The organism is Rhodopseudomonas parapalustris (assembly GCF_053772255.1).
In genome coordinates this window covers 1-55,488 of record NZ_JAMKBZ010000012.1, presented here as the reverse complement: position 1 = coordinate 55,488, position 55,488 = coordinate 1, and the positions used below count along the sequence as shown (strand labels likewise).

Below are 55,488 nucleotides of genomic sequence, written 5' to 3'. Positions count from 1 at the left end.
TAGGTCTCGACAGAGCGATCGACCGCGGATCAGAATGTTGCAGCAAGCCGAGAAGATCGACGCGCCGCGGCCAAATCCGGCGGCCCGCTGGGGAGGCGGGTTGTGGCGTCACAAATGGGCGGCGCTCGGCGTCGCGCTGGTCCTGATCGGGACCGGTCTTGGTCTGTTCCGGCTGCTGCTCGGGCCGGAAGTGGTCGCCGTCGCGGTACAGCGCGGCAATCTGGTGCAGACCGTGGTGGCCAGCGGCCACATTGAAACCCCGTATCGCGTCGAGATCGCCAGCCAGATCACCGGCACTGTCAAGGACGTGCTGGTCAAGGAGGGCCAGCAGGTCCATCAGGGCCAGCAGCTCGTCGCGATCGAGGCCTCCGAACTGAAGGCTTCGGTGGTGCAGGCCGAAGGCGCGGTGGCGCAGGCCGAGGCGCGGGTGCGCCAGCTTCGCGAGCTGACCAAGCCGGCGGCCGACGAAGCGCTCAAGCAGGCGCAGGCCAATCTGCTCAATGCCCAGGCTGCTTACGAGCGCGCCTCCAAGCTGGCGGCCTCCGGCTACGGCACCAAGGCGACGCTCGACGACGCTACCAAAAATCTCGACGTCGCCCGCACCCAGGTGCGCACCGCCGAGCTGCAGGTGTTCACCTCCAGCCCCGGCGGCAGTGATTTCGTGATGGCCGAGACGCAGCTCGCCCAGGCGCTCGCCAATCTCAACACCGCGCAGGCGCGGCGCGGCTACGCCACCATCGTCGCGCCGCGCGACGGCGTGTTGATCACGCGCGCGGTCGAGCGCGGCAGCGTGGTGCAGCCGGGCAAGGCGCTGCTGGTCCTGGCGCCGGCTGGCGACATTCAGATCGTGGTGCAGATCGACGAAAAGAATCTCGGCCAGCTCGCGCTCGGTCAGCACGCGCTGGCGTCCGCCGACGCCTATCCGGACAAGCGGTTCGACGCGACGCTGAGCTACATCAATCCGTCGGTCGACATCAACCGCGCTTCCGTCGAGATCAAGCTCAAGGTCGATGATCCGCCGGATTATCTGCGCCAGGACATGACGGTGTCGGTCGACATCGCCACCGCGCGCCGCGACGACGTGGTGATCGTGCCGGCGCGGGCGGTGAACGACGCCACCGCGGCGCCTTACGTGCTGAAGGCGAGCGGCGGCCGCGCGGTGCGCCAGCCGGTCAAGCTCGGCCTGCGCGGCGTCGGTTTCTACGAGGTGATCGATGGTCTCGCTCCGGGCGACCGGGTGATCCCGCTCGCCACCGGCGTGAAGCCGGATCAGCGTATTCGGCCGGTGCTGCGATGAAGCGCTGGCTGCCGTTCGAGTGGATCGCCGCGGTGCGGTTTCTGCTCGACGGCGCGGTGCAGACGCTGGTGATCGTCGGCGGCATCGCGATCGGCGTCGGCGTCATCGTATTCATGTCGGCGATGCTGGCCGGTCTGCAGGCCAATTTCATTAAACGGGTGCTGACATCCGTGCCGCAGATCCAGTTGCTGCCGCCCGATCAGGTGGCGCGGCCGCTGCGCGACCAGCCCGGCACGATCGAGGCCGCGGTGGTGCAGCGCCCGACCCAGCGAATGATCTCGATCGATCAATGGCCGAAGATCCGCGCCGAGATGCAGGCGCGGCCCGACGTCGTCTACGCCGCCGCCACTGCGTCCGGCTCGGCGCTGGCGCTGCGCGGTGACACCAGCCGCGCCGTCACGCTGTACGGCATCGAACCGGAGATCTATTTCAAGATCGTCAAAGTGCCGGATTTCATCGTCGCCGGCGAAGCGCAGGTCACCACCGAGGGCATTCTAATCGGCATCGAGCTGGCGCGCGATCTCGGCGCGTCGCTCGGCGACAAGATCATCGTGTCGACCCCGCTCGCCGGCAACCGCATCCTCACCATCAAGGGCATCTTCGATTTCGGCAACAAGGCTGCCAATCAGCGCAACACCTTCGTCACGTTGCGCAATGCCCAGAGCATGCTCGGGCTGATCGGCGGCGTCACCTCGATCGATCTGACGGTGGCGGACATTTACGCAGCGGAGAGCATCGCCCAGGAGGTCCAGGCGATGTTGCAGGTGAAGGCCGATAGTTGGATCAAGACCAACGCGCAGTTCTTCACCGCAGTGCAGGCGCAGCAGAACTCCAACACGCTGATCCGGCTGTTCGTCGGCCTGTCGGTGGCGTTCGGCATCGCCGCGGTGCTGATCGTGACGGTGATCCAGCGTTCCAAGGACATCGGCATCCTGCGCGCGATGGGCACGCGGCGCGGCCAGATCCTGCGGGTGTTTCTGATCCAGGGCGGACTGCTCGCCTTCGTCGGCTCAGTGCTCGGCTCGGCGCTCGGCGCGCTGGCGCTGTTCACTTGGCATCGCTCCGCGCGCCAGGTCGACGGCAGCGAGTTGTTTCCGTTGATCCTCGACGTCGATTTGTTCGTCTGGGCGGCGGTGCTCGCCACTGCGACCGGCGTCGCTGCGGCAATCGCCCCGGCGCTGCGCGCCGCGCGGCTCGATCCGGTGGTGGCGATCCGTGGCTGACGTTCTTACCCTCGACGGGATCCGCAAATCCTACAATGTCGGCACGCCGGTCGAGACCGAAGTGCTGCACGGCATCGACCTGACGATGCAGCGCGGCGACTTCCTGGCGCTGATGGGGCCATCCGGCTCGGGCAAGTCGACGCTGCTCAACATCATCGGCCTGCTCGACCGACCGACCGGCGGACGCCTGCTGATCAACGGCGAGGACACCGGCCAGCTCGCCGACTCGGCGCTGACGCATCTACGCGGTCACGCCATCGGCTTCGTGTTCCAGTATCACTATCTGATCTCGGCGTTCACGGCCCGCGAGAACGTGATGATGCCGATGCTGGTCGATCGCGGCCGTCCCGATGCGGCGATGGAGCAGCGCGCCGACGAGCTATTGGACCGCGTCGGGCTGTCGAAATGGCGCAACAACAGCGCCTCCAACATGTCCGGCGGTCAGCAGCAGCGCGTCGCAGTGGCCCGCGCGCTCGCGATGGATCCCGCCCTGGTGCTCGCCGACGAGCCGACCGGCAACCTCGACACCAAATCGGCCGACGACGTGTTCGAGCTGATGCGACAGATCAACCGCGAGCGCGGCACCACGTTTCTGCTGGTGACCCACAACGACGATCTGGCCGCGCGATGCGACCGGATCGTGCGCGTGGTGGATGGTCGAATTGCGGGGTAGCGCCTGATCAGTCGGTAGTCCGGCGCGAGCCCGTCCGAAAACGTGATGCGCGGGCTCGCCTCGAGCCCGCGCATCGGTCAATCGTGGTCCGCTTTAGTTCGTGACCTTCGCTTCGAGCACCTCGCCGAACATCTCCCAGCGGTCGCCCTTGAAGCGCATCAGCTGCATCTGCTCGATCGGGAAGTGATCGGTGGGCGAGGTGTTCATGGTGATGCCCGGCAGCAGCGATGCCGGCGCGTAGCCCTTCAGGCTGGTCGCGACCTTCATGATGTTGTCGCGGGTCAGATTATCGCCGGCCTGCTTCAGGATGTATTCCAGCGTCTGCGCGGCGCCGTAGGAATACAGCAGCAGACCGTTGGAGCGATCGGAGCCCGGCATGTATTTCTCGAGGAAGGCGTCCCACTCCTTCACGCCCGGATCGTCCTTCCAGGTCGGATCGGTCGGATCCTTGACGTAGCTCGCGGTGATCGCGTCCTGCGCAAATTCCATCCCGGCCGGCTTGATCACTGCACCGACTGATGACGAGACGTTGTTCAGAACATGAATCGGCTTCCAGCCGAGTTCGCCCATCTTGCGGATCGCCAGCGCGGCGAATTTCGGCGTGGAGAGATTGAGGAAGAGGTCGGCGCCCGAGGCCTTGAGCTTGGCCATCTGGGAATCGATGGTCGGATCGGTGATGTCGTAGGTCGCCTCCGAGATGATCATCGAGGCCTTGGCGCCGAACCCGTCCTTGACGCCCTTGTAGATGTCCTTGCCGTAATCGTCGTTCGCCACCAGCACGGCGATCTTGGCGTTGGGATGGGTCGCCATGATCCACTTCGCGTAGATCCGGCCCTCCGCCTGGTAGGGCGGGTTGAACGGCATCGTCCACGGATAGGTCTTCGGATCCTCGCCGAACCGCGTGCCGCCGCTCGACAGCATCAACTGCGGCACCTTCTTCTGGTTCAGGTACTTCATGACGGCAGTGTTCGAAGGCGTGCCGAGCGTATGGTACAGGAACAGCACCTCGTCGCCTTCGACCAGCTTGCGGGTCTGCTCCACCGCCTTCGGCGGCGAGTAGGCGTCGTCATACGAGATGAAATTGATCTTGCGGCCGTTGATGCCGCCCTTCTCGTTCAGCATCTTGACGTAGGCGCTCTGCACCTGGCCGACGATGCCGTAGGCCGACGCCGGGCCGCTGTAGGGCACGAAATTCCCGATCTTGATCTCGGTATCGCTGGCGCCCGGGCCGTAGGCCTTCTGTGCGGACGCCGCGGCGGGCGCAAGCAAAGAAGTCGCCGCCACAATGGCCGCAAGTTTGGATAGTCTCATCTGTTTCCATCCCATTTTCTTGGCGCGATCATTCTCGATCGTCACGTTTTGATATTAGTCGTGCGCGGGATGGCAACGCAATGCCGATCGCGTGGACCAATCAGCGCATGGGAGACACGTCACCGCGTCGTTTCAGTTAGTACTGATCGCGCGCCGCCGCCGACATCTGCCAAATGGACGATAATTTGCTCTGCGCGGAATTTGCGGCAGGCAGCGCGAGGGCGTCGCTATCCAGGCTGTGCTCAAAGCTGCCAATCATGCCGAGCCTGCCGGCAACATAGATCGACCTGTGCGGCGTTCGCCGCTGCTGCCGGGCATGCTGATATGCCCGGCAGACCGGTCAAGCCGTCTCGAAGCTGGTCGAACGCGAGAGCGCATTCCAAGCGTCGAGTTCGATCTTCATTGTCTCGAGCTTCTGTTCGACCAGCCCCAGCGCGTCCTCGCCCAGGAACAGACGGGTTGGCGGATTCTGAGCTTCCACCAGCGCGAGCAGGGCCTGCGCGGCTTTTGCCGGGTCGCCGGGCTGGTTGCCGCTCTTGGCCTGCCGGGCGGCGCGGATCGGATCCATGACTGCGTCATAGTCGGCAATGCTGCGCGGCGTGCGGTCCATGGATCGGCCGGCCCAGTCCGTGCGGAACTGACCCGGCGCGAGCGCGGTAACCCGGATCCCGAAACCCGCCAATTCCTTGCCAAGCGCTTCCGAAATGCCTTCCAGAGCGAACTTGCTGCCGCAGTAAAAGGTGATTCCCGGCATGGTGATGAAGCCGCCCATGGAGGTGACGTTGACGATATGGCCGCGGCGCCGTTTGCGCATCCCGGGCAGCACCGCCTTGATCATCGCCACGGGGCCAAAGACGTTGGCCGCGAACTGACGCTGGAGTGCATCCATGGAGGATTCCTCCAGCACGCCCTCATGACCATATCCGGCATTGTTCACCAGTACGTCGATGACGCCGACTTGCCGCTCGGCATCCGCCACAGCCGCCGGGACGGCGTCGAAATCGGTGACGTCGAGCATCAGCGGGTGAGCGCGGCCAGGAGCTTGCGCGGCAAAGGCCTCGGCGTCGCCGGTCCGCCGCACCGTGCCGATCACCCGATGGCCGGCCTGCAGCGCGCCTTCGGCAAACGCGCGGCCCAAGCCCGAGCTGACACCGGTGATGAGGAAAGTCTTCGAAGGAACGCTCGCCATGGATAGCTCCGTGTTGAAGAATATTTATATCATGATATAGATGCCGGCATGGCACATGGCAAGATCAAACCCTCTTCCACCGGCGTCAGGGGCGAGCCGCTTCGTCAGCGCGTCATCGATGCTGCCGAACGGCTGCTGCGCGACGGCAAAGCCGATTTCTCGATGCGCGACCTCGCTGCCGAGGCCGGCGTCAGCTTTGCGACTCCATTCAACCAGTTCGGCAGCAAGGCAGCGATCATGCAAACGCTCTCCGCACATCGGATCGATACGATGGAAAGCCGCTTTGTCGCGGCGCCGCCGCTGACGGCCGCCACCGAGCGCGTCCTGCTGGCGATCGATACGGCGGCTGCCGTGATGCTGGAGGAGCCGAAGGTCAACCGCGCGGTGATGGGCTGGCTTGGTACCGCCAGTGCGTCGCCCGGACAGGTCTGGGCGCGCTCGACAGCGCTCTGGACACTTGCGCTGGGTGCGGGGGAGGGACTGATCGCGGCGCGGCGGGATCAGGCGCTACGATGCTTGCCGGGACAACTCGCCTTCGCCTTTCGTGGGGTGCTGTCGTTCTGGACTGCGGGCGAACTACCCGATGAGGCGCTTGCGCCGAATGCGCGAGAGCTCGCCAGTACCTTGTTGCTTGGCTTCACGGACGGGAAAGTTATCAGGTGATCCAGGCTCGGAGCGGTCGGACGACAAACGACCACTCTCGTAAGTCGTAGACTTCGGCTAGGCGCCGTGACCTCAGCTCGGCCTAGCTGTCCAAGGCCGGGTACAAAGCCTCTTGCAAGGAACAAACAAGTGTAGAATGGGGGCCATTCTAATTTGTTGAGACGAGGCGTTCGTGAGCTTGATCGAGGGAGCAGCACGCGATCTAGGCCGGGTTGCTTCCGGCCTAGATCGCATTTTAGCAAGGCCGGTCTCGATCGTCCCAGCGCGCGCTGTGCCGATGAGCCCGCGCCTCAGCGCGTCTGCGGGGTCGTGCGGTCTTCGGCTTTGAAGTACTTGCGGGCATGGGCGACGATCTGGCCGTCGCTGGGGTGATCGGCGGTTTCGACCGCGGCGATCTTCGCCTTCAGGGCGGGGTTGTGGTCGGCGATGTATTTTTCCAGCGCGTGCTTGGTCTGCGCCGGGCCGACGATCAGCACGATGCCGGCGTCAGCGATCGCCTCCATCGCGGCACGGAGGAAACTCTCGTCCACCGGCTCGTGGCCGGAGCCGACCGCGCGATGATGGTGGACGTGCCGGTTCGGATGGTCGGCGTGCACGACGAGCTTGTCGGCCTCGGCCGGATTGAAGTGAAACACGCGTGCCTCGCGATGGTCGATCCAGATCACGGCGTGGAAATGGGGGCTGGTCATTGGGCGGTCTCCCGGAGTCTAGCACGGCACGCAGGCAAGGACGTTCGCGCGGCCGCGCGGCGGCGCGAGCCTACGACGCGGCCCGGCGGCGCTGCTTGATCGGACGCAACTTTGGCCTGAAACGCGCGGGGAGCCTGCGGTCAGCCGGCGTGGCGCACCGGGCGGCCTTCGATCGGATAGGCCGGGTCGTTATAGCCGGGGGTGGAGGGGTGACCGCTCGCCACCAGCGCGTCGATCAGCGCCTCGTCCTCGGCGGTGAAGCGATAATCGAGCGCCCGGACGTAATCGTCCCACTGCTGTTCGGTGCGCGGGCCGGCGATCACCGAGGTCACCAGGGCGTTGTTCAGCACCCAGCCGACCGCGAACTGGCCGGCGGTGGCGCCCTTGGCCTCGGCGTGGGCGCGGATCTGCTGCGCGAGTTTCAGCGACTCGGGGCGCCATTCGGTCTGCAGCATGCGCTTGTCTGCGCGGCCGGCGCGGCTGTCTTTGTCGGGCTCCGCATCGGGCGCGTATTTGCCGGTGAGGACGCCGCGCGCCAGCGGCGAGTACGGCACGATGCCGAGGCCATAGAAGCCGCAGGCCGGAATATGCTCGACTTCCGGCATCCGGTTCATCGCATTGTAGTAAGGCTGGCTGACGACCGGGCGATCGATGCCGAGGCGGTCGCAGATGTTGCAGATCTCGGCAACGCGCCAGGCGCGATAATTCGAAACGCCGAAATAGCGGATCTTGCCGGCACGGATCAGGTCGCCGATCGCCCGCACCGTCTCGTCGAGCGGCGTCGAATGGTCCTCCTTGTGCAGGTAGTACAGGTCGATCCAGTCGGTGCCGAGCCGCCGCAGGCTGTCATCGGCGGCCTGGATCACGCGGCGGCGCGACAGCCCGGCGCGGTTCGGGGCCTCGCCCATCGGATTGGCGAGCTTGGTGGCGAGGATCCAGTGCTCGCGATGCGCCGCGATCGCGCGGCCGACCACCTGCTCGGAGGTACCCATTGAATAGACGTCGGCGGTGTCGATGAAGTTGATCCCGGCATCGCGCGCCTTGTCGATGATCCGCGCCGAGGTCGGCTCGTCGGTAGCGCCGCCGAACATCATGGTGCCGAGGCACAGCGGCGACACCTTCAGGCCGCTGCGGCCGAGCGAACGATAGTCCATGGGGCTTTCCTTCGAGATCATTTTAGACGCCGCAATGCAGGCGGCGGCCCGCGCATTTCAGATCATAACCGCCCGCGGCCGTCATTGCGAGGAGCGAAGCGACGAAGCAATCCAGCTCAATGCACGGAGCTCTGGATTGCTTCGCTTCGCTCGCAATGACGAAGAGAGGCATCGAGACTATCGATGCCTTCGAGGTCAGTGCCCGCTACTTCTTCACCAGCGAACATGCCGGATCGGGCGGACCGAAGGCGGCATCGCCGGGGATGTGGGCCAGAATCTTGTAATAGTCCCACGGATATTTGGATTCCTCCGGAGTCTTCACCTGCACCAGCATCAGGTCGTGGACCATCAGCCCGTCCTCGCGCAGTTTGCCGCCACGGGCGAAGAAGTCGTTGACCGGCTTCTCACGCATCTTCGCAGCGACCTTCAGCGGATCGTCGGTGCCGGCGTCCTTGACCGCCTGCAGATAATGCAGCGTCGTCGAGTACACGCCGGCCTGCCACATCGTCGGCATCCGGTTCATCTTCGCGAAATAGCGCTTCGACCATTCGCGGGTCTTGTCGTCCATGTCCCAATAGAACGACGTCGTCAGCAATAGCCCCTGCGCGGTGGGCAGGCCGAGCGAATGCACGTCGGTGATCAGCGCCAGCAGCGCCGCCATCTGCTGGCCGCCCTTGAAGATGCCGAATTCGCCGCCGGTCTTGATCTCGCTGACGTTGTTGGGCGGGCCGGCTGCGATGCCGATGATCTTCGCTTTCGAGGCCTGCGCCTGCAGCACGAACGACGACACGTCCGAGGTCGCGAACGGTGGCCGCACCGAGCCGAGTACCTTGCCGCCGCTCTTGATCACCATCGCGGCGGCGTCCTTCTCAAGCGATTGGCCGAAGGCGTAGTCGTCGGTGATGAAGAACCAACTGTCGCCGCCGCGCTTCACCACCTCCTGGGCGGTGCCGACGGCGAGCGCGTGGGTGTCGAACACCCACTGCATCGCGTAAGGCGAGCAGAACTTGCCGTGGAAATCGGCCGCGCCGGTCGACTGGGTGATGAACAGCCGTTTCTTCTCGTTGGCGATGTTCTGCACCGCGAGGCCGACCGCCGAAACCGGCACGTCGAGGATCAGATCGACCTGCTCGACGTCGTACCAGCGACGCGCCAGCGTGGCGCCGATGTCCGGCTTGAGCTGGTGATCGCCGACGATCACCTGGATCGGCTTGCCGAGCACGGTGCCCCCGAAATCGTCCACCGCCATCTGCGCCGCGGTGACAGAGCCCTGTCCGGTCGGGGTCGAGGCGGGGCCGTTCATATCGGTGAGGACGCCCAGCTTCACGACGTCGTCGGAGACTTGCGCGCGGGCGATGGACGACGACAGCAGCGCGGCCGTCATCATCGCCGCCGCGATCGATCTGGCGATCATTCGTTTCTCCCTTGTTCCGGCTCTGCGGCCGTGTTGTGTTGACGAAACTTACACCATTCTGCCGCCACCGCAATTTACCGGCGGCATGACGACCGGGGACCGATGTTCGCGATTTTGGGGTTGGGGTTTCTGCTCGGGATGCAGCATGCGCTCGAGGTCGATCACATCGCCGCGGTGTCGACGATCGCGGCGCGGCGCAGCGGCGTCGCCGATATCGTCAAGCACGGCTTGACCTGGGGGCTCGGTCATACGCTGACGTTGTTCCTGTTCGCCGGCATCGCGCTGGTGATCGGCCAATCGATCCCCGAGGATATCGCGCAGCCGCTGGAGGGCGCGGTCGGCTTCATGCTGGTGGGGCTCGGTGGCCATCTGCTGTGGCGGCTGTGGCGCGACCGGGTTCACGTTCATGTCCATCAGCACGGCGACGGCGTCAGCCACATCCATCTGCACAGTCACGCCGACCGGATCAGTCACGACGCGCCGGCCGCGCATTGCCATGGTCATGGTTTCCGTTGGCGCACGCTGCTGGTCGGATTGATGCACGGCATGGCCGGCTCTGCGGCGCTCCTGGTTCTCACCGTGTCGCAGGCGCCGAGTCCGGTGCAGGGGCTGCTTTACGTCGCGCTGTTCGGTCTGGGATCGATGGTCGGAATGGCGGCTCTGTCGGCGGTGATCGCGGTGCCGCTGGTGATCTCGGCGCGCTCGCTGACAACGGCTAATCGCGTTCTACAGGGTGCGGTCGGCGTGCTCACGATTGCGATCGGACTATCGACCATCCACGCGACGCTGCTCGCCTGAATTGCGGCGAAGCGCCGAAGGCCAGCGCGGCGTCAGGCGATCTTGCGCAAAATCGCCGGCGCAGGCAGCTGCGTCTCTGCCGGCGGCTCCGGGGCGGGCTCGTACACGGCGTAGCAGTCCTTGCCGAGTTTCTTGGCGTTGTAGAGTGCGACATCCGCCGCCGCGATCAAGCGCTCGGGATAAAGGCCGACCTGCGGGGTCCACTGCGCCACGCCGATCGAGGCGGCGATCTTGATTTCGGCGTTGCCTTGCTCCGAGACGGCGCGGCTCTCTTCCAGGATGTGGCGGGCGATCATCGCGCCTTCGCGCAGCGTCGTGCCGGGCATCACCACGCAGAATTCGTCGCCACCCGCCCGCGCCAGCAGATCGCCGGGACGTAGCCGAGACTGCGCGACATTCGAAAACCGGCGCAGGCACTCGTCGCCTGCAGCATGGCCGTGGCCGTCGTTGATCGCCTTGAAGCCGTCGAGGTCGATCGCCAGCACGGCGAAAGGCTCGCCGGTCCGCGCCGAGATCGCGCACTGTTCCGACATCCGCTGCAGCAGATGCCGCCGGTTTGAAATCCCGGTGAGATCGTCGAGCAGCGCCAGGTTCTCGACCTCCGAGCGCAGCCGGTCTATCGCCATCAGCAGGAACGCGAAGTTCCATGTCATCGACAGGAACACGAGCGCCAGCACCAGCGCCGCCTGGAAGGCGTTGAAGTGTACGATCGACAATTCGCCGCCCACACCTATCAGCGCGGCGATCGAGCGCACGACATAGACCGCGAGGATCAGGCTCGCGATCACCGCTGCCATTCGCGCGCCGGGGTTGCGGCGTCCCGCCTTGGACATCACCAGCGGCAGCGTCATGGCGACGGGGATGAACTGCGCGACCGAATAGACCACGATCCGCATCGTCATCGAGTCGACGACGAAGACGAAAAAGCTCAGCGACACCGCGGTTGCGCCGGTGATGACGAGGGTGAGAGTCCACGGGACCCGTCGCCCGTAGAAGTCGTAGATGCCCATCACCGACAGACAGCAGGCGAACACCACCAAGATGCCTGCGGTGATCAGCGACAGTTCGAGGTTGATCACCACGCGCAGTATACCGACCAATGAACCGGTCGCGAGCAGGAAGCAGGCCGCCGTCATGTAGCGGGCTGGCGTGAAATTCGGGTAGCTGCGGGTCACGTGGATCCACACCAGACCCAGCGAGATGAAGTTGATCAGGAAGACGATCCACAGCGTCGGCATGCTCAACATGCGCGCCTCCGCCCGGTGGAGGTCGCCCAACCCCCGATTGCTATCTGTCGTCCGCCCATGACTACTCCCAAAGTTGAGCGGAGGTTGCGCCGCGAGCGTTTAACGGAATCTGATCATGCTTCGCAAAAATACGAGTTGGTTTTGAAACAGTGAACGGCGCCGCAGCATTGCGTGACAGCGGCTGTTCACTTCGCGTTAACGTTGAGTAATGCGCGGAATGGGAGAACAATTGTGGATAACAACGCGAAATATCTTCGTTAGCCGATAGAAGCGACAGCGAATCTGTTCGGATCAAAATGGAGGCGGTTGCAAGATCGGCGAGCCCGGTCCCGTCTCGTGTGGAGTTAGTATCCATCAGCTCGAGAGGACGAGATGGCGAAGAAAGCCAAGAAGGCGAAGACCGTCGCTAAGGCCAAGAAGGCCAAGACGGTGAAGAAGGCCGCCAAGAAGGTCACGAAGAAGGCGACGAAGAAGGCCCCCAAGAAAGCGACGAAGAAGGCCGCCAAGAAGGCGACCAAGAAGACCGTGAAGAAGGCACCGAAGACGGCCAAGAAGGCGAAGAAAGCCAAGAAGGCCAAGAAGTAACTGCTCCGGAGGCGCCCCGCGAGGGCGCCTCCGCCGGCCGCCGGCGAAACTGCAGGCGGCTTGATGGTCGCCTCTCGGCGGGGCGGCTCTGCGACCGGCGGGCTTGCCCGGCGGCGGTTTTGGGGGCATAGCCGGCTTCAAATGCGGCAGCCGCTCTTATAGGGTCCGCCGACGTTCCGGCCGGCGCCCGCCGCCCCAACCCCCGAAACCGATGAAGATCACCCAAGCGTTCCGCTTCGAAGCCGCCCATTATTTGCCGAAAGTGCCGGAGACCCACCGCTGCAAGCGGATGCACGGGCATTCCTATCGGGTCGAGCTGCAACTCAGCGGTCCGGTCAATCCGGACACCGGGTTCGTGCTGGACTTCTTCGAGATCGAGGCGGTGTTCGGGCCGCTGCTGAAGCGGCTCGACCATTATTGCCTCAACGATATCGAGGGGCTGGAGAACCCGACCGCGGAGAACATCGCAGTCTGGATCTGGCGTCGGACCAAGCCGGAGCTGCCGCAGCTTTCCGGCGTGCGCGTGTACGAGACGTCGGACTGCTGGGCCGACTACGCCGGCGAAGACGACTGATCTCGGGGCGGCGCTTCGGCCGCCCGATCCGGTTTGGCCGCGGACGATGTGCGCGGATCGCGGCGCCGATCAGGCGCGCACGGGTGCCTTGCTGCGCTCGGCCTCGGTCTCCTGCTCCCAGCGCAGGATGGTCGCATAAAGATTCTGGAACTTGCTGGCGATCTCGCCGTCGAAGATCGGATCTTTGCGGTCGTCGATCCGCGCGTCGATCTTGGCCCAGTCTTCGGTCGTGAGGGTTTCGAGCGCGGCGGGGAACAGCAGTTGCTCTTCCTTCAGCATGTGACGGCGCTGGTGCTCGATGAAGTCGCGCGCGGCAGTGTGAAAGGTCTGGCGCGGCAGTTCTTGATCGGCGAGCACGTCGTCGACGACCTTGGCGAAATTCGCCAGCCGGTCGACTTCCAGCTCGTGTTCCTTCTCGATGTCGCCGACCGTTCCTGCCACCGCAGGATTGCGCTCCTTGAGGATGCGGTAGACGACGTCTTCCTTCGGATGATGGCAGGCCTCCGGGTACTCCTTGAAGTACTGGATGATCGCCTGGAAAATTTCGTAGTCGGGGCGCTCGCGGCGATCGAACACGCTGAGCTCTTGTTCGAGCACGTCGAGCAGGCGCGCGATGTTGCGGTGCTCTTCGTTCAGCAATTCAATGATTCGTGACATGGCCGACCTCGATGTCGCTATCCGCAAACATGAATCGATCTGCGGCAAAACTACGCGACCGCAAAATACGTCCAATCGACCGCCGATCCTTGCGTTAGATCAACTGGACGCAGGCGGCTCTTAGTCGCAACCACGCTCCGTCACAACGCAGTCCGGCGCAGGCGTAGCGCGTTGCCGATCACGCTCACCGACGACAGCGACATCGCCGCCGCGGCGATGATCGGCGACAGCAGCAGACCGAAGCTCGGATACAGAATGCCGGCGGCGATCGGGATGCCTGCCGAGTTGTACACGAAGGCGAAAAACAGATTCTGCCGGATGTTGCGCATCGTCGCCTGCGACAATTTGCGGGCGCGGACGATACCGCCGAGATCGCCTTTGAGGAGCGTGACGCCGGCGCTTTCCATTGCCACGTCGGTCCCGGTTCCCATCGCGATTCCGACATCGGCCGCAGCAAGCGCGGGGGCGTCGTTGACGCCGTCACCGGCCATCGCGACGACGCGTCCCTGGCTGCGCAACTTCGCGACCACGGCGCTCTTCTGATCCGGCAGAACTTCGGCCTCGACATCGGCGATGCCGAGCTTGCGGGCCACGGCACTGGCGGTGACGCGATTGTCGCCGGTCAGCATGATCACCTTGATGCCTTCGGCGTCGAGCGCCTTCAGCGCATCCGGCGTCGACGGCTTGATCGCATCGGCGATCGCAAACAGGCCAGCGAGGCGGCCGTCGATCGCGACCTGCACTACTGTGTCGCCGTCGCCGCGCAGCTCATCGGTTTTCGCCGAGAGCGATGCGGTGTCGATGCCGAGCGACGCGAGATACGCCGGGTTGCCGATCACCACGGTGCGACCGGCGACCTTGCCGGTCGCGCCCTTGCCGGTCGGCGCATCGAATTCGGCGACGTCGGCGAGATCGAGACCGCGCTCCGTGGCGGCGCGGACGATGGCGTCGGCGAGCGGATGCTCACTGGCGCGCTCGACGCTGGCGGCGAGCCGCAACAGCTCGGTCTCGTCCGTGCCATTGGCGGTGACGATCGCCACCACGCTGGGCCGGCCTTCGGTGAGCGTGCCGGTCTTGTCGATCACCAGGGTGTCGATCTTCTCCATCCGCTCCAGCGCCTCGGCGTTGCGGATCAGGACGCCGGCCTGGGCGCCGCGACCGACGCCGACCATGATCGACATCGGCGTCGCGAGCCCGAGCGCGCACGGGCAGGCGATGATCAGCACGCTGACGGCGGCGACCAGCGCGAAGGTCAGCCGCGGCTCCGGACCGAACGTCGCCCAGGCGGCGAATGCGGCGATCGCGGCGAGCAGCACTGCCGGCACGAACCAGCCGGCGACGAGATCGGCGACGCGCTGGATCGGGGCGCGCGAGCGCTGCGCTTGCGCTACCATCTGCACGATGCGCGACAGCATGGTGTCGCGGCCGACCTGATCGGCGTGCATCACGAAGCCGCCGGACTGGTTCAGCGTGCCGGCCACCACCTTGCCGCCGGTCTCGCGGCTCACCGGCATCGACTCGCCGGTGACCAGCGATTCATCCAGCGTGCCCCGGCCTTCGACGATGGTGCCGTCGACCGGCACCTTCTCGCCGGGACGGACGCGCAGTCTGTCGCCGACGCTGAGACTGTCGATCTCGACTTCGTTCTCGCTGCCGTCGGCCTCGATCTTGCGGGCGGTCTTCGGCGCCAGCCCGAGCAGCGCCTTGATGGCGCCGGAGGTGGCCTCACGGGCGCGCAGCTCGAGCACCTGGCCGAGCAGCACCAGTACGGTGATCACGGCGGCGGCCTCGAAGTACACCGACACGGTGCCGCCATGGCCGCGGAACGCGGGCGGAAACAGTTGTGGCGCGATGGTCGCGACCAGACTGTAGATGTACGCCACCCCGGTGCCCATCGCGACCAGGGTGAACATGTTGAGGTTGCGCGTCACGACGGACTGCCAGCCGCGCACGAAGAACGGCCAGCCGGCCCACAGCACGACGGGCGTCGCGGAGACGAACTGAATCCAGTTCGACAGCGCCGGATCGATCAGGCCGTGACCGCCGACGAGATGGCCGCCCATTTCCAGCACCACAGCCGGCAGCGCCAGCACCAGGCCGATCCAGAACCGCCGCGTCATATCGACGAGCTCGGGATTGGGCGCGTCGTCGAGCGACACCAACTCCGGCTCCAGTGCCATGCCGCAGATCGGGCAGGTGCCGGGGCCGACTTGGCGGATCTGCGGATCCATCGGGCAGGTGTAGATGGTGCCTTCCGGCACGTCCGCGGCCGGCTTGGCTTTGCTCTTGTCGAGATACGACACCGGATCGGCGGCGAACTTGGTCTGGCAAGCTTCGCGGCAGAAGTGATAGGTCGTGCCCTGGTGGGCGAAGCGATGCTTGCTGGTGGCAGGATCGACCTTCATGCCGCACACCGGGTCGATCACCTTGCCGTCGTCATCGGCCGCGCCGTGATCATGACCGGCGTGGTCGTGCGCCCCGCCGCAGCACGACGAACTGTCCGCCTTGACGAGGTAGCGCGCAGGATCGGCCGCGAACTTGGTGCGGCAGCCGCCGCAGCAGAAATGGTAGGTGGTGCCGTCGTGATCGAGGCTGTGCTTGCTGGTGGCGACATCGACGGTCATGCCGCAGACGGGATCGACCGCCTTGGCGGGCGCGTGATCATGAGCGTGGTCGCCATGGCCGCCGCAGCACGACGATTTGGCCGGCAGCTCGGTCAGTTGGTGCAGCTTCGGTGCGGGCTTCGGCGGCAGAGTGAACGGCGTCGCCGCCTTGGCCAAAATGCCCGTAGGATCGGCCGCAAACTTATCGCGGCAGCCGCCGCAGCAGAAATAATAGGTCTTGCCGTCGTGATCGAAGCGATGCGCCGTGATCGCCGGGTCGACGGTCATGCCGCAGATCGGGTCGATCGCCGCGGCCGGCGTCGCCGCGCTGGCGTCCCCGCCGCAACAGGACGAGGTCGCCGGGGCGCTCGCGCCCTTCGATCCGCAGCAATCCGTGTTCTTGACAGGGGCGTCGTGCCCCGCATGCTCACCGTCGCGCATCGCGTCACCCTGGCGCTTGTAACCCATACCGTGTAGGGGTATATATCCGACATGCACAAGGACATCAAGGCGTCGTGTCAAAAACGGCTGGGCAGGATCGAGGGGCAGGTGCGCGGAATCTCCAAGATGGTGGAGGAGGGGCGCTACTGCATCGACATCGTCACCCAGATATCAGCGGTCCGCGCCGCGTTGCGGCGGGTGGAGGAAGAAGTGCTGAAGGATCACGTCGCGCATTGCGTCGAGCACGCGATCGCGAGCGGTGACAAGGCCGATCAGCGCCAGAAGATTGCGGAACTGATGGACGTGATCCAGCGCTCCGGTCGCTGAACGGACGAAGCCCCGCGGCAAAGCGGGCGCTCAGCGGCGTTGGGCATTCGCAGTCGATGCGCCGAACAGCGAGGTCTTCACCGCGCTGAAGCCGGCCGATAGCTGCGTCAGTCCGCAGGATACCGGATCGTTGCTGCTGCAGGCGTAGCGCGGCGGCTCCGGCGTGCGCCGACGCGCGGTCCGCCGCTTGTCGGCCCGCGCTTTCGCTCGCTCGGCCGCACCGCGCGCCTTTGGCTTATCGGTCGCTGGTTTGTCCACCACCTGCCGCGGCTTGGGGAGCGGCGGCGACTCGATCGCCTGCTGCTGTTGTTGCTGCTGCTGGAGTGCGGCGATCTGCTGCTGCTTCGCCGCAAAGGCCGCGGCGATCATCTTGCGGCGGCGCTCATCCAGATACGCCGTATAAGCCTCGTCGATCTTGCGTAGTTCCTCCGGCGTCGGGTTGGGCCCGGCGATGTCGAAACTGCGGTTCTGCATGAAATCGTAATAGCTGTAGCCGCCGCCGGGTTTGCGCCGCCCGGCGAATTTGGCGTCGCAATGCGATTGCAGCGTGGACTTGGCATCCGTCGTGGTCGCTTGGGCTTCGCCCTTGGCGACACAGTCCTCATAATCGACCGGTTCTTTGCTCGGCCACCACTGCGCCTGGGCAGACGACGCCGACGCCGCGATCCCGATCAGGACCGCGAACTGAATCACTCCGAGCTGTCGTCCTCCGGTCATGCCTGTCCCGCGGCTGGGGCGCTCATCTATGCTAATTCCGCCGAGGTTCAGAGCGGTTTGTCAAGGCATCGCTGTGGTAATGCGGGCCGAATACACCTGCAAATTAACTTACATGAAACTCGACATTGATCTGACCGCTGCCGCTCGAGGGGAAATAATCGCACAATTGCTCGGCCTCGCCGGCGTAATCGTCCCAGCCGAGCGCCGCGAACAGCATCACGGTATCGGCCATGCCACCTTCGCCGTTGCACTTGGTCGCGTAGTCCGGAAGCATCGCGGTGAATTCCCGATAGCGCCGTTCCTGCCAGAGCTGCAGCACCCGCAAATCGACCTGGCGGTTGAACTCGCTGGCGATCGTGGTCCAGGCGTCGGGGCCGAGATCCTTGTTCGGCCACAGCCGGTGCGACAGCGAGCCGGAGGCGAGGATCGCGACCCTCTCGTCCGAGGCGTCGATCGCGCGGCGGGTCGCTTCGCCGAGGATGCGGCTCTCTTCGATCGAGGTGAACAGCGGCGAAGCGATCGAGACGACCTTCGCCCAGCCACTCGCGTTGAGATAGTGCATCGGCACGATGGTGCCGTATTCGAGCCCGAGCGTCGGCACCTGATGCGCGAGCACCTTGAGCCCGCGTCCCTGCGCTTCGGCCGCGATTGCCTGCGCCAGAGCCGGATCGCCCGGCAGGTCGTAGCGCAGATCCTGGATCATATGCGGCGCTTCGTGGCTGGTGAACGAGCCGCGATGCTGCGCATTGGCGTTGATGTGATAACCGAAATTCGACAACCAATGGGTGTCGAACACCACGAAGGTGGTGACCCCGCGCTGTTCGGCGCGGTGGCCGAGTTCGCGTAGCGCTGCGACCGCGCCGGCGCGCGCTTGTCGCAGCGGGCTGTCGGAGGTCTCCGACAGCATCAGCGAGGGGACGTGACTGACCTTGGCCGCCAGCACCAGCTTGCCCATCGTGCAACTCCCGATCTCTGCTGGCGCTATTCGGCTTCGGCGAATTCCTTCTGGTGCAGCCAGGCGGTGTGGCGCGGCGGCTTCTTGGTCACCGCCCATTCGTCGACCATGGCGTGGGCGACGCTCTTCATCTGGGAGAGCTGTTCCGGCGTGGCGGTCCAGGTCGCGACTTCCAGCCTGTGACCGCTGGGATCGCGGAAGTAGATCGACTTGAAGATGGTGTGATCGGTCGGACCAACCACCTCGAGCCCTTCGGCCTCGGCGCGCTGCTTCGCCGCCATCAGCGCATCGACGTCATCGACCTGAAAGGCGATGTGCTGGACCCAGTCCGGGGTGTTCGGATCGCGCCCCATCGGCGGCGAGTTCGGCAGTTCGAAGAATGCCAGGATGTTGCCCGCACCGGCATCGAGGAAGATGTGCATGTAGGGATCGGGCGCCTTGGTGGACGGCACCCTGTCCTCGGCGATCGCGCCGATCAGCTCCATCCCCATCACCCGACCGTAGAACGCGACGGTTTCCTTGGCGTCCTGGCAGCGATAAGCGACGTGATGGATCTGTTGGATCTGCATGGTGTCCTCCCGATTGTTTTGGTGCGTTTGATCCGCATTGGATCAAACGCCCCCGTCGGGAGGTTGACGTGGATCAACGATCCGGCCGTCGGCAGCCAGCCGGTCGGCAGGGCCGGCGCCGGCAGCGGCCGGCGCGAGCGGGACAGTGGGGATCAGGCGGCGAAGTTATCGGCCAGGACCGACTCGCCGTGCTCGATGTGCTCGAGCTCCGAGAGCTTGGTCGTGGTCTTGCCGCGGCACGACCAGGAGATCTGGGCTTCGTCGCCGTTGATCGACAGGATGATGCCGGTGGCGCCGCCCTGTGTGGTGACTTCGTCGCCGACCGAGAACGTCTCGTTGGCGAGTGCGGCCTCGAGCGCGGCGCGCAGACAGTAGATTTCGCTGCCGGTAGCGGCGCGGAACGCAGCGGCGGCCTTGGCAACCATATCGTCGGTAACTTTGAGTTTGTGGGCCATTGCACGTACCTCGATTGGTCCGATCGTGGAGGGCTGCGACGTTGCCGACCCTCACGGGAGAACCACGCGGCGATTAGGCTGCTAGATGTGGTAGTTTCCGTTAAAGATGCAGCTCCGTAACGATACTGAAGCCTGCTCCATTACCGTTGACGGTAATAATCCACCCGGCAGCGGATTTGCAATTGAGCTGCATCAAAACGCCAAACGCGCGCCGAAGCGCGCGTTTGCGTAATTGGTAGATCAGTAGGGGCGATCAGACCGCGATCGAGTGCCGGACCGACGAGTTGCGCAGGTAAGTATCAAACACCGATGCCACCACGCGCGATAGCCGGACGCCTTCCGGCGTGAGGGTCAGCTTGCTGCCGTTGCAGATCACCGCGCCGTCGCGCTGCAGCTCGGCGAGCGAATCCTGCTCCGGCGCGTACCAGTCCTCGGTGTAGCCGAATGCCTTGCCGGCGGCGGCGAGGTCGATCTTGCCGTCGCACATGATCCGTTCGATCACATGGGCGCGCAGATTATCCTGCTGGGTGAGGGAATGGCCACGCGCCACCGGAATTTGGCCGGCCGCGACCGCGCGGGCCCATGCGCCGGTTTCGCTGATGTTTTGCACATAACCGCTCGGGGTGCGCCCGATCGAGGTGGCGCCGAGGCCGATCAGAGTCTGCGCCGCGTCGGAGGTGTAGCCCTGGAAGTTGCGGTGCAGCTCACCGGTCTTGGCGGCGATGGCGAGCGAGTCGCCGGGCAGTGCGAAATGATCGATGCCGATGCGGACATAGCCCCCCTTGACCAGCGCCTCGGCCGCGGTTTCGGCCTGGGTGGCGCGCAGCTCCGACTTCGGTAGCGAGTCGTCCGGGATCATCCGCTGGTTCTTGGCGACCCACGGCACATGGGCGTAGCCGAACAGCGCGACCCGGTCGGGCTTCATCTCGACGCATTGTTCGACAGTGCGGCGCAGATCTTCGGCGGTCTGATAGGGCAGGCCATAGATCAGGTCGAAGTTGATCCGTTCGACGCCGGCCGACTTGAACAACTGCATCGCGCGGGCGACCATTTCGGGCGGCTGGATGCGGTTGATCGCCTCCTGCACCTTCGGGTCGAACTCCTGCACGCCGAAGCTGGCGCGGGTGAAGCCGAGCTCGCCGATCTTGGCGGCCATGTCTTCTGTCAGCGTGCGCGGATCGCTTTCGATCGCGATTTCGGCGTCGGGGAGGAATTCGAAGCGCTCGCGCAGCAGCGTCATCACCGCGCCGAGATCCTGCGGATCGATCACCGTCGGGGTGCCGCCGCCGAAATGCAGATGGCGCACCGGCATGGTGCCGGGCAGGGCGTCGCCGACCAGATTGATCTCGTCGATCAGGCTGCTGACGTAGTCGGCGACCGGATCGTACTTCGCCGCCAGCTTCATGTTGCAGCCGCAATACCAGCACATCTGCTTGCAGAACGGCACATGCAGATACAGCGAGATCGGCTCGTCGGTGTCGAGCTGGGCGAGCCAGCCGCGATAGATCGACTCCGGGAAGTCCTTGGCGAAATGCGGCGCGGTCGGATAGCTGGTGTAGCGCGGCACCGAGCTCTTGGCGTATTTGTCGAGGGCTGACGACATCGTCGTGATCTCTCTCATCGCCCCGCGGATCAACGCGCGGAAAGGGTTTCTGACTGACCTCCGATCGGCTTTGATCGTCGGCTGGCGTAAATGTTGGCGGCGTCCGGAATCGAGGTCCAGTCCGCCACGAAGCGACAGCAATCGTCGCCGTGCGCTCCGCACGCCGTCTCGGTGACCCGTGTATAGGGCGACACCAGAGACTGGAATAGCCGTTGAAATACGGAGGCGTGCCAGACGCAAACGTTGTGATCGGCGTGTTCGCCGGCGCACAGCGGATTGGCGGCGATTTCGAACGTCACCGTCTTTCCCGTCTGCGCGGAGAATCTGCCGGAACCGGCGAAGGTCCACGCGTGGGCGGTGATCGCCTTGGTCAGCATTCTGGCGGCGATCGCGGCCGGCATGATCTTCAGCACGGCCTGAGCCAGCTTCGGAATCCGGTTGGCCAGGATATAGTCGCCGGTACGAAGCCCAGCGTCGGCGAGGATCTCGGCGGCCTGCTGCGGTGGCAAAACGCGCCGCACCGCCTGATGAATCGCCGCCACCGGACGTTCGTCGACCATCACCGACGGCGGCTCGGCGAGCCAGTCGCTCGCCGCCGCCTCGGAGAAGATCTCCTTCGCGGCCGGCTGGAGGCCGGCCGCGTCGAGCGCGTGGATCAGTTGGATGACGGCGTTGGGTCCGATCTCGGACACAGCCGGATGCGTCTCCACGTCAGTGACGGGTCGCCGAACCTGCGTCATGGGTCGTATCCACCATGCGGCTGGCGACGGTCTCGGCCAGCTTCTCCTGGGCGTGATCGCACTCGGTTTCCTGCATCTGCTCGGTGCCGCCGCCGCAGGCCGAGACGATGGCCATCTGAGAGGCGGCCGCCTTGCGCGAGCGGTCGGCGTTGGCTTCCCAGTCCGCCATCTGCGCGTGCGAGATCTTGCGGGTGGTGTCGAAGTGGAAGTCGACCTTCTTCTTCGACTGCGGGCCCCAATAGCCGACCCGGCCGAGATCGTAGAACTTGCGCTCGAAGCCGGCCTTCAGGAACGCCTTCAGGCAGCCCAGCAGGTAGCGGCGCCGGCGTCCTGTTCCCGACCAGGGATACGAGAAGAACGCCTTGTACATGTAGAACCGGCGATAGTTGTTCATCACCCGGTCGAGCAGCTCGCCGCGCTCCATCGCCGCCGGCTTCACGATCGGCGTGACGAAATTGTACTTGGCGAAGTCGAACACTTCGACCTTGTCCGACAGTTCCTTGAACAGCGGAGTGAACGGCCATGGGGTGTACATCGACCAGTTGGCGAGGTCCGGCTTCCAGTCCATCGCCATGCGATAGGTCTCTTCCAGCGTCTCCGGGGTCTCGGAGTCGAGGCCGACGATGAACTGGGCTTCGACCACGATTCCGGCTTCGCGGAGCAGGCGGATCGCCTTCTTGTTGTCGGAGATCTTGGTCTCTTTGTTGAACAGGTCGAGCTTGAGCTGGGCTGCCGCTTCGGTGCCGAGCGAGACGTGCATCAGGCCGGCTTCATTGTAGAACTTCAGGAGCTGCTCGTCGCGCAGGATGTCGGTGACGCGGGTGTTGATGCCCCACTGCACCTTCTTGTTCAGGCCGCGCGCGATCAGCTCCTCGCAGAACTGGATGAACTTCTTGCGGTTGATGGTGGGCTCTTCGTCGGCCAGGATGAAGAAGCCGACGTCGTACTTCTCGACCAGCTCCTGGATCTCGTCGACCACCTTCTTCGGGTCGCGGACGCGGTAGTCGCGCCAGAATTTCCACTGCGAGCAGAACGAACAGGTGAACGGGCAGCCGCGCGCCATGTTCGGGATCGCCACGCGGGTGTTCATCGGAATGTAGCGATATAGATTCCAGTTCAGTACGCCCCAGTCCGGCTTAATGGCGTCGAGATCCTTGACGGTCGGCGCTGCGGCGGTGGCGACGATCTGGCTCTCGCCGTTGGAGCCCTCGGTGTAGGCGAGGCCCTTGATCTCGGAGCGGTTCGCCGGCCAGTTGCCCGAGGCAACGGCGCGCGCCAGCTCGACGACGATCTCTTCGCCTTCGCCGCGGACGATGACGTCGACCCACGGCGCTTCGCTCAGCACCTGCTGATACATGAAGGTCGCGTGCACGCCGCCGAGCATGGTGACGACCTTAGGATTGATCTGCTTGGCGATCTTCAGCGCCTCTTCGGCAGCATAGATCGACGGCGTGATCGAGGTCGCGCCGACCAGATCGGGCTGATAGTCCGCCATGATCTTGGCGAGACTTTCACTGGAGAGATCCTCGGTCATCGCATCGACGAACTTGATGTCGTCGAAACCATTGGCCCTCAGCGCACCGGCCAGATAGGGGGCCCATGCCGGCGGCCAGTGGCCGGCGATCTCTGCGCCACCGGAATGATAATTCGGGTGAATGAGAAGGATGCGCACTGACTTTCTCCCATGATTGTCAAGAAACGATGACATGGTGTTTGTCAACGATGCTTGACGCAGATCAAACGAAATGGTGCTTTGGTATTCAGCAACGCGCGATCGGCGCCGCTGCCGCTAACAGGTTGCGGCCCGTGAGGACCGTCGAGGTGTGAGGAGTCACGTCTCCGCGACGAAGTTGGCGTCCTGCCGAAGCGCGTCCAACGTGTCGACGTTCAGGCAGTAGCTTTGATAGGCGGGCACCAGCGTGCCCGCGGCGATATCGGCGTCGCATTCCTGCTTGTGCTCGCAGACCGCGCAGGTGCGACGGAGATCGTTCAGTAACATCGGTTCCTTTTCCGCGAGTGCACGGATGCTGATCCGCAGCGCTTCGAGCAGGCAGGGCAATTCCTTGGCACTGCTGCCCTTGGTCGCGAGGGCGCGAACTTCCGCGGGCGACAGACCGAGGTCCTTGACCATGTTGGCCATCGCCCGACCGAAGGCTTCCAGTTCGCTCGGGCTGCCGGCGATCTCTTCCCACTCCTTGACGACGTCGGCGACAGCTTCGGTCATGGGCGCGGTTCTTGTCGGCTTGCCGGGTGCGGTCATGATCGCCTCCAACGCAACTCACCGCGCGATATACTCACACAAGCCGTCTTGCCCCATTGCGCTGGATCAACGAGTGCAACGCGGTTGCGATCGATCAAAGACAGGCCGTAAACTCCGGATGCGCCGTACAAAATCAGCCTGATACGAAACGGCCGGCGGCGCTGCGACGAGGAACGGGAGCTGCCCTTTTCGGGGGCTCGAGCAAGTGGGAGGGAGCGCGGTGCTGCTGGGGCTATTCGCCGACATTCACGCCAATCGGCCGGCGTTTACCGCATGCCTTTCCGACGCGCGTCAGCGCGGCATCGAGCGCGTCGCTCTGCTCGGCGATTACGTCGGCTACGGCGCCGATCCGGACTGGTCTGTCGACACCGTGCGCGAGCTGGTGGCGGACGGCGCGGTGGCCGTGCTCGGCAATCACGATGCCGCGATCGGGCAGACGCGGGTGCAGATGAACGCCGAAGCCGAAGCGGCGATCGAGTGGACGCGCGGGCAGCTCGATTCGGCCCAGCGCAAGTTTCTTGCAGAGCTGCCGATGCGCCACGAGGAGCACAGCCTGCTGTTCGTGCATTCGGAAGCGACCCGGCCCGACGCCTGGATCTATGTCACCGACACCGCGGTCGCTTCGCGCAGCATGCAGGCGGTGTCGGCTCACGTCACCTTCTGCGGTCACGTCCACAAGCCGGCGCTGTATTCGCTCTCGGTCACCGGCAAGATGACCACCTTCGTGCCGACCACCGACGTTCCGGTGCATTTGCTGCCGGGGCGGCAGTGGCACGCGGTGCTGGGGTCGGTCGGGCAGCCGCGCGACGGCAACCCGGCGGCGGCCTATGCGCTGTACGACACCGTCAAACACGAGCTGACCTATTGCCGGGTCGCCTATGACGCCGCCGATGCGGCGCAGCGGATTCGGGCCAACGGTCTGCCGCCATGGCTGGCCGATCGCCTGCTGGTGGGGCGCTAGACGATGGAGCAGGCCACGTTCGAGCCCGGCTCGACGCTCGATGGATTCATCATCGAGGAAGCGATCCATCGCGGCGGCATGGCGACGCTGTTCAAGGTGCGCCGCGACGACGACCCGCTGCCGATGGTGATGAAGACGCCTCGGATCGGCGAGGGCGAGGACCCGGCGGCGATCGTCAGCTTCGAGATGGAGCAGATGCTGATGCCGCGGCTGTCCGGGCCGCACGTCCCGAAATTCATCGGGATGCAGGACTTCTCCAGCCATCCCTACATCGTGATGGAGCGGATCGCCGGCGAACCGCTGCTGGCGCGGCTGCCGGAGCTGCCGCTGCCTTACGACGAGGCCGTGGCGATCGCCGCCAAGATCGCCGGCGCGATCGCCGACCTGCATCGCCAGCACGTCATCCATCACGACATCAAGCCGAGCAACATCATGTTCCGCCCGACCGGCGAAGCGGTGTTGCTCGACATGGGACTGGCCTGCAGCGATCAGTTGCCCGACCTGATGCAGGAGGAATTCCGCCTGCCGTTCGGCACCGCGCCCTATATGGCGCCGGAGCGGCTGCTCGGCGTGCGCGACGAGCCGCGCAGCGATCTGTTTGCGCTCGGCGTGCTGCTGTATTTTTTTACCACCGGCGTGCGGCCGTTCGGCGAGACCGAGACGATGTACGGCATGCGCCGGCGGCTGTGGCGCGATCCGCATCCGCCACGCAAGCTGCGGCCCGACTATCCGCCGTGGCTGCAGGAGATCGTGTTGCGCTGCCTGGAGATCGAGCCGGCGTGGCGCTACCCGACCGCGGCGCAGCTCGTGTTCGATCTCACCCATCCGGCCGAGGTGAAGCTGACCACGCGTTCCGAGAAGCTGAAGCACGATCCGCTGCGCACCGTGTTGCGGCGGCGCTTCAACAAGGAGCTGACCCGGCCGCGCGCGGTCGAGTCGATGGCGGCGCATCTGGCATCGGCGCCGATCGTGGCGGTGGCGATCGACGTCGCCGAAGGCTCGCCGGCACTCAACGAGGCGCTCCGCGTCACCGCCTCTCGTATCCTCGCCACCCTGCCGTCGGCGCGGCTCGCCTGCCTCAACGTCCTCAAGCTCGGCCGCATGACGATCGACCGCACGCTCGACGAACACGGCCATAACAAGCACGTCGATCGACTGGTGCAGCTCAGGCATTGGGCCGAGCCGCTGAAGCTCGAAGACGATCGTCTCACCGTGCATGTGCTCGAAGCGGTCGATCCGGCGTCGGCGATTCTGGAATTCGCCCAGGCCAGCCGCGTCGATCACATCCTGATCGGCGCGCGGCGCAGCTCGGTGCTGCGCTCGCTGCTCGGCAGCGTCTCGGCCAAGGTCGCGAGCGAAGCGAGCTGCACCGTGACCATTGTGCGCGAAGCGCAGCCGGCGCCGCCGCGCAACGCGCCCCGACCGGCGGCGCAAGAGGCGTGATCCCGCGTTGGGAAGCGCGAGACGCTCAGCTTCGCACAGCCCAAATCAGTTGATCATCAGACGGTCATCGACCGCTGCTACGCCAGGGGTCGACCATGCGGCATTTTGCGCTGCGCGGCGTTCGTCCCAGGTGTCGACCCGGCCTTCCAGGATCACGATGTTGCCGTTCTTCACCGTGACGCGGATGCTCTTCGATCCGATCTCGGCGTGGCGGCGAAGCGCCGACTCGATCTTGGCACGGATGCACGAATGATCGGCCAGCGGATTGTTGATGACGATATTGTTGGTGACGCCCATCACGCCGGCGAGTTTGCGGACGTCGTCCTCTGCGGCGGCTCGCTCGAAGTGCCAGTCGACCGTTCCGCTCAGCGTCAGCCAGCCGTTCTCGACCTGCACCTCGATCGAGCTGGCGGGCACCAGCACATTCCACTCCAGCAGATCGCAGGCCCGCTGCGCGATCTGATCGTCCGCGGTTCGATGGAACGGATAGCGGACTTCGATGTGATCGACGATGGCGTGCACGCCCTTGACGCGACGCGTCGCCGCGACCGCAGCGACCTTCTCGGCATAGCTGATGACGTGACCGCTGAGGATCACTCTGCCGCTCTCGACAGCAACCTTGACGTGGCCGCTGTTGAAGCTCGGATCGAATTCGAACTCGTCAAGGATGTTTTGACGAAGCTGGGACTCGGACATTCGTGGCCTCGAGAGTACCGCTACGCTGACGCGCGGCATCTTGGTGTCTCGTCCTGCAATCACATTGATCAGAATCAACAACGAGACACCGCCGCGATTGATCCGCATCAAATATCGTGCCGGTTCGTCCGCTGCAGCACGCTGTTCGAGGTCGGTGCATGTCTCGCATGCGCGCGAAGCGATCGTCGCGACGGTTGCTGCAGGAACGCTCACATTGCGTAGCGTTCGCGCATGACTATGTCACGCAATGCTGACATTGTTTGCGTCCATCATCGCCGTGCGCGGGGGCGCGCCGCACCGAGACGACGTGGAAGCAAACCCGCCTGCGGGGCAAGTCCCCGCACCAGCGCCAATCCGGCGCATACCTGCCCGATAATCTGGAGATGATGATGTCCGACGTGTTGTCCAACGATCTGTTGCAGAAGATGGACGCCTATTGGCGCGCCGCCAACTATCTGTCGGTCGGACAGATCTATCTGCAGGACAATCCGCTGCTCGATCAGAAGCTGCAGCTCGAACACATCAAGCCGCGCCTGCTCGGGCACTGGGGCACGACCCCGGGACTCAATCTGCTCTACGTGCACCTCAATCGGCTGATCACCGAGCACGATCTCGACATGATCTACATAATCGGACCCGGCCACGGCGGCCCGGGCATCGTCGCCAACGCTTACTTGGAGGGCACCTACACCGAGCGCTATCCGGCGATCGAGCGTAGCCGCAACGGCATGCAACGGTTGTTCCGGCAGTTCTCCTGGCCGCACGGTGTGCCGAGCCACGTCTCGCCGGAAACGCCCGGCTCGATTCACGAGGGCGGTGAACTCGGCTACTCGCTGGCGCATGCCTTCGGTGCCGCGTTCGACAATCCGAATCTGATCGTGGCCTGCGTGGTCGGCGACGGTGAAGCCGAGACCGGCGCGCTGGCGACGAGCTGGCACTCCAACAAGTTCCTCAACCCGGCGCGCGACGGCGCGGTGCTGCCGATCCTGCATCTGAACGGCTTCAAGATCGCCAATCCCACGGTGCTGGCGCGGATCGCGCCGCAAGAGCTGACCGATCTGATGCGCGGCTATGGCTACGAGCCTCACTTCGTCGAGGGCGACGATCCGGCGGTGGTGCATCAGACGCTGGCTGCGACGCTGGAGCGCGTGCTCGGCGAGATCAAGGACATTCAAGACAAAGCGCGCCATCACGGGGCGACCGAGCGGCCGCGCTGGCCGATGATCGTGCTGCGCACGCCGAAGGGCTGGACCGGTCCGAAGCACGTCGACGGCAAACCGGTCGAGGGCACCTGGCGCGCCCATCAGGTGCCGATCGCCGACTTCAAGAGCCCCGAACATCTGACGCTGCTCGAAGACTGGATGCGCAGCTATCGCCCCGAAGAGCTGTTCGACGCCACCGGCAAGCTGCGCGACGAGCTGCAGGCGCTGGCGCCGACCGGCCGCCGCCGGATGAGCGCCAATCCGCACGCCAATGGCGGCGAGCTACTGGAGCCGTTGTCGCTGCCCGATTTCCACGACTACGCGGTGACGCTGAGCGCGCCCGGCGCGCTCAAGGCGGAAGCAACGCGGGTGCTCGGCACGTTCCTGCGCGACGTGATGAAGAACAGCCTCGAGAGCGAGAACTTCCGGCTGTTCGGTCCGGACGAGACCGCGTCGAACCGGCTCGACGCGGTGCTGCAGGTCTCGCCGAAGGAGTGGATGGCGGCGATCGAGGACGTCGACGTCAATCTCGGCCCCGACGGCCGTGTGATGGAGGTGCTCAGCGAGCATCTGTGCCAGGGCTGGCTCGAAGGATATCTGCTGACCGGACGCCACGGCTTCTTCTCGTGCTACGAGGCGTTCATCCACATCATCGACTCGATGTTCAATCAGCACGCCAAATGGCTGAAGGCGTGCGCGACGATTCCGTGGCGCAAGCCGATCGCGTCACTGAACTATCTGTTGACGTCGCACGTCTGGCGCCAGGATCACAACGGCTTCTCGCACCAGGATCCCGGCTTCATCGATCACGTCGCCAACAAGAAGGCGAACGTGGTGCGGATCTATCTGCCGCCGGATGCCAACTGTCTGCTGTCGGTGGCCGACCACTGCCTGCGCAGCCGCAACTACGTCAATCTGATCGTCGCCGGCAAGCAGCCGGGGTGGCAGTGGCTCGACATCGACGCCGCCGTTCGGCACTGCACCACAGGAGCCGGGATCTGGCATTGGGCCAGCGACGAGGGCGAGCCCGACGTGGTGATGGCCTGTGCCGGCGACGTGCCGACGGTGGAGACGCTGGCGGCGGTGACGCTGCTGCGCCAGTACGTACCGGACATCAAGATCCGCGTCGTCAACGTGGTCGATCTGATGGTGCTGCAGCCGAGCTCCGAGCATCCGCACGGCATGGACGATCGCCGCTTCGACGAGCTGTTCACCACCGACAAGCCGGTGATCTTCGCCTTCCACGGTTATCCCTGGCTGATCCACCGGCTGACCTACCGCCGCCGCAACCACGCCAACATCCACGTCCGCGGCTACAAGGAGGAGGGCACCACCACGACACCGTTCGACATGGTGGTGCTGAACGATCTCGATCGTTATCGGCTGGCGCTCGACGCGATCCTGCGCGTTCCGCGGCTAGCCGACCAGCGTGACGCCGCGACCGCGCGCTACTGGGCGACGATCCAGCGCCACAAGCTGTATGTCGGCGAGCACGGCGACGACATGCCGGAAGTGCGCGACTGGCGCTGGTCGGCCTGATCCGCTCACGAACCGGGCCGGCGCGATCCTGATAATTGCGCCGGTCCGGTCAAGCAGCCGTCAACCACCCGCGCAGGCAGAACTGCGATCGCGGGTCGTTGAGCTATCGTATTAACCGTAGGTTGCAGCAGATCCGCTATCGCTCGGCGATCGGAGGATCGGGGAGGACCGAGCGATGCGCAGCGATCAACGGCCCGTCGGGGAGCAGGTCGCCCCGCAAACCGACAAGGTGCTCGGACTGCTCGATCTGCTTGTCGTCGACGACGATGCCACGCAACGCATGCTGATCGCCGGTGCGGCCGAGAAGGCCGGCTACATGGTGACCCATGCAGAGTCCTGTGCCGAGGGCACGGCGCTGGTCCGGGTCAAGCATTTCGACTGCATCACACTGGATCTGAAGCTCGAAGATGGCGACGGCGCCGACGTGATGCGTGCGATGGCGGCGGTCAAATACGATGGCCCGATGATCGTCATCAGCGGCATGAATTCGCAACATCGCCGCGCCTCGCGCGATCTCGCCAGATCGCTCGGCATGGAGCTTTTGCAGAGCTTCCCGAAGCCGATCGACCTCGCCGCGCTGCGAATTTCGCTCGCCAATCTGCGCAGCACGGTGGCCGGCTTGCCGATCGTGCATTCCTGGGGCGAAGTGTGCGGGCCCCGCTTCGAGTGCAACGGCTGAGCACGCCGGCGTGGTGTGGCCGCCGGTCAGGCGCCGCTCGTGCACGCAATATCCGCCAGGCGAGACACGAACGACGGCGCGTTGGATCTGGCGCGCTTGTGCGCGTCGCCGGCCCCGCGTTCGCAGCGATCGAATGTCGATGATCATTCAAGCAGGCGAAGCCTTGCGAGCCTCGATCGCGCTGCGGTTCGGCACCACTAACTTCGTACTCCTACGTGGCGCAAAATTAACGAGAGCGTAGGCGGCGGGGGGATAAGGCTGGCAGTGGACGTCATTCGCGCCGGTTGAGCGGGAGTCCGTCCGGTCGGCACAGGTGCAGGCGAAAGGCGTAACGCGTATGGACGATCTTCTTCGTGAGTTTTTGACGGAGACCTTCGAGAGCCTGGACACGGTTGACAACCAGTTGGTCCGGTTTGAGCAGGAGCCGAACAACGCGAAGATATTGGACAATATTTTTCGTCTTGTTCACACCATCAAGGGGACGTGCGGGTTTCTAGGATTGCCGCGGCTGGAAGCGCTTGCGCATGCGGCCGAGACCCTTATGGGCAAATTCCGGGACGGGATGCCGGTGACGGGAGAGGCGGTGACGCTGATCCTGACCACGATCGACCGGATCAAGGACATTCTGACCCAGCTGGAGGCGACCCAGGCCGAGCCCGAGGGCGAGGACGGCGACCTGATCGGGGAGCTGGAGCGGCTGTCGATGCGCTCGCCGGAGGAGATCGCGGCCGAGCTCGCCGGCGCGGCGCCGGCGGACGTTGCCGAAGTCGGTGTGGCCGAAGCCCCTGCCGAAGCCGTTGTGGCGGCTGCGGCCGACGCCAATTCGACCGAAGGCACCCTGGTGGCGCAGACGCTGGAGCGTCCGCTGCGGCCTGGTGAAGTGTCGCTGGACGAGCTGGAGCGCGCCTTCCGCGAGACCGAGATCGAGATGGCTTCCCCGCCGCTGCAGCCGGCCGTGAGCGAGGCTCCGGCGGCCGTGGCCGAGGTTGCCCAGCCTGAGCCGAAGCCGGCCAAGCCCGCCAAACCCGCCGCCAAGCCGGCGGCGAAGAAGTCCGGCGGCGACGGCGAGGGTGCGGCGGAAGGTGGTGCCGCCGGCGGCGTCGCCAACCAGTCGATCCGCGTCAATGTCGATACCCTCGAACACCTGATGACGATGGTGTCGGAGCTGGTGCTGACCCGTAACCAGCTTCTGGAGATCAGCCGCCGCCACGAGGACAACGAGTTCAAGGTGCCGCTGCAGCGGCTCTCCACCGTCACCGCCGAGCTGCAGGACGGGGTGATGAAGACCCGGATGCAGCCGATCGGCAACGCCTGGCAGAAGCTGCCGCGGATCGTGCGGGATCTCGCCGCCGAACTCGGCAAGCACATCGAGCTGGAGATGCACGGTGCCGACACCGAGCTCGACCGCCAGGTGCTCGACCTGATCAAGGACCCGCTCACCCACATGGTGCGCAACTCCGCCGACCACGGGCTGGAGAAGCCCGAGGACCGGGCGCGCGCCGGCAAGCCCGAGCAGGGCACCATCCGCCTGTCCGCCTATCACGAGGGCGGCCACATCGTGATCTGCATCGCCGACAACGGCCGCGGGCTCGACACCGAACGGATCAAGGCCAAGGCCTTGGCCAACGGTCTGGTCACCGAGGCTGAACTCGAGAAGATGACCGAGGCGCAGATCCACAAGTTCATCTTCGCGCCGGGGTTCTCGACCGCTGCCGCCGTCACCTCGGTGTCCGGCCGCGGCGTCGGCATGGACGTGGTGCGGACCAATATCGATCAGATCGGCGGCACCATCGAAGTGAAGTCGGTCGCGGGCGAAGGCTCGGCGATCACCATCAAGATCCCGCTGACGCTGGCGATCGTCTCGGCACTGATCGTGGAGGCCGGCGGCGACCGGTTCGCGATCCCGCAGCTCGCCGTGGTCGAACTGGTGCGGGCGCGGGCCAACTCCGAGCACCGCATCGAGCGGATCAAGGACACCCCGGTCCTCAGACTGCGCGACAAGCTGCTGCCGCTGATCCATCTGAAGAAGCTGCTCGGCATCGACGAGGGCGCCAACAGCGAGCCGGAGAACGGCTTCATCGTGGTGACCCAGGTCGGCAGCCAGACCTTCGGCATCGTGGTCGACGGCGTGTTCCACACCGAAGAAATCGTCGTCAAGCCGATGTCGACCAAGCTGCGTCACATCGGGATGTTCTCGGGCAACACCATCCTGGGCGACGGCGCGGTGATCATGATCGTCGATCCGAACGGGATCGCGCAGGCGCTCGGCACCGCGGTGTCGGCGCAGCACGATATCTCCGATCAGGCGGCGGCGAGCCGCAACGCCTCGGCCGAACAGCTCACCTCGCTTCTGGTGTTCCGCGCCGGTTCGAGCCAGCCCAAGGCGGTGCCGCTGTCGCTGGTGACGCGCCTGGAAGAGATCGCCGCCGACAAGATCGAGAGGTCGAACGGCCGCTACATGGTGCAGTACCGCGACCAGCTGATGCCGCTGGTGCTGATGGAAGGCGTCGATGTCGCGACAAGCGGCGTGCAGCCGATCCTGGTGTTCGCCGACGAGGACCGGTCGATGGGCCTTGTGGTCGACGAGATCGTCGACATCGTCGAGGAGCATCTGCACATCCAGGTCGGCTCCAGCCGCGAGGGCATTCTCGGCTCGGCGGTGATCAAGGGCCAGGCGACCGAAGTGATCGACGTCGCGCACTTCCTGCCGATGGCGTTCTCCGATTGGCTGGCGCGCAAGGAGATGCGGCAGACGATGACCACGCGCTCGGTGCTGCTGGTCGATGACAGTGCGTTCTTCCGCAACATGCTGGGTCCGGTGCTGAAGGCGGCGGGCTACAAGGTCCGCGTCGCGACCTCGGCGGTCGAGGGTCTCGCCGTACTGCGCTCGGGTGCGCAGTTCGACGTGATCCTGACCGACATCGAGATGCCGGAGATGAACGGCTTCGAGTTCGCCGAGGCGATCCGCTCCGACACCAAGATGTCGAACCTGCCGGTGATCGCGCTGAGTTCGCTGGTGTCGCCGGCGGCGATCGAGCGCGGCCGTCAGGCGGGCCTGACCGACTACATCGCCAAGTTCGACCGTCCCGGCCTGATCGCGGCGCTGAAGGAACAGACCACGATGCATGCGACGCCCGAAGTGCTGGAGCAGGCGGCATGAGCGAGACCAGGAAGGACACCCCCGCGATGAGCCGCACCATCGACGCGATCAGCGGCAACACCACCCAGTTCGCCACCGCGATGATCGGCGGGCAGCTGTTCGGCTTGCCGATCAGCCGGGTGCAGGACGTGTTCATGCCGGAACGGCTGACCCGGGTGCCGCTGGCGCCCGATGACGTCGCCGGCGTTCTGAACCTGCGCGGCCGGATCGTCACCGCGATCGACATGCGGGCCCGTCTCGGGCTGCCGAAGAACCAGGACGGCAAGCCGCCGATGGCGATGGGCGTCGACCTGCGCGGCGAATCCTACGGCCTTCTGATCGACTCCATCGGCGAAGTCCTGACCCTGCCCGACGAGGGCCGCGAGACCAACCCGGTCAACCTCGATCCCCGCATGGCATCCTTCGCCAACGGCGTCCACCGCCTCGACGGACAGCTCATGGTCGTCCTCGACGTCGACAAAGTCCTCGAAATCGCAAACCAACGTATCGCTGCATGACCTAACGCGCGCCGAACCAGTTCACCGCTCACGCTCTGTCCGGGAAGAATCGCATGACACCGCTCGATTACGAGTACTTGCAAAAACTGCTGAAGGACCGTTCTGGCCTGGTGTTATCGGCCGACAAAAAGTACCTGCTCGAAAGCCGGCTGCTGCCGCTCGCGCGCAAGGCGGGTGTGCCGGGCATCACCGATCTGGTGCAGAAGATGAAGGCCGGCTCCGAGGCGTTGATCCACGACGTCGTCGAGGCGATGACCACCAACGAGACGTTCTTCTTCCGCGACAAGACGCCGTTCGATCACTTCAAGGACAGCGTGATCCCGGAGCTGATCAAGGCGCGTGCGGGGCGAAAGTCGCTGCGGATCTGGTGCGCGGCGTCATCCACCGGCCAGGAGCCGTATTCGCTGGCGATGCTGCTCAAGGAGAAGGCCGCCGAACTCGCCGGCTGGCGCATCGAGATCATCGCCACCGATCTGTCGCCCGAAGTGCTGGAGAAGTCCAAGGCCGGTCTCTACACCCAGTTCGAGGTGCAGCGCGGTCTGCCGATCCAGCTTCTCGTCAAGTACTTCAAGCAGGTCGGCACGATGTGGCAGCTCAATGCCGATGTCCGATCGATGGTGCAGTATCGCCAGTTCAACCTGCTGCAGGACTTCGGCTCGCTCGGCAAGTTCGACGTGATCTTCTGTCGCAACGTGCTGATCTATTTCGATCAGGCGACCAAGTCGGACATCTTCAACCGGCTGCAGCGCGCCACCGAGCCGGACGGCTATCTGTTCCTCGGTGCCGCCGAAACCGTGGTCGGCCTCACTGACGCCTATCGGATCTGCCCGAAACGGCGCGGCGTGTATCTGCCGAACACCGGCGCCGCGGCGTCGTCGCCGAGTCTCGCCGCGGCCGGCCTACGAGCGGGCGCCCTGACGGGGCGATAAAGGAGACCGACGTGGCGTCCGAGACCGGGGCTGAGAGGGTATCGTTCGGGCGTGGCTACAACGTCTGGATTATGGGTATCGATGGCACCTGGCGGCGCAACTGTGTCCTCAAGGCGGTTTCCAGTGTCGACGCCGAGCTCGAGCTGGAAGGCTCTATCGAAGGGCTGAACCTGAAGGAGTTCTTCCTTTTGCTGTCGTCCACCGGGCTGGCGTATCGACGCTGTGAGCTGGTCCGCGTCAATGGCTCGGAGATCGACGTCCGCTTTCTCAGCACGCGAAACAAGAACAGCAAATCGCCGGCTCGCGACGACCACACCGCTTGACGATTCACGACAATGCCGGCGAACGGAGTAGGAAATTGCTAACGATTTCCTTCGTCTTGACCGAAGTCCGGCATCTGCGAACAGATCGTTCAATAGTCGAGTGGTAACGTCGGTTCGCGTTCTGGTTGGCGCCCGAACCGTTTCGGCAGACGAACGGGGCGGCGGTGTCGACCGAGGCCGTGCCGAGATGCTCCCAAAGCGAGCCACCACGATGCAAAATCGAAATTCCTCCGACCCGGCGGTCGACGTTCTGGTCGTCGACGACGACCCGCTGCAGGGTGCGATCATCAGCGGCGTTTGTATCAAGCTCGGCTATCGCCCGCATTTCGCCGCGTCGTATCACGAGGCCGCCGATCGGCTCGCGGCCGACCGGTACGACTACGTCACGATCGATCTGTCGCTCGGCGACCACGACGGCATCGAGCTGTTGCGGCTGATCGCCGACCACGAGACCAAGCCCCGGCGGATCATCGTGATCAGCGGCTGCGACCAGCGGATTCTCAATGCGACGGTGCGGATGGCGCATGCCGTCGGCATGCTCGACACCGTGTCGCTGCCGAAGCCGATCGACCTGGCGCTGCTGCGGAGCGCGTTGTCGACGCTTCCGGAAGCGGCCGCGCTGCGCCGCCGGTCCGAGGCCGGAGCGGCGCGTATCACCACCGCCGATCTGGCGCACGGCATCGACAATGGCGAAGTCTATGCGGCGTTCCAGCCGAAGATCGACCTGTCGAGCGGCAAGGTGATCGGTTGCGAGGCGTTGGCGCGCTGGGACAGCCCGACCTTCGGTGCCGTGGGGCCGGATCTGTTCATTCCGCTCGCGGAGCAGGGCGGGCTGATCAAGGCGGTCACCTTTGGCATGCTGCGTGACGCCATGCGGTTCGCGGCGGCGTTCATTGCCACCGAGCCGCGGTTCGTCGTTGCGGTCAATTTGTCGGCGTCTCTGTTGTCCGACACCTCGCTGCCCGAGGAGATCGAGCGCCTGCTCGCCGAGATCGGCGTGCCGGCGCGCGCGCTGATGATCGAAATCACCGAAACCACGGCGATGGCCGACGTCGGCCGCGCCATGGACGTGCTGCTGCGGCTTCGTCTGAAGGGCGTCGGCATCTCGATGGACGATTTCGGCACCGGCTATTCGTCGCTGTCGGCGCTGGCGCGGATGCCGTTCAGCGAGCTGAAGATCGACCGCTCCTTCGTCAAGGATTGCCTGACCGACGCCGACATGTGGAAGATCGTCTCGTCGTCGGTCGCGATCGCGCATCAGTACAACATGAAAGCAGTCGCCGAAGGTATCGAGGACGCCGCCACTTGGCGCGCGCTCGACGCTCTCGGCTGCGATATCGGCCAGGGCTACGAATTCTCGCGTGCGCTGCCGCGGGAGGCCTTCGTCGACTGGTATCGGGGCTGGACGGCGAGCCACCCTGCGACCCATGGCAATACGGTGACGGTGCTGCAGCGCGGAGCCTGACCCGGCAACTCTCGTCCGACCAAGCCTCCTCAGGCCAGCTCGACCAGTTCGTCGTCGGCCGATGGTTCGCGATGGGCCGCCGCGAAGGCGTCCTTGATCCGGCCGGCCAGCGCCAGATAGTCGGTCTGCGTCAGGTGCGGTGCGGCTTGTTCGAGCTCGCGCGCCAGCGCCGACAGCTTATCGAGACCGAAAGTGGCAGCCGCGCTCTTGAGCGAGTGCGCTTCGCGCTCGATCCGGCGATGGTCCGTCGTCACCTCCAGCGTATCGAACAGGGCGATCCGCGATGCGGTGTCGCGCACGAACACCGACAGCACTGCCAGGGTCGCATCCTTGCCGATCTCGTCGACGAGATGGCCGAACGCCTTGCGACCGACATAGAGCTGTCCCGCCTGCACGGTTTCCGGTGCATCCGCTGGGACTGCGGCGGGCGCCGGAGGCGCTTCGACAGTCGCTTCTCGGGGCGGCGGCAGGGGCGGCTGAGCTGCGGGCGACAGCGGCGGCAGAGCACGCAGAATCGCTTCCACCAGCGCCTTCTTCCGCACCGGCTTGGCGACATGATCGTTCATGCCGGCGGCGCGGCAGGCCGCGGCGTCCTCGGCGAAGGCGTTCGCGGTGAAGGCGATGATCGGCACGACGGCGAGCGCGCCGCCCTGCGCGCGGATCGCGCGGGTGGCGTCGAGCCCGTCCATTTCGGGCATCCGCACGTCCATCAGGATCACGTCGTAGCTGAACCGCGTTGCCGCAGTCACGGCCTCGGTGCCGTCGCAGGCGGTGTTGGTCTGCACCCGGAATTCGCCGAGCATCTGCGCCGCAATGGTGCGGTTGGTCGGATTATCGTCGACCACGAGCACGCGCAGCGGTCGGCCCGACGCCTCGATCCGGGCGCGGAACTGGGCGAACACATCCTGGTCGTCCTGCTCGGGCGGGGCGGCATCCTGGGCGATCGGCAATGTCAGTGAAAAGTGGAATTCGGAGCCTTTGCCCGGCGTCGAGACCACGCCGATCTTGCCGCCCATCTGCTCGATCAGTCGCTTGCTGATTGCGAGGCCGAGACCTGAGCCGCCGAACCGCCGGCTGATCGAACTGTCGGCCTGGACGAAATCCTTGAACAGGGATTCGATCTTGTCGGCGGCGATCCCGATCCCGGTATCGGCCACGATCCAACGCATCCGCGCGCTAGTCGAATCCCGCTCCACGCATTCGGTGGTGACCACGATCTCGCCGGTCGATGTGAACTTCACCGCGTTGGAGAGCAGGTTCAGCAGGATCTGACGGATGCGGCCGGCGTCGCCGGTCAGCGCATCGGGAATTTCGCCGCGCATCTGCTGGCGGATCACCAGCCCTTTGGCGACGGCACGCGGACCGATCACGCTCAGCGTGTTGTCGACGATGCTGTGCGGCGCGAACGGAATCGGCTCCAGACTGAGCCGGCCGGCCTCCAGCTTGGAGAAATCGAGGATGTCGTCGAGGATCTGCAGCAGGTTGTCGCCGGCGTCGTGAATGCCGGCGACCGCCTGGCGTTGCTCGGCGTCCAGGCGCGTCTCAAGCAGGTTGGTGGCAAGCCCGATCACCGCATTCATCGGAGTCCGGATTTCGTGGCTCATCATCGCCACGAAGCTGGATTTGGCGGCGCTGGCCGCTTCGGCTGCCTCGGCGTAGAGATGCTGTTTGCCCCACCAGCGCGCGATCGCGACGCTGCCGGTGATGATCACCAGGGCGCTGATCAGCGACATCGCGATCATCAGGATCGCCATGTCGTGCCAACTCTCCAGCGCGCTGTCCACCGGCTGCGTCACCCGCACCACGATCGGATAGTTCGGCAGAACGCGCGTCACCCGGAGCTGCGAGCCCATGACGGCCTGCTCGTGCCCCCGGCCTCCCGCCGCCACGGCGATCCGTCCGCCGTCGGTCACGGCTGTGCCGATCCTGTCGGATGAAGGATAGCTGACCAGCAGCATGCCGTCGGAACGCACCAGCGAGATCTCGGTGCCGCCGCCGTGCGTGGTCGCGGCGAAGAAGTTCTCGAAATACTGCAACGACAGGGCGCCGAGCAGCACGCCGACGAACCTGTCGTCGCCGGTGGTGACGCGCTGCGCCAGAAAGATGTTCCAGTTGCCAGAGTTGCGGTTCCTCACCGGCGCGCTGACGAAGCTCGAAAGCGTCGGATCGCTGCTGAGCGCCCTGAAGTAATCGCGATCGGATACGTCGACGTCCGGAACCGGCCGGTCCCGTGAGAAGTTGACCAGCTTGCCGCGGTCGTCGATCAGGCCCACGGCCTCGACCTGCGGCATTCCGGTGATCTTTTCGCGGAGCAGCGTGCGGGTGCTGTGCTGCGACATCATCTGCCGGTAGGAATCGCTGTCGGTGACACCGGCCCGCGCAACGTAGTCGCGGATGCTCGACAGCAGCAGGTCGACCGATTTGAACGAGCGGTCGGCTTCTTCCGCCAGCGTCAGCGTGTAGCGGGACAGGTTGGTTTCCGCGGTCTGCAACGTGGTTTCGCGCAGGTTGCTCAGAAAGATCAGATTGGTGCCGACGATGGTGATGATCAGGACCACGGTCGTCAGCCGCAGCGTCACCAGCGAGCGCTTCAGGTTGGGGCGGGCCTGCGGCAGCATCGATGGAAGCCCTCGGTCAGCGATGCAACGGCGAGATCGCAGTGCGCCGCCGCTCGGAGCGTGCCCTTGCGGCGAGCCGGTGTCGGGATCGCGGGCCCAGCGCGGCCGGGTTATCCACGCGAGACCCTGCCGAAATAGATGGTTTGCTTGCTCGAATCCGGCTCATAATGATATTCGGACCGTTGTGGTTCTCAACCGTGGCATGAAACGCTTCGAGCTCCTCGGTCGTATCCGATGGTGATCTGCGTGATGGTATTCGGGCGTGCAGCGTTGAACTTGCTTTTCAGTTAGTAGAGTGGAGGCAGATAGCACCGCTGACCTCGCAAATTGCCCGATCACTATAACGGTTTGGTGCTGTCTTCGAGTTAACTTGGTTCCCCGTAGAACTACGGATTCAAACCAAGCGGTGCGTTCCATCAAAGTTTTTTACCGGGAGGTCGTGCAATGAACGAGCAATCATCGGGGGGAGAGGTCTTCGTTGTCGATGACGACCCGGCTGTGCGTGAAACGCTGTCGATCGTGCTCTCGGCGGCAGGCTATCAGGTGATTTGCTTCGCCGATGGTGAATCGCTTCTTGCGGTCGCGCGCAACCGCAGCCCCGCCTGCATCCTGCTCGATGTCCATATTCCCGGACGGTCAGGCCTGGATATTCTCGCCGAGCTTCACGCCGAGGACTATCCCGCTCCGATATTCATGATCTCGGGAAAAGGCGATATCGCCATGGCCGTCAACGCCATCAAGAACGGTGCGCTCGATTTCATCGAGAAGCCGTTCCGCGGCAAGGAGATCGTATCGCGGGTCGAGGAGGCGATCGAGGCGTTCTCGCGCCGCCGCGACGCCGGCCAGGCCAGCAAGGCGCCGTCGTACAACTTCGCCGGCAAGGAGCCGCTGACGCTGCGCGAGCGGGAGGTGCTGGAGCTGTTCTCCTCCGGCAACACCAACAAGGAGGCCGGTCGCCAGCTTGGCATCAGCCCCCGCACCATCGAATATCACCGCGCCAACATCATGAAGAAGCTCGGGGCACGTAACGCCACCGATCTGGTGCGGACTGTGATGACGGCCCAAAAGTAAGACGGGCCATGCGCCGGCAGCGTCGCCGCTGCCGGCCGAGACGTTGGGGCGATCTTTACATCGTGCCGGGGAAGGCGCCGCCGTCGAGCAGCAGGTTCTGGCCTGTGATGTAGCCGGCGTGGACGCTGCACAGGAACGCGCAGGCCGCGCCGAATTCCTCCGCGGTTCCGAACCGGCCCGCCGGGTTTTCGTTCTTGCGCGCTTCCAGGATCTGCTCGGCTGGCTTGCCGGACGCCTTCGCCTGACCGGCCGCAACGCCGCGCAGCCGATCGGTGTCGAACGGGCCGGGGAGTAGCGCATTGATCGTCACGTTGTGGCGGACGGTCTTGCGCGACAGACCGGCGACGAAGCCGGTCAGGCCGGTGCGCGCGCCGTTGGACAGGCCGAGCACGTCGATCGGCGCCTTCACGGCCGCCGAGGTGATGTTGACGATGCGGCCGAACTTGCGCTCGATCATCTTATCGACCGTCGCCTTGATCAGTTCGATCGGCGTCAGCATGTTGGCGTCGAGCGCCTTGATCCAGTCGTCGCGGCCCCAGTCGCGGAAGTCGCCGGGCGGCGGGCCGCCGGCGTTGTTGACCAGGATGTCCGGCTCCGGGCAGGCCGCCAGCGCGGCGGCGCGGCCCTCGGGCGTGGTGATATCGCCGGCAACCTCGATGATCTCGACATCGGGATAGGCCTTGCGCAGTTCGGTAGCGGCCTGCGCCAGCGCTTCGGCGCCGCGTGCAGTCATCGTCACATGCACGCCTTCGGCGGCGAGCGCCGCAGCGCAGCCGCGGCCCAGTCCTTTGCTCGATGCGCACACCAGCGCGCGGCGGCCTTTGATTCCGAGATCCACGGTTCACTCCAGCTTGGATGGCGATGTCGGCGAGGGCGGTACTGTAGCCAAGCCGTTTCGGCATGGTAAGGGGAGGGCAACGCATAACGCATCAACGGGAAACGCGGCATGGATCCACTGTTCGACGTCAGCAGCGAAGTCATTCTGGTCACCGGCGCATCGCAGGGTCTGGGGCGGCAATTCGCCCGCGTGCTCGCCGCGCGGGGCGCCGCGATCGTGCTGGCCGCGCGGCAGATCGACAAGCTGCAGAGCCTGGAGCAGGAGATCAAGGACGGCGGCGGTCGCGCCGTCGCGGTGCGGATGGACGTCACCGATCTCGGTTCGATGGCGGCCGCGCTCGATCAGGCCGAAGCTGCGCTCGGTCCGATCACCGTGCTGGTCAACAATGCCGGCGTCGCCACCGAGAGGCTCGCGGTCGACACCAGCGAGGCGGATTGGGACAAGGTGATCGGCGCCAATCTCAAGGGCGCTTACTTCCTCGCCACCGAAGTCGCGCGCCGGATGATCGCGCGGCAGCAGGGCGGCAACATCGTCAATATCGCCTCGGTGCTCGGCCAGAGCGTTTTGAAATTCGTCTCGCCCTACGCGATCTCCAAGGCCGGCATTATCCAGGCGACCAAGGCGATGGCGCTGGAGCTCGCCAGCTCGCGCATCCGCGTCAACGCGCTGGCGCCGGGCTACATCGACACCGACATCAATCGCGAGCTGTGGGCGACACCGGCCGGCGAGAAGCTGGTCAAGAGCATCCCGCAGCGTCGCGTCGGTCACGAATCCGATCTCGACGGCGCCATCCTGCTGCTCGCCTCGAGCGCCTCGCGCTACATGACCGGTAGCGTCGTCACGGTGGATGGCGGATTCTTGCTCGGGTAGCAATGAGCACCACGTTTCAATGGTCGTTCCGGGGCGCGAGCGCAGCTCGCGAGCCCGGAATTCATAAGCCCTGTGGCGCGAGGGGAAGCATGAGTGTTTCTCACTCATGCCTGATGGTGAATGCATCCTGGAACGACTGAACGGGACGTCGATTACGCGTCGGGGGGCGGCGCTCCGTCGTCATTCCGGCGCGCTCACGAAGTGATCGAGTCCGGAATCTCCATCTGCAACAATCTCGGGATTCCGGGTTCGCGCTGCGCGCGCCCCGGAATGAAGTCACTAGCAAGACGACGTCAGTTCGTCCGCATCTCCTCGCGGATCATGTCGGCGGCTTTCTCGCCGATCATGATGGTGGGAGCATTGGTGTTGCCGCCGATCAACGTCGGCATCACCGAGGCGTCGACGATGCGCAAGGCCCCGATGCCATGCACGTTCAGGCGCGGATCGACTACCGCCGTCGCGTCGCTGCCCATCTTGCAGGTGCCGACCGGATGATACACCGTGTCGACGCGGGCGCGCAGGATGGCGCGGATGTCGTCGTCGGTGCGGACATTGGCGGTGAACAGATCCTTCTGCTGCAGGGCGCGCAGCGCCGGCGTCTCCATCAGCCGCTGTGTCGTCTTGTAGCCCGCCACCATGGTTTCGAGATCGTCCGGATCGCCGAAGAAGTTCGGATCGATCCGCGGCGGCGCCAAGGGATCGGCGCTGGCGAGCCCGACGCTGCCGCGGCTCTTCGGCCGCAGCAGACAGAAATGGCAGGAAAATCCCGTGCCCCAGTGCCGCTTGCGGCCGTGATCGTCGACCATCGCCATGCCGAAATGCAGCTGGATATCCGGCACGTCGACGTCGGGACGTGTCTTCAGGAAGCCGCCGCATTCGGCGAAGTTGGTGGTCAGCGGTCCGCGGCCCTCGCGGCGATATTGACCGATCGTCGACAGCAGCCGGGCGATCCCGGTGAAACTGGTGCCGGTGAAATACGGGCTGTCCGACTGATAGGCGAAGATGAAGTCAGGGTGATCCTGCAGGTTCTGGCCGACGCCCGGCAGATGGTGCACCACGTCGATGCCGTGCGCCTTCAGCGCGGCGGCATCGCCGATGCCCGACAGCATCAGTAGCTGCGGCGATTGGAAGGCGCCGGACGCGAGGATCACTTCGCGGCGCGCGCGGATCTCGCGGATCTGATCGTTCTGCCGATACGCGACGCCGACCGCGCGACCGCCTTCGATCAGAATCCGGGTCGCCTGCGCGTCGGTCTCGACCCGCAGATTGCGGCGCGCTCCGATGTGCGGATGCACGTAGGCGCGTGCGGCGCTCCAGCGCTCGCCATTGTGCTGGGTGAGCTGATACAGGCCGAGGCCTTCCTGCTCCTCGCCGTTGAAATCGTCGCGGATGCGAAACTGCGCCTCGCGCGCCGCTTGCAGGAAGATCTCGTGTGCCGGATTGTCGGTCCGCAGCTTGTTGACGTGCAACGGTCCGCTCTGGCCGTGATAAGCGCCGTTGAAATCGGAGTTGTTTTCCGAGCGCTTGAAGTAGGGCAGCACGTCGGCGTAGGACCAGCCGGCATTGCCGAGTTCGGCCCAATGGTCGTAGTCCCATTTGTGGCCGCGGATATAGACCATGGCGTTGATCGCCGACGAGCCGCCAAGCCCTTTGCCGCGCGGCTGATAGCCGACGCGGCCGTTGAGGCCGGGCTGCGGCACCGTCTCGAAGTGCCAGTTGTTCAGCTTGCTCGGCACCATCAGCGACAGCGCGTAGGGCGTCTTCACCACCCAATTGTCGGCCGTGCCGCCGGCTTCGAGCAGCACCACCGAGGTGCCGGCATCCTCCGACAGCCGGCCAGCCACGGCGCAGCCGCCGGAGCCGCCGCCGACCACGACGAAATCCACTGTTTCGCTCACGAGCGTTTCCCTCCGCGATGTTGTTTTATTACTTGCCGCCGGCTTCTTCGGCCGTGCGGGTGTTGTCTTGTTACGACATCAGGCGCAGCACCTTCGACATCCGCGCGATCTTGGCGCCGTAGGGCGGATACAGATCGGCGAACCGGTTGTAGGGCGAGCGATAGAAAATCGGCTTCATCTTGGTGAAGGTGTTGAAGCCCCATTCGCCGTGATAGGCGCCGGTGCCCGAGGCGCCGACGCCGCCCATCGGCTGATTGGCTTGGGCGAAATGCACCAGGCAATCGTTGATGGTGACGCCGCCCGAGACGGTCCGCTCCAGCACCTGGTCGCGCGCGGCGTCGTCGGTGCCGAACCAATACAGCGCCAGTGGCCGGTCGCGGCCGTTGATGAAATTGATCGGCTCGGTCGGCTCGCTGTAACCGAGGATCGGCAGCAGCGGACCGAAGATCTCCTCCTGCATGATCTTCATCTCGGGCGTTGCCCCGAGCACGAGGGTCGGCGGGAATTTGCGCTTGCCCGCCCACGCGGCATCGTCGGCCGAGGCGGGCTGCAGCAGCCGCGCGCCGCGTGCGACAGCATCGTCGACCAGGCTCTTCAGCCGCGCGTAGTGATGCTCGGCGATGATCGAGGTGTAGTCCGGATTGGCCGGGTCGGTGCCCCACATCTGTTGCATCGCGCCCCAGATCTTGCCGGCGAGGGCTTCGACTCTGTCCTGCGGGGCCAGCACGTAGTCGGGCGCGATGCAGGTCTGGCCGGCGTTCATCAGCTTGGCGTAGGCGATCCGCGGTGCCACCTCGTCGAGATCGGCCGACCGGTCGACGATGGTCGGCGATTTGCCGCCGAGTTCGAGTGTAACCGGGGTGAGGTTCTTTCCAGCTTCAGCGGCGACGATGCGGCCGACGCGAGTCGAGCCGGTGAACATCAGGTGGTCGAACGGCAGCCGCGCGAAGGCCTCGGCGACGCCGGCCTCGATCCCGGTCACCATCATCTCGCTGGCATCGAACTTGGCCGCGACGGTCTCCTGCAGCAGTGCGGCAAAGTGCGGCGACAATTCGCTCGGCTTGATCATCACCCGGTTGCCGGCGGCGATCGCGCCGATCGCAGGCGCGACGGTGAGCTGCAGCGGATAATTCCACGGCGCAATCACGCCGACCACGCCGAGCGGTTGCGGCAGCAGCCGGTTCTTGCCCGGCAAGAACTGGAGCTGGGTCGAAACCTTGCGCGGCGCCATCCAGCGCTTGAGATGCCGCGAGGTGTGCTTGATGTCGCCGAGCAGGCTGAGCGTCTCGGCGATCAGCGTCTCGGTCGAACTGCGGTGACCGAAATCGGCGGAGATCGCCTGCTCGAATCGTTTTTCGTTGTCCTTGATCAGCGCGCGCAGCCTGGCGAGCCGGTCCTGACGCTGCTCCAGCGTCGGCGGCGGTTCGGCGCGCGAGATCTCGAACATGCGATGAAAGCTGTCGTGGAGCGCATTGCCCCCGAAACCGCCGACCGGCTGGTCCATCTTTCGCTCCCTGCGATGCCCGTTTGGCTCGAGAATGGGCTGATTTTCGCGAAGTCTCGCAGGGGAAGAGGATTCCGGCAACCACACCGGGTTCCGGCGCTGTCATATAATCTTGAAAATCTTCGCCGAAATCGTCCCTTGGGGCTTTCCAAATCCCCCGGGCATTGCTAGACACCCCTCGCGCCCCGGGCATTCGCCCCGGGCACCTTCTCAGGAAGCCTCCGGGAGGATCGATCAGCGCCTTTAGGCGTTGATGGTCATCGGTTTTCTGAAAGCCGCGCAAGGTTTAACGCGGGGTGGAGCAGCCCGGTAGCTCGTCAGGCTCATAACCTGAAGGTCATAGGTTCAAATCCTATCCCCGCAACCAAATCTGGATCGTCAGATCAGTGATCGAGCCCGCCGCGTGCGGGCTTTTTCATGTCTGGCGGCTGAGGCGATTGGGCAGACGGTCATGCGGCGCTGGACGATCGTGCAGCCTGCGCGACAGCCAACGCTGAAGATCGGCCAAGAGATCGGCCAAATCCGCTCGAAGACCACATTTTTGTAAGCTATATCAATACATTGCGTGAAATCCAAAACGGCCAAACTGGCGGCGTCGTCCGCCGTCGATGGTCGCAAGTCCACCCGATAGGCTGTCAGCTTGGGCTGGTGACGCAACTGTCTGCATGCAGTTGTCATACGCGCAATGGATCAGCCTAACGCCACAACGGTTCTGAGTGTCCGGGTCAGCCGCGAGGAGCGCGCGATGCTCGAAGCTGCGGCTGAGCAGTCGCGCACCAGCCTCAGCGAGTTCGTGCGCTGGAAGTCGGTCGAAGCGGCGGAGATCGATGTTCTCAGTCGCAGCGTCGTCACCATGCCTGCGAAGGACGTCGGCACCCGTGGGCGAACCACGTCAGCGGTGCCTCGCGGGTCAACGTCATGACCGACCCGAAATCACACCGGATCATCGGCTATGTGACGCTGAGCGCCTGTCAGATCGAACGGGCCTATCTGCCGAAGCCGCAGCAAAGCAACCAGCCGGATCCGGTCCCGGTTCTGCTGCTGGGCCAGCTTGCGGTGGACAAGGCTTATCAAGGTCGGGGGCACGCCGCTTCATTACTGCAGTTTGCGTTGAAGTCGGCGCTGCGTGCCGCCGAGATCGTGGGATGTGTCGGCGTGGTCACCCATCCGCTCCACGACGGAGTCCGTAGATTCTATGCGAGTTGGGGCTTCAGGGATCTGCCGTTTGATCCTCAGCGTGCGGTGATCATTCGGATGTCTGAACTGCAACAACATCTCGGTGTCGCGATCGGATGAGCACCTTCCGCCATCGCCTCCCGGCTTGATCCTCCCGCTCCCGATCTGATCTAACGGACACGACCTCAGCCGCCAGCGGGCGCTGTGCTTGCACCGCTGGTGGCGAACCGGACATCGACTGTGAAATCGCTCGGCATCATCTTTCTGCTGGCCCTGGCTGTGTTCGCCTACGGGCTGTATTCGGACATCACGCTGACGCGCTGCGCGCGCGGGACGATCACGGCGGCGCTCGGCCTGTGCTCAGGCGGTGAATGACGCGCGGTCGTTCGCAACCGATCGGGCTTGCGGACGTAATTCATCGCGATCCAATCGAGGAGAGCCGGGCGGCCCGAACGCAGGCAGCCGCTAACCGGCCGGGATCGCATGGCCATAGCGGTGGCCCGCCGCCAGCTGAACCATGCTATGGGACGCGATCTCCCGTTCGAAGGCCTTCGATGATGGTTTCAACCAGCCGGTCTGCTGTCGCCTCCGCTTCTATGATCGAGGCTGCAAGCCGTTCGTCGGCGAACTCGTCATATTCGATTGCGACCGTGTGGGTGTCGTTGATGCCAAGATAGGCCAGCGGCACTTTCAGTCCGGCTTCGACCAGGTTGGCAGAAGCGAGCCGCCCGCCCGCGTCGTAACCATAGTCGCCGCGCGCTGTGAGGATGACGAGGCGCTTGCCCGGCGGCAGCATGGGCCAATACGGCTCGCCAACGCGCGCGCGGTCGAAGCCGAAGGTGACGCCGACCCGAACGACATTGTCGATCCACGCTTTGAGCTGCGCAGGTATTCCGAAATTATACATGGGCGCGCCGATGATAATCAGATCGGCGGCAACCAACTCGCCCGTCAGTTCATCGCTTTCAGCTAGCACGGACAGCTGCGCGGCGTCGCGCCGCTCGGGCGGACAAAAAGCGGCGGCGATCCAGGCGCCGCTGACGGGCTGCGGCGGCTCGATGCCGACGTCACGATAGGTAACGATATCCATTGGCCGGGTGACCGACCACCGGTCGACAAAGCGGCGGCTCAGGCGCCGCGTATGCGAGCCATGGCGTTCGCGGTTCGACAGGCCAGATCGCGCGCTGGCATCAATGTGAAGAATGCGCAATGGCGAAGACGTGAGCATGAAGCAACCTCGTTCATCTGTATTGAAGTCGAGGTTCGAATTAACATCTTGAAATCGGTATTAACGAACATGAATATCTCACCTGATGGCTGAATATGATTCACCAATGAGGCGCCGCCGCCTTCCTCCTTTGGCTGCACTGCGGGCGTTCGAGGCAGCGGCACGGCATTTGAGTTTTCGCAAGGCAGCGGAGGAATTGGCCGTCACGCCAACCGCTGTCAGCCATCAGATCCGCCTGCTCGAGGAAACGCTGGGTGTCGCGCTGTTCGTGCGGCACGTCCGGCGCGTCGACCTGACCGAGCTTGGTCAGCGCCTCTATCCCGTGCTCAGGGATGGCTTCGATTCCTTCGAGAAGGCCATTTTGGCCTTAAACCCGCAGAGCCGACGCAAAGCTGTAACGTTGACGGCGCCGATGCTCTTTGCCGCCCGCCGATTGTTGCCGGCGCTTGGGGCATTCCGCCTAACTTATCCGGCCTTCGACCTGCGCCTTCATGCCGCTGACGAGTTGATCGATCTGCAGTCCGGTCTGGCGGATATCGCGGTTCGCTATGGCCCCGGCCCATTTCCTGGTCTCGTCGCTGAGCCGCTCCTCTCGGAGCGTTTCGGTATACTGTGCAGTCCGCGGCTTGGCCTGTCCGGACCGGACGATCTCAGGGAGGCGGTTTTGATCCACACGGAATGGAAGCGTCCGGGGATGGCGCCAGATTGGAAACGCTGGACGCGCCTGGCTGGAATGACAGGCCTCCCCATCGGGGAGGGGCCGCGCTTCACTGACGATGGCCATGCTCTTCAGGCCGCCGTTGCCGGCCACGGAGTGGCTATCGCCAGCCTCATTCTGGCCAAGCCCGAGATCGAGGCAGGTTTGCTGGTCCAGCCCTTTGGGCCTGATATTGCTGGAGAGACTTATCACATCGTTGCCACTCCGGAGAACATGGCTTGCGCCGATGTCCAGGCTGTACGGGAGTGGTTATCAAAGCAGTATGGCCCGCTCCCGATCTGATCTAACGGACCTCAGCCGCCAGCGGGCGCTGCGCCTGCACCGCTGATAGCGAACCGGACATCTGACGTGAAATCGCTTGGCATCATCTTCCTGCTGGCCCTGGCTGTGTTCGCCTACGGGCTGTATTCGGACATCACGCTGACACGCTGTGCGCGCGGGACGATCACGGCGGCGCTCGGCCTGTGCTCGGGCAGCGACTGACCTCGGCCGTTCGCAACCGCTTGGGTTTGCGGACGTAACTCATTGTCATCAATCGAGGAGGGGCTGGCGGCATGAGCGCAGGCGACAGCGGCTTTTACGAGGGCGTCGCGGTGTTTCGCGGCTTCCGCAGCCTGATGGATCCTGCCCTCTACGCGCCGCTGCCGGACGATTGGATCATCGGCGTCGCCGACATCGTCGATTCCACCCGCGCGATTGGGGAGCAGCGCTACAAGTCCGTCAACATGGCCGGCGCGGCGGTGATCGCGGCGGTGACCAACGCGCTTCAAGGGCGCGAATTCCCGTTCGTGTTCGGCGGCGACGGTGCCAGCTTCGCGGTGGCGCCGGCCGATCTGGCGGCTGCCCGCGATGCGCTGGCGGCCACCGCTGCCTGGGTGCGTGACGAGCTCGACCTGACGATGCGGATCGCGCTGGTGCCGGTCACGGCGATCCGCGCCAACGGGCTGGAAGTCCGCGTCGCGCGGTTCGCGCCGTCGCCCCACGTCAGCTACGCGATGTTCGCCGGCGGCGGATTGGGCTGGGCCGATGGGGCGATGAAGCGCGGCGAATTTTCGATTCCGCCGGCGCCGCCGGGCACCGTGCCCGACCTCTCCGGCCTGTCGTGCCGGTTCGAGGATATGCCGGCGCGGCGCGGCGTGATCCTGTCGGTGCTGATCGTGCCGACCGCTAAGGCCGATGGGGCGGCGTATCGCAGTCTGATCGAAGATATCGTGGCGCTGGTCGAATGCAGCCCGGAGGCTGGACGGCCGGTGCCCCGCGAGGGCCCGGGATTACGCTGGCCGCCGCAGGGCCTCGACCTCGAAGCCCGCGCCGAGCACGGCGGATCGCTGACGCTACGCCGCGCCGGCCTGCTGGTCCGGACGCTGTTCAGTTACTTGATCATCCGCCTCGGCATCACGGTGCGCGGCTTCGTGCCGCGACGCTATGTGGCCGAGCTGGTGGATAACTCCGACTTCCGCAAATACGACGACGGCCTGCGCATGGTGCTCGACTGCGCGCCGGAGCTCGCCGACGCGCTGGAGCAGAAGCTGGCCATCGCTGCGGCCGCGGGTGTTGTCCGCTACGGCGTGTCGCGGCAGCAATCAGCGATGTTGACCTGGTTCACGCCCTCGGTGATGCGCAGCGATCACGTCCACTTCATCGACGGCGCCGGCGGCGGCTATGCGTCCGCCGCGCTGGCCCTGAAGGAGATGCCGGAAGGGGCGGTCGGCTAGCGGCTGAGCGTCCAGGTCTCGCCGCCGCACAGCGTACCGACGCAGCCTTCGACCAGCAACGTGGTCGGGCCGGTGTGCGAGATGCTGCTCTGGTAGGTTTTGCCGTCATCGGCGTTGTAGATGTGACCGCTCCATTTGCCCTGCGACACCGGGCGCATGTCGCCGAAGATCTGCAGGCCGATGATCGGGCGCGAGGCGAGCTGCGGATCGGCGTTCTTGTCGTCGACCTGCGGTTTGCCGGTGTTCGGATCGGTTGGCTGCTTCAGCCAGACGATGCTACCGCAGAGCGCGTTGCCGCAGCTCTTGATCCGGACCTTGGCGTCGCCGGCCTGGGTCAGCCAGGTGCCCTGCGGGCCAGCCGACTGGGCCATCGTTGCGGCGGGCGACAGCGACACCAGGGCAACCAGGGCAGCAATGACAAAACCGGACCGAACGGCCATTCGATATCTCCAAACGATACGTGTGGGAGCCGCGAACAGCATTCAGACGCAGTGCGGCGGGCGGTTGGATAACAGAGCGCCCGATTCGTGCAATCGTGTGACCCTTGCTGCGCGCTGGGGATAATTCTGATTCACTTGACCCAGCGTGTCAGATGGACCGCGGCGGCGCTGCCGAGGCCATAAACCACCATCGCGGCGGCCACCATCACGAACATCGCGGACGCCGGGGCGCCGAAGGCGACCAGTGCCGAGCCGCCAACGGCCACCAGCACCAGCCTCGCGGTCGCGGCCAGCACCGGCCCGCCGACCTTGGCGGCGCCTTGGCTGGCGAAGTACAGCGTCACGCCAAGGCCGAAGAAGCCGAAGCCCGGACCGGCGAGGTGGAAGTACGAATGCGCGGCCGCGGTGACGGCCGGATCGGTGGTGAACAGCGATACCCACAGCGCCGGCCGGATCGCCAGCAATGCCCCGACCAGTCCGACGATCACGGCGGACACCGCGCCGGCAGTCCAGGCCACCCGCCGCGCACGCGCCACGTCGCCGGCGCCGATCGCCATTCCGACCATCGGGATCGAGGCGACTCCGACAGCGAACGCGATCGGGATCAGCAGAAATTCTAGGCGCGAGCCGATGCCGTAGCCGGCGAGCGTGGTGGTGCCGTAGCTCGCCAGCACCTTGGTGAAGATCAGGATCGTCAGCACCGATTGCAGCGGCGCGAGGCAGGCGAGGGCGCCGACCTTCAGGATGTCGACGAAGATCGGCCGCTGCAGACTGAACGAGCGCACTTGCAGCCGCAGCCGGCTGCGACCGCTGCCGAGATAGATCAGCAGAAACAGCGCGCCGAGCGTGAAGGCGACGGCCTGACCGGAGGCGACGCCCGGCATGCCGAGCCGCGGCATGCCGAACAGGCCGAGTCCGAACGTACCGCCGATCACCACCTGGAGAGCTGCGACGCCGAGCAGCACCGCTGCCGGCAGGATCATGTCGCCGGTGCCGCGCAGAATCGAAGCCAGCGTGTTCACCAGCCAGATCGACACCGCGGCCGAGAACAGCACCACCGAATAGCTGCAGGCTTGTTCCAGCACTTCGCCGCGGCCGCCGAGCAGCGCGAACAGCGAGCGGCCGAACGTCAGCATCACCAGCGAGAACACCAGGCCGCCGCCGATCCCGATCAGGATCGCGTGCAGTGCCAAGACGCCCGCGCGGACCGGGTCGCCGGCGCCGAGCGCGCGGCTGATCGCCGACGAGACCCCGCCGCCCATCGCGCCAGCGGACATCATCTGCGTCAGCATCGCGAACGGAAACACCAGCGCGATCGCCGCCAACGGCTCGGTGCCCAGCCGGCCGATGTAGGACGTCTCGGCAACCGCCACCAAGGCGGTGCCGAGCATCGCGATGGTGTTCGGCGTCGCCAGCCGCAGCAGCGTCGGCAGGATCGGTGCGGTCAGCAGCCGGTTCGGCGGCGGAGCGGGGCGCGACGTGTCGGCCGGTGCCTCGATGGTCATCTGATCGCTCCCCGGATGCCGCCTTGGATGCGCCGGCGGTCTTTTGTATGATGGTCGAAATACAATAAGCGCAGATGCCGATCGGGCACAAGTGCCGTGGCATTGCGCGCGGCGCGGGCGCGGCGGCGTTTCGCGCAGGTCTCGTGGGCGCGCGGGGTCGGCAGGCCTCACCCCTGCATCTTGCGCAGAACCCGGATACCGCGGGGATGGATGGTCAAATCTCCCAAACCAAGGCATGAATGCAGACAAATATTCTCCCGGGAAGGAATTCGCTCATGAAGGCTGCTCAGCTCAGCCCGTTTCAGCGCTGGTCGATCCTGATCGGCGCCTCGGTTCTGCTCAGCCTGGCCATGGGCATGCGGCAGAGTTTCGGGCTGTTTCAGCCCTCGGTGATCCGCGATGTCGGTATCACCAGCGCCGACTTCTCTTTCGCCACAGCGCTGCAGAATATCATCTGGGGTGTAACCCAGCCGATGGTCGGGCTGCTCGCCGATCGCTACGGCACCCGCTGGGTGATGCTGGGCGGCGTCCTCGTCTACGCGGCCGGTCTGGTGCTGATGATGGTCGCCGACTCGGCGCTGATGTTCACACTTGGCTGCGGCGTCTGCGTCGGCATTGCTCTGTCCTGCACCGCCTCCAGCATGACCATGACGGTGACCTCGCGCACGGTGTCGCCGGCCAAGCGCAGCGTCGCGATGGGCGCGGTGTCGGCCGCGGGCTCGCTCGGTCTGGTGCTGGCCTCGCCGCTGGCGCAGACGCTGATCTCGACCGCCGGCTGGCAGATGGCGCTGATCGGCTTTCTCGGCCTTGCAGCGGCGATGCTGCCGTCGGCGCTGTTCGCCGGCCGCGCCGACAAGCTGGAGATCGACAAGGCCGATGACGTCAAGCAGTCGGCAGGCGAGGTGGTGCAGGCCGCGCTCGGCCACTCCGGCTTCGTGGTGATGGCGCTCGCGTTTTTCGTCTGCGGTCTGCAGCTGGTGTTCATCACCACGCATCTGCCGAACTATCTGGCGATCTGCGGCCTCGATCCGTCGCTCGGCGCTTCGGCTCTGGCGGTGATCGGGCTGTTCAACGTGTTCGGGTCCTACGCATTCGGCTGGCTCGGCGGCAAGTTTCCGAAGCAGTATCTGCTCGGCGGCATCTACATCGTGCGTTCGCTGACGGTCGCGGCGTATTTCTACTTCCCGGCCTCGGCGACCACGACCATCGTGTTCGCCGCCATCATGGGCTCGCTGTGGCTCGGGGTGATTCCGTTGGTCAACGGCCTGGTCGTGCAGCTTTTCGGGCTGCGCTACATGGCGACGCTGACCGGCATCGCCTTCCTCAGCCATCAGGTCGGCTCGTTCCTCGGCGCCTGGGGCGGCGGGGTGATCTACGACCACCTCGGCAATTACGACCGCGCCTGGCAGGCCGCGGTGCTTATCGGCCTGATCGCCGGCTGTGCCCAGATGCTGATGAACGTCCGCCCGCCGGCTAGGCGCGAGGAGCTGGTGGTGCCGGTGACCGCCTGAGCGTGCAGCGGGCCGCCGCAGCCCGCGGCGGTAGCATCGCCCACCTGCGGTAAGCTGTTCATGTCGCAGCGGTATCGGCTTCGGCGCCGCCACTGCGACACGCTGTTGCAAGTTAGAATAGATATTGGGTCCAGGCTGGGAACCTTTTATAAGGGTTCCCGTTAAGACGACGTCCCCCACCCATCGTGGAAATGAATCATGACCTTCACGCTTCCCGAATTGCCGTATGCCTACGACGCCCTGCAGCCGTACATGTCGAAGGAGACGCTGGAATATCACCACGACAAGCACCATCAGGCGTATGTCACCAACGGCAACAACCTGCTGAAGGGCACCGAATTCGAGGGCAAGTCGCTCGAGGAGGTGGTCAAGGGCTCGTTCAATAAGAACGCCCCGTTGTTCAATAACGCCGCCCAGCACTACAACCACATCCACTTCTGGAAGTGGATGAAGCCGAACGGCGGCGGCAGCAAGCTGCCCGGTGCGCTGGCCAAGAAGATCGACGAAGACCTCGGCGGCTTCGAGAAGTTCAAGACCGATTTCGCCGCCGCCGGTGCCGGCCAGTTCGGCTCGGGCTGGGCCTGGCTGTCGGTCAAGGGCGGCAAGCTCGAGATCTCCAAGACTCCGAACGGCGAAAATCCGCTGGTTCACGGCGCCACCCCGATCCTCGGCGTCGACGTCTGGGAGCACTCCTACTACATCGACTATCGCAACAAGCGCCCGGACTACCTGAAGGCGTTCATCGAGAACCTGATCAACTGGGAGTACGTCGAGGAGATGTACTCGAAGGCCTGATCGGCGCAGTTCGATCACGACATGGAAAAGGCGGTCGCGGTGCGGCCGCCTTTTCTTTTGGCAGCGGCACCCGGCTATGCGGCTTGCGGTCGCACCCGTGCTGCTGCAAGAACGAAGTCAGGGCAACGATCGGATACGGAGCAATTCTCGAATGGCCTATCTCGTGGTGTTCGTGGGCGGCGGGCTCGGGGCGATGTTTCGCCACTTCATCAACACGTTCAGCGGCCGGTTGCTCGGCACTGCGTTTCCCTATCACACCTTCTTCATCAACGTGACCGGCTCGATCGTGATGGGGCTGATCGCCGGCTACTTCGCCTTCAAGGGCGGCTCGTCGCAGCACGTCCGGCTGTTCCTGATGACCGGCATCCTCGGCGGCTACACCACATTCTCGGCGTTCTCGCTCGACGCGGCGCTGCTGTACGAACGCGGCGCGGTCGGGCTCGCGGTGCTCTACGTGCTCGGCTCGGTGGTGCTGGCGATCGCCGGCCTGTTCGCCGGCATGGCTCTGATCCGCGCGATGACTTGAGTTTCTTCGTCATTGCTGTGCGAGTTCACTAATTCGT

52 protein-coding genes and 1 tRNA gene are annotated in these 55,488 nt (G+C 65.0%); 29 read left to right on the top strand and 24 right to left on the bottom strand.

Going from position 1 to position 55,488, the window contains the following annotated elements:
- Positions 1-34 precede the first annotated feature (34 nt).
- The 3 genes from M9H71_RS12585 to M9H71_RS12575 are packed head-to-tail and all read left to right on the top strand — an operon-like array spanning position 35 to position 3,193.
- Positions 35-1,297 (top strand): efflux RND transporter periplasmic adaptor subunit, encoded by a 1,263-nt coding sequence (locus M9H71_RS12585; protein ID WP_455405335.1) that lies wholly within the window; start codon positions 35-37, stop codon positions 1,295-1,297.
- On the top strand, positions 1,294-2,520 hold the full coding sequence (locus M9H71_RS12580; protein ID WP_455405334.1) for an ABC transporter permease: 1,227 nt from the start codon (positions 1,294-1,296) through the stop codon (positions 2,518-2,520). Before M9H71_RS12585 ends, M9H71_RS12580 begins: the two co-directional genes overlap by 4 nt.
- On the top strand, positions 2,513-3,193 hold the full coding sequence (locus M9H71_RS12575; protein WP_455405333.1) for an ABC transporter ATP-binding protein: 681 nt from the start codon (positions 2,513-2,515) through the stop codon (positions 3,191-3,193). Before M9H71_RS12580 ends, M9H71_RS12575 begins: the two co-directional genes overlap by 8 nt.
- Positions 3,194-3,286: 93 nt before the next feature.
- On the opposite strand, the gene M9H71_RS12570 is transcribed toward M9H71_RS12575, so the two are convergent.
- Positions 3,287-4,504, bottom strand: coding sequence for an ABC transporter substrate-binding protein (locus tag M9H71_RS12570; protein WP_455405332.1), 1,218 nt, complete (start codon positions 4,502-4,504; stop codon positions 3,287-3,289).
- Positions 4,505-4,844: 340 nt separating this feature from the next.
- Positions 4,845-5,693 carry an oxidoreductase gene (locus M9H71_RS12565; protein WP_455405331.1) on the bottom strand — a complete coding sequence of 283 codons (849 nt, stop codon included), beginning with the start codon at positions 5,691-5,693 and terminating at the stop codon, positions 4,845-4,847.
- Positions 5,694-5,741: 48 nt separating this feature from the next.
- On the opposite strand from M9H71_RS12565, the gene M9H71_RS12560 reads away from it, so the two are divergent.
- Positions 5,742-6,356, top strand: coding sequence for a TetR/AcrR family transcriptional regulator (locus M9H71_RS12560; protein WP_455405330.1), 615 nt, complete (start codon positions 5,742-5,744; stop codon positions 6,354-6,356).
- 290 nt (positions 6,357-6,646) lie between these two features.
- Here the strand turns inward: M9H71_RS12560 and M9H71_RS12555 are convergent, their stop codons facing one another.
- The 3 genes from M9H71_RS12555 to M9H71_RS12545 all read right to left on the bottom strand — a co-directional run bounded on the left by M9H71_RS12555 (position 6,647) and on the right by M9H71_RS12545 (position 9,613).
- Positions 6,647-7,045 (bottom strand): translational machinery protein, encoded by a 399-nt coding sequence (locus tag M9H71_RS12555; RefSeq protein ID WP_455405329.1) that lies wholly within the window; start codon positions 7,043-7,045, stop codon positions 6,647-6,649.
- Positions 7,046-7,185: 140 nt separating this feature from the next.
- A complete protein-coding gene (locus M9H71_RS12550; RefSeq protein WP_455405328.1) occupies positions 7,186-8,199 on the bottom strand; it encodes an aldo/keto reductase in 1,014 nt (337 codons plus the stop codon).
- A gap of 205 nt (positions 8,200-8,404) precedes the next feature.
- Positions 8,405-9,613: an ABC transporter substrate-binding protein gene (locus M9H71_RS12545; protein ID WP_455405327.1), complete on the bottom strand. Its 1,209-nt coding sequence runs from the start codon at positions 9,611-9,613 to the stop codon at positions 8,405-8,407.
- Between the two features lie 102 nt (positions 9,614-9,715).
- On the opposite strand from M9H71_RS12545, the gene M9H71_RS12540 reads away from it, so the two are divergent.
- Positions 9,716-10,411, top strand: a complete 696-nt coding sequence (locus tag M9H71_RS12540) for an urease accessory protein UreH domain-containing protein (RefSeq protein ID WP_455405326.1) — start codon at positions 9,716-9,718, stop codon at positions 10,409-10,411.
- Between the two features lie 32 nt (positions 10,412-10,443).
- On the opposite strand, the gene M9H71_RS12535 is transcribed toward M9H71_RS12540, so the two are convergent.
- A complete protein-coding gene (locus M9H71_RS12535) occupies positions 10,444-11,658 on the bottom strand; it encodes a GGDEF domain-containing protein (protein ID WP_455405325.1) in 1,215 nt (404 codons plus the stop codon).
- 372 nt (positions 11,659-12,030) lie between these two features.
- Between M9H71_RS12535 and M9H71_RS12530 the strand changes: the two genes are divergently transcribed.
- Together M9H71_RS12530 and queD are read left to right on the top strand one after the other, a co-directional pair.
- Complete coding sequence (locus tag M9H71_RS12530; RefSeq protein ID WP_455405324.1) at positions 12,031-12,243, top strand: hypothetical protein; 213 nt, start codon at positions 12,031-12,033, stop codon at positions 12,241-12,243.
- Between the two features lie 211 nt (positions 12,244-12,454).
- The gene (gene queD, locus M9H71_RS12525) at positions 12,455-12,817 is read left to right on the top strand and encodes a 6-carboxytetrahydropterin synthase QueD (RefSeq protein WP_164606468.1); all 363 of its coding nucleotides are present in this window, start codon (positions 12,455-12,457) and stop codon (positions 12,815-12,817) included.
- A gap of 69 nt (positions 12,818-12,886) precedes the next feature.
- Here queD and M9H71_RS12520 read toward each other — a convergent pair whose 3' ends face one another.
- Together M9H71_RS12520 and M9H71_RS12515 are read right to left on the bottom strand one after the other, a co-directional pair.
- Positions 12,887-13,474, bottom strand: a complete 588-nt coding sequence (locus M9H71_RS12520) for a hemerythrin domain-containing protein (protein WP_455405323.1) — start codon at positions 13,472-13,474, stop codon at positions 12,887-12,889.
- Between the two features lie 140 nt (positions 13,475-13,614).
- Positions 13,615-16,518 (bottom strand): heavy metal translocating P-type ATPase, encoded by a 2,904-nt coding sequence (locus M9H71_RS12515; protein WP_455405322.1) that lies wholly within the window; start codon positions 16,516-16,518, stop codon positions 13,615-13,617.
- A gap of 51 nt (positions 16,519-16,569) precedes the next feature.
- Here M9H71_RS12515 and M9H71_RS12510 point away from each other — a divergent pair, with 51 nt between their 5' ends.
- A complete protein-coding gene (locus M9H71_RS12510; protein ID WP_011157220.1) occupies positions 16,570-16,845 on the top strand; it encodes a metal-sensitive transcriptional regulator in 276 nt (91 codons plus the stop codon).
- 30 nt (positions 16,846-16,875) lie between these two features.
- On the opposite strand, the gene M9H71_RS12505 is transcribed toward M9H71_RS12510, so the two are convergent.
- From M9H71_RS12505 to M9H71_RS12470, 8 genes are all read right to left on the bottom strand, one after another.
- Positions 16,876-17,562: a hypothetical protein gene (locus M9H71_RS12505; RefSeq protein WP_455405321.1), complete on the bottom strand. Its 687-nt coding sequence runs from the start codon at positions 17,560-17,562 to the stop codon at positions 16,876-16,878.
- A 103-nt stretch (positions 17,563-17,665) separates the two neighbouring features.
- On the bottom strand, positions 17,666-18,517 hold the full coding sequence (gene hpaD, locus M9H71_RS12500; RefSeq protein WP_455405320.1) for a 3,4-dihydroxyphenylacetate 2,3-dioxygenase: 852 nt from the start codon (positions 18,515-18,517) through the stop codon (positions 17,666-17,668).
- A 26-nt stretch (positions 18,518-18,543) separates the two neighbouring features.
- A complete protein-coding gene (locus M9H71_RS12495; RefSeq protein ID WP_455405319.1) occupies positions 18,544-19,086 on the bottom strand; it encodes a VOC family protein in 543 nt (180 codons plus the stop codon).
- A gap of 152 nt (positions 19,087-19,238) precedes the next feature.
- Entirely contained in the window at positions 19,239-19,541 is a 303-nt protein-coding gene (locus M9H71_RS12490) for a preprotein translocase subunit YajC (RefSeq protein WP_455405318.1), read from the bottom strand.
- A gap of 253 nt (positions 19,542-19,794) precedes the next feature.
- Positions 19,795-21,144 (bottom strand): oxygen-independent coproporphyrinogen III oxidase, encoded by a 1,350-nt coding sequence (gene hemN / locus M9H71_RS12485; RefSeq protein WP_455405317.1) that lies wholly within the window; start codon positions 21,142-21,144, stop codon positions 19,795-19,797.
- Positions 21,145-21,173: 29 nt separating this feature from the next.
- Positions 21,174-21,884, bottom strand: a complete 711-nt coding sequence (bchJ, locus tag M9H71_RS12480) for a bacteriochlorophyll 4-vinyl reductase (protein ID WP_455405316.1) — start codon at positions 21,882-21,884, stop codon at positions 21,174-21,176.
- Positions 21,856-23,556 carry a magnesium-protoporphyrin IX monomethyl ester anaerobic oxidative cyclase gene (gene bchE / locus M9H71_RS12475; protein ID WP_455405315.1) on the bottom strand — a complete coding sequence of 567 codons (1,701 nt, stop codon included), beginning with the start codon at positions 23,554-23,556 and terminating at the stop codon, positions 21,856-21,858. The genes bchJ and bchE overlap by 29 nt, the downstream gene beginning before the upstream one ends.
- Before the next feature lie 159 nt (positions 23,557-23,715).
- Complete coding sequence (locus tag M9H71_RS12470; RefSeq protein WP_455405314.1) at positions 23,716-24,144, bottom strand: hypothetical protein; 429 nt, start codon at positions 24,142-24,144, stop codon at positions 23,716-23,718.
- A 220-nt stretch (positions 24,145-24,364) separates the two neighbouring features.
- On the opposite strand from M9H71_RS12470, the gene M9H71_RS12465 reads away from it, so the two are divergent.
- Both M9H71_RS12465 and M9H71_RS12460 read left to right on the top strand, forming a co-directional pair.
- A complete protein-coding gene (locus tag M9H71_RS12465; protein WP_455405313.1) occupies positions 24,365-25,105 on the top strand; it encodes a metallophosphoesterase family protein in 741 nt (246 codons plus the stop codon).
- Positions 25,106-25,108: 3 nt separating this feature from the next.
- Complete coding sequence (locus M9H71_RS12460) at positions 25,109-26,548, top strand: protein kinase domain-containing protein (protein ID WP_455405312.1); 1,440 nt, start codon at positions 25,109-25,111, stop codon at positions 26,546-26,548.
- A gap of 45 nt (positions 26,549-26,593) precedes the next feature.
- Here M9H71_RS12460 and M9H71_RS12455 read toward each other — a convergent pair whose 3' ends face one another.
- Positions 26,594-27,244, bottom strand: a complete 651-nt coding sequence (locus tag M9H71_RS12455) for a BON domain-containing protein (protein ID WP_455405311.1) — start codon at positions 27,242-27,244, stop codon at positions 26,594-26,596.
- A 389-nt stretch (positions 27,245-27,633) separates the two neighbouring features.
- On the opposite strand from M9H71_RS12455, the gene M9H71_RS12450 reads away from it, so the two are divergent.
- The 7 genes from M9H71_RS12450 to M9H71_RS12420 all read left to right on the top strand — a co-directional run bounded on the left by M9H71_RS12450 (position 27,634) and on the right by M9H71_RS12420 (position 37,038).
- Positions 27,634-29,985 carry a phosphoketolase family protein gene (locus M9H71_RS12450; RefSeq protein WP_455405310.1) on the top strand — a complete coding sequence of 784 codons (2,352 nt, stop codon included), beginning with the start codon at positions 27,634-27,636 and terminating at the stop codon, positions 29,983-29,985.
- A gap of 175 nt (positions 29,986-30,160) precedes the next feature.
- The gene (locus tag M9H71_RS12445; protein WP_455405309.1) at positions 30,161-30,664 is read left to right on the top strand and encodes a response regulator; all 504 of its coding nucleotides are present in this window, start codon (positions 30,161-30,163) and stop codon (positions 30,662-30,664) included.
- 337 nt (positions 30,665-31,001) lie between these two features.
- On the top strand, positions 31,002-33,824 hold the full coding sequence (locus tag M9H71_RS12440) for a hybrid sensor histidine kinase/response regulator (protein ID WP_455405308.1): 2,823 nt from the start codon (positions 31,002-31,004) through the stop codon (positions 33,822-33,824).
- Positions 33,825-33,850: 26 nt separating this feature from the next.
- Positions 33,851-34,321, top strand: coding sequence for a chemotaxis protein CheW (locus tag M9H71_RS12435; RefSeq protein ID WP_455405411.1), 471 nt, complete (start codon positions 33,851-33,853; stop codon positions 34,319-34,321).
- A 53-nt stretch (positions 34,322-34,374) separates the two neighbouring features.
- Positions 34,375-35,250 carry a CheR family methyltransferase gene (locus tag M9H71_RS12430; RefSeq protein ID WP_455405307.1) on the top strand — a complete coding sequence of 292 codons (876 nt, stop codon included), beginning with the start codon at positions 34,375-34,377 and terminating at the stop codon, positions 35,248-35,250.
- Positions 35,251-35,261: 11 nt separating this feature from the next.
- Complete coding sequence (locus M9H71_RS12425) at positions 35,262-35,573, top strand: PilZ domain-containing protein (protein ID WP_455405306.1); 312 nt, start codon at positions 35,262-35,264, stop codon at positions 35,571-35,573.
- 211 nt (positions 35,574-35,784) lie between these two features.
- Positions 35,785-37,038, top strand: a complete 1,254-nt coding sequence (locus M9H71_RS12420; RefSeq protein ID WP_455405305.1) for an EAL domain-containing response regulator — start codon at positions 35,785-35,787, stop codon at positions 37,036-37,038.
- 29 nt (positions 37,039-37,067) lie between these two features.
- On the opposite strand, the gene M9H71_RS12415 is transcribed toward M9H71_RS12420, so the two are convergent.
- Entirely contained in the window at positions 37,068-39,656 is a 2,589-nt protein-coding gene (locus M9H71_RS12415; protein ID WP_455405304.1) for an ATP-binding protein, read from the bottom strand.
- Between the two features lie 444 nt (positions 39,657-40,100).
- Between M9H71_RS12415 and M9H71_RS12410 the strand changes: the two genes are divergently transcribed.
- Positions 40,101-40,727, top strand: coding sequence for a response regulator transcription factor (locus M9H71_RS12410; RefSeq protein WP_455405303.1), 627 nt, complete (start codon positions 40,101-40,103; stop codon positions 40,725-40,727).
- Positions 40,728-40,782: 55 nt separating this feature from the next.
- On the opposite strand, the gene M9H71_RS12405 is transcribed toward M9H71_RS12410, so the two are convergent.
- A complete protein-coding gene (locus M9H71_RS12405) occupies positions 40,783-41,565 on the bottom strand; it encodes an SDR family oxidoreductase (protein WP_455405302.1) in 783 nt (260 codons plus the stop codon).
- Positions 41,566-41,673: 108 nt separating this feature from the next.
- On the opposite strand from M9H71_RS12405, the gene M9H71_RS12400 reads away from it, so the two are divergent.
- On the top strand, positions 41,674-42,435 hold the full coding sequence (locus M9H71_RS12400; RefSeq protein ID WP_455405301.1) for an SDR family oxidoreductase: 762 nt from the start codon (positions 41,674-41,676) through the stop codon (positions 42,433-42,435).
- A gap of 293 nt (positions 42,436-42,728) precedes the next feature.
- Here M9H71_RS12400 and M9H71_RS12395 read toward each other — a convergent pair whose 3' ends face one another.
- Both M9H71_RS12395 and M9H71_RS12390 read right to left on the bottom strand, forming a co-directional pair.
- Entirely contained in the window at positions 42,729-44,333 is a 1,605-nt protein-coding gene (locus M9H71_RS12395; protein WP_455405300.1) for a GMC family oxidoreductase, read from the bottom strand.
- 70 nt (positions 44,334-44,403) lie between these two features.
- The gene (locus M9H71_RS12390; protein WP_455405299.1) at positions 44,404-45,837 is read right to left on the bottom strand and encodes a coniferyl aldehyde dehydrogenase; all 1,434 of its coding nucleotides are present in this window, start codon (positions 45,835-45,837) and stop codon (positions 44,404-44,406) included.
- 290 nt (positions 45,838-46,127) lie between these two features.
- Here M9H71_RS12390 and M9H71_RS12385 point away from each other — a divergent pair.
- The 4 genes from M9H71_RS12385 (at position 46,128) to M9H71_RS12370 (ending at position 47,388) form a co-directional block, all read left to right on the top strand.
- A tRNA-Met gene (locus M9H71_RS12385) sits at positions 46,128-46,204 on the top strand.
- 318 nt (positions 46,205-46,522) lie between these two features.
- On the top strand, positions 46,523-46,759 hold the full coding sequence (locus tag M9H71_RS12380) for a plasmid mobilization protein (RefSeq protein WP_455405298.1): 237 nt from the start codon (positions 46,523-46,525) through the stop codon (positions 46,757-46,759).
- A complete protein-coding gene (locus M9H71_RS12375) occupies positions 46,756-47,133 on the top strand; it encodes a GNAT family N-acetyltransferase (RefSeq protein ID WP_455405297.1) in 378 nt (125 codons plus the stop codon). The genes M9H71_RS12380 and M9H71_RS12375 overlap by 4 nt, the downstream gene beginning before the upstream one ends.
- Before the next feature lie 120 nt (positions 47,134-47,253).
- Entirely contained in the window at positions 47,254-47,388 is a 135-nt protein-coding gene (locus M9H71_RS12370; protein ID WP_455405296.1) for a hypothetical protein, read from the top strand.
- Positions 47,389-47,533: 145 nt separating this feature from the next.
- Here M9H71_RS12370 and M9H71_RS12365 read toward each other — a convergent pair whose 3' ends face one another.
- Positions 47,534-48,241 carry an FMN-dependent NADH-azoreductase gene (locus M9H71_RS12365; protein WP_455405295.1) on the bottom strand — a complete coding sequence of 236 codons (708 nt, stop codon included), beginning with the start codon at positions 48,239-48,241 and terminating at the stop codon, positions 47,534-47,536.
- An 85-nt stretch (positions 48,242-48,326) separates the two neighbouring features.
- On the opposite strand from M9H71_RS12365, the gene M9H71_RS12360 reads away from it, so the two are divergent.
- The 3 genes from M9H71_RS12360 (at position 48,327) to M9H71_RS12350 (ending at position 50,674) form a co-directional block, all read left to right on the top strand.
- Positions 48,327-49,241: a LysR substrate-binding domain-containing protein gene (locus tag M9H71_RS12360; RefSeq protein ID WP_455405294.1), complete on the top strand. Its 915-nt coding sequence runs from the start codon at positions 48,327-48,329 to the stop codon at positions 49,239-49,241.
- A gap of 66 nt (positions 49,242-49,307) precedes the next feature.
- Positions 49,308-49,442 carry a hypothetical protein gene (locus M9H71_RS12355; RefSeq protein WP_013503510.1) on the top strand — a complete coding sequence of 45 codons (135 nt, stop codon included), beginning with the start codon at positions 49,308-49,310 and terminating at the stop codon, positions 49,440-49,442.
- A 71-nt stretch (positions 49,443-49,513) separates the two neighbouring features.
- On the top strand, positions 49,514-50,674 hold the full coding sequence (locus M9H71_RS12350) for a DUF3095 domain-containing protein (RefSeq protein ID WP_455405293.1): 1,161 nt from the start codon (positions 49,514-49,516) through the stop codon (positions 50,672-50,674).
- Here the strand turns inward: M9H71_RS12350 and M9H71_RS12345 are convergent.
- Together M9H71_RS12345 and M9H71_RS12340 are read right to left on the bottom strand one after the other, a co-directional pair.
- On the bottom strand, positions 50,671-51,114 hold the full coding sequence (locus M9H71_RS12345; RefSeq protein ID WP_455405292.1) for a DUF2147 domain-containing protein: 444 nt from the start codon (positions 51,112-51,114) through the stop codon (positions 50,671-50,673). The two genes, M9H71_RS12350 and M9H71_RS12345, sit on opposite strands and share 4 nt — an antisense overlap.
- 131 nt (positions 51,115-51,245) lie before the next feature.
- On the bottom strand, positions 51,246-52,619 hold the full coding sequence (locus M9H71_RS12340; protein ID WP_455405291.1) for an MATE family efflux transporter: 1,374 nt from the start codon (positions 52,617-52,619) through the stop codon (positions 51,246-51,248).
- Between the two features lie 275 nt (positions 52,620-52,894).
- Here M9H71_RS12340 and M9H71_RS12335 point away from each other — a divergent pair, with 275 nt between their 5' ends.
- The 3 genes from M9H71_RS12335 (at position 52,895) to crcB (ending at position 55,451) form a co-directional block, all read left to right on the top strand.
- On the top strand, positions 52,895-54,130 hold the full coding sequence (locus tag M9H71_RS12335) for an MFS transporter (RefSeq protein ID WP_164606239.1): 1,236 nt from the start codon (positions 52,895-52,897) through the stop codon (positions 54,128-54,130).
- A gap of 198 nt (positions 54,131-54,328) precedes the next feature.
- Positions 54,329-54,925: a superoxide dismutase gene (locus M9H71_RS12330; RefSeq protein WP_164606240.1), complete on the top strand. Its 597-nt coding sequence runs from the start codon at positions 54,329-54,331 to the stop codon at positions 54,923-54,925.
- A gap of 151 nt (positions 54,926-55,076) precedes the next feature.
- Positions 55,077-55,451: a fluoride efflux transporter CrcB gene (gene crcB / locus M9H71_RS12325; RefSeq protein ID WP_164606241.1), complete on the top strand. Its 375-nt coding sequence runs from the start codon at positions 55,077-55,079 to the stop codon at positions 55,449-55,451.
- Positions 55,452-55,488: the final 37 nt, after the last annotated feature.

What these genes read in the sequence shown, in the direction of transcription:
- M9H71_RS12585 (WP_455405335.1), top strand. Translation starts at nt 35, where the DNA reads ATGTTGCAGCAAGCCGAGAAGATCGACGCGCCGCGGCCAAATCCGGCG.
- M9H71_RS12580 (WP_455405334.1), top strand. Translation starts at nt 1,294, where the DNA reads ATGAAGCGCTGGCTGCCGTTCGAGTGGATCGCCGCGGTGCGGTTTCTG.
- M9H71_RS12570 (WP_455405332.1), bottom strand. Translation starts at nt 4,504, where the DNA reads ATGAGACTATCCAAACTTGCGGCCATTGTGGCGGCGACTTCTTTGCTT.
- M9H71_RS12565 (WP_455405331.1), bottom strand. Translation starts at nt 5,693, where the DNA reads ATGGCGAGCGTTCCTTCGAAGACTTTCCTCATCACCGGTGTCAGCTCG.
- M9H71_RS12560 (WP_455405330.1), top strand. Translation starts at nt 5,742, where the DNA reads ATGGCACATGGCAAGATCAAACCCTCTTCCACCGGCGTCAGGGGCGAG.
- M9H71_RS12555 (WP_455405329.1), bottom strand. Translation starts at nt 7,045, where the DNA reads ATGACCAGCCCCCATTTCCACGCCGTGATCTGGATCGACCATCGCGAG.
- M9H71_RS12550 (WP_455405328.1), bottom strand. Translation starts at nt 8,199, where the DNA reads ATGGACTATCGTTCGCTCGGCCGCAGCGGCCTGAAGGTGTCGCCGCTG.
- M9H71_RS12545 (WP_455405327.1), bottom strand. Translation starts at nt 9,613, where the DNA reads ATGATCGCCAGATCGATCGCGGCGGCGATGATGACGGCCGCGCTGCTG.
- M9H71_RS12540 (WP_455405326.1), top strand. Translation starts at nt 9,716, where the DNA reads ATGTTCGCGATTTTGGGGTTGGGGTTTCTGCTCGGGATGCAGCATGCG.
- M9H71_RS12535 (WP_455405325.1), bottom strand. Translation starts at nt 11,658, where the DNA reads ATGTTGAGCATGCCGACGCTGTGGATCGTCTTCCTGATCAACTTCATC.
- M9H71_RS12530 (WP_455405324.1), top strand. Translation starts at nt 12,031, where the DNA reads ATGGCGAAGAAAGCCAAGAAGGCGAAGACCGTCGCTAAGGCCAAGAAG.
- queD (WP_164606468.1), top strand. Translation starts at nt 12,455, where the DNA reads ATGAAGATCACCCAAGCGTTCCGCTTCGAAGCCGCCCATTATTTGCCG.
- M9H71_RS12520 (WP_455405323.1), bottom strand. Translation starts at nt 13,474, where the DNA reads ATGTCACGAATCATTGAATTGCTGAACGAAGAGCACCGCAACATCGCG.
- M9H71_RS12515 (WP_455405322.1), bottom strand. Translation starts at nt 16,518, where the DNA reads ATGCGCGACGGTGAGCATGCGGGGCACGACGCCCCTGTCAAGAACACG.
- M9H71_RS12510 (WP_011157220.1), top strand. Translation starts at nt 16,570, where the DNA reads ATGCACAAGGACATCAAGGCGTCGTGTCAAAAACGGCTGGGCAGGATC.
- M9H71_RS12505 (WP_455405321.1), bottom strand. Translation starts at nt 17,562, where the DNA reads ATGACCGGAGGACGACAGCTCGGAGTGATTCAGTTCGCGGTCCTGATC.
- hpaD (WP_455405320.1), bottom strand. Translation starts at nt 18,517, where the DNA reads ATGGGCAAGCTGGTGCTGGCGGCCAAGGTCAGTCACGTCCCCTCGCTG.
- M9H71_RS12495 (WP_455405319.1), bottom strand. Translation starts at nt 19,086, where the DNA reads ATGCAGATCCAACAGATCCATCACGTCGCTTATCGCTGCCAGGACGCC.
- M9H71_RS12490 (WP_455405318.1), bottom strand. Translation starts at nt 19,541, where the DNA reads ATGGCCCACAAACTCAAAGTTACCGACGATATGGTTGCCAAGGCCGCC.
- hemN (WP_455405317.1), bottom strand. Translation starts at nt 21,144, where the DNA reads ATGTCGTCAGCCCTCGACAAATACGCCAAGAGCTCGGTGCCGCGCTAC.
- bchJ (WP_455405316.1), bottom strand. Translation starts at nt 21,884, where the DNA reads ATGACGCAGGTTCGGCGACCCGTCACTGACGTGGAGACGCATCCGGCT.
- M9H71_RS12470 (WP_455405314.1), bottom strand. Translation starts at nt 24,144, where the DNA reads ATGACCGCACCCGGCAAGCCGACAAGAACCGCGCCCATGACCGAAGCT.
- M9H71_RS12460 (WP_455405312.1), top strand. Translation starts at nt 25,109, where the DNA reads ATGGAGCAGGCCACGTTCGAGCCCGGCTCGACGCTCGATGGATTCATC.
- M9H71_RS12455 (WP_455405311.1), bottom strand. Translation starts at nt 27,244, where the DNA reads ATGTCCGAGTCCCAGCTTCGTCAAAACATCCTTGACGAGTTCGAATTC.
- M9H71_RS12450 (WP_455405310.1), top strand. Translation starts at nt 27,634, where the DNA reads ATGTCCGACGTGTTGTCCAACGATCTGTTGCAGAAGATGGACGCCTAT.
- M9H71_RS12445 (WP_455405309.1), top strand. Translation starts at nt 30,161, where the DNA reads ATGCGCAGCGATCAACGGCCCGTCGGGGAGCAGGTCGCCCCGCAAACC.
- M9H71_RS12440 (WP_455405308.1), top strand. Translation starts at nt 31,002, where the DNA reads ATGGACGATCTTCTTCGTGAGTTTTTGACGGAGACCTTCGAGAGCCTG.
- M9H71_RS12435 (WP_455405411.1), top strand. Translation starts at nt 33,851, where the DNA reads ATGAGCCGCACCATCGACGCGATCAGCGGCAACACCACCCAGTTCGCC.
- M9H71_RS12430 (WP_455405307.1), top strand. Translation starts at nt 34,375, where the DNA reads ATGACACCGCTCGATTACGAGTACTTGCAAAAACTGCTGAAGGACCGT.
- M9H71_RS12420 (WP_455405305.1), top strand. Translation starts at nt 35,785, where the DNA reads ATGCAAAATCGAAATTCCTCCGACCCGGCGGTCGACGTTCTGGTCGTC.
- M9H71_RS12415 (WP_455405304.1), bottom strand. Translation starts at nt 39,656, where the DNA reads ATGCTGCCGCAGGCCCGCCCCAACCTGAAGCGCTCGCTGGTGACGCTG.
- M9H71_RS12410 (WP_455405303.1), top strand. Translation starts at nt 40,101, where the DNA reads ATGAACGAGCAATCATCGGGGGGAGAGGTCTTCGTTGTCGATGACGAC.
- M9H71_RS12400 (WP_455405301.1), top strand. Translation starts at nt 41,674, where the DNA reads ATGGATCCACTGTTCGACGTCAGCAGCGAAGTCATTCTGGTCACCGGC.
- M9H71_RS12390 (WP_455405299.1), bottom strand. Translation starts at nt 45,837, where the DNA reads ATGGACCAGCCGGTCGGCGGTTTCGGGGGCAATGCGCTCCACGACAGC.
- M9H71_RS12380 (WP_455405298.1), top strand. Translation starts at nt 46,523, where the DNA reads ATGGATCAGCCTAACGCCACAACGGTTCTGAGTGTCCGGGTCAGCCGC.
- M9H71_RS12375 (WP_455405297.1), top strand. Translation starts at nt 46,756, where the DNA reads ATGACCGACCCGAAATCACACCGGATCATCGGCTATGTGACGCTGAGC.
- M9H71_RS12365 (WP_455405295.1), bottom strand. Translation starts at nt 48,241, where the DNA reads ATGCTCACGTCTTCGCCATTGCGCATTCTTCACATTGATGCCAGCGCG.
- M9H71_RS12360 (WP_455405294.1), top strand. Translation starts at nt 48,327, where the DNA reads ATGGCTGAATATGATTCACCAATGAGGCGCCGCCGCCTTCCTCCTTTG.
- M9H71_RS12350 (WP_455405293.1), top strand. Translation starts at nt 49,514, where the DNA reads ATGAGCGCAGGCGACAGCGGCTTTTACGAGGGCGTCGCGGTGTTTCGC.
- M9H71_RS12345 (WP_455405292.1), bottom strand. Translation starts at nt 51,114, where the DNA reads ATGGCCGTTCGGTCCGGTTTTGTCATTGCTGCCCTGGTTGCCCTGGTG.
- M9H71_RS12340 (WP_455405291.1), bottom strand. Translation starts at nt 52,619, where the DNA reads ATGACCATCGAGGCACCGGCCGACACGTCGCGCCCCGCTCCGCCGCCG.
- M9H71_RS12335 (WP_164606239.1), top strand. Translation starts at nt 52,895, where the DNA reads ATGAAGGCTGCTCAGCTCAGCCCGTTTCAGCGCTGGTCGATCCTGATC.
- M9H71_RS12330 (WP_164606240.1), top strand. Translation starts at nt 54,329, where the DNA reads ATGACCTTCACGCTTCCCGAATTGCCGTATGCCTACGACGCCCTGCAG.
- crcB (WP_164606241.1), top strand. Translation starts at nt 55,077, where the DNA reads ATGGCCTATCTCGTGGTGTTCGTGGGCGGCGGGCTCGGGGCGATGTTT.